This window comes from Streptomyces sp. NPDC032126, from assembly GCF_055580085.1.
Genome location: NZ_JBVIMA010000009.1, coordinates 136,500 through 194,170 on the forward strand (window position 1 = coordinate 136,500; position 57,671 = coordinate 194,170).

Here is a 57,671-nt window from a genome sequence, read left to right on the forward strand (position 1 = left end):
TTCCCCCCCCTCCCCCCCCCCCCCCCCCCCCCCCCCCCCCCCCCCCCCCCCCCCCCCCCCCCCCCCCCCCCCCCCCCCCCCCCCCCACCGCCCTTTGCCGACGGGGGCGTCACCGCCCCGTCGGGTCGTGCGTCAGCCGGTGTTGCGCAGGCCCGCCGCCACGCCGTTGACCGTGAGGAGCAGGGCGCGGGAGAGCAGCGGGTCGGGCTCCTCGCCGGCGGCCGCGGCGTCGCGCTGGCGCTTGAGCAGGGTCACCTGGAGGTAGGAGATGGGGTCCAGGTAGGCGTCGCGGATGCCGAAGGTCTGCCGCAGGACGGGCTGGGCGTCGAGGAGTTCGCTCTCCCCGGTCACCTTGAGGACCTCGGCGACGGTGAGCGCGTGCTCGGCCTTGATGGTGTCGAACACGTGCTTGAGCTCGTCCGGCACGAGGGTGTCGACGTAGTGCTGGGCGATGCGCAGGTCGGTCTTGGCGAGGGTCATCTCGACGTTGGAGATGAAGTTGCGGAAGAAGTGCCACTGTTCGTGCATCTCGTCCAGGACGGTGTCCAGACCGGCCTCGCGCAGGGCCTTCAGACCGGAGCCGACGCCGAACCAGCCCGGGACGATCTGGCGGGACTGGGTCCAGCCGAACACCCAGGGGATGGCGCGCAGTCCGTCGAGGGAGACGCCGGAGCCGGGGCGGCGGGAGGGCCGGGAGCCCAGGTGCAGGTCGGCGAGCTGGTCCACCGGGGTGGAGGCGAGGAAGTACGTCGGCAGGTCGGGGTCCTCGACCAGGCGGCGGTAGGCGGCGTGGGCGGCGTCGCTGACGACGTCCATGGCGGCGTCCCAGCGGGCCAGGGCCTCGTCGGACTGGCGGGGTGCGGTGTGCAGGGCGGACGCCTGGAGGGTGGCGGCGACCGTCAGTTCCAGGTTCTCCCGGGCCAGCGAAGGGATGAGGTACTTGTCGGAGATGACCTCGCCCTGCTCGGTGACCTTGATCTCGCCCTCCAGGGTGCCCCAGGGCTGGGCGAGGATCGCGTCGTGGGAGGGGCCGCCGCCGCGGCCGACGGTGCCGCCGCGGCCGTGGAAGAGCCGCAGCCGCACCCCGTAGCGGTGGGCCACGTCGCGCAGGCGGCGCTGGGCGCGGTGGATCTCCCACTGGCTGGTGGTGATGCCGCCGAACTTGGAGGAGTCGGAGTAGCCGAGCATGACCTCCTGGACGTCGCCGCGCAGGGCCACGAGCCTGCGGTACGACGGGTCGGAGAGCATGTCCTCCAGGATCGTGTCGGCGGCCTTGAGCTCGTCGGTGGTCTCCAGGAGGGGGACGATGCCGATCTTCGCCCAGCCGGCGTGCAGGTCGATCAGTCCGGCCTCGCGGGCGAGGACGGCCGCCGCGAACACGTCGTCCGCGCCCTGACACATCGAAATGATGTACGACTCGATGACCTCGGGGCCGAAGACCTCAAGGGCCCGCTTGACGGTCTGGAAGACGCCGAGGGTCTTCTCGCCGGCCGCGTCGACGGGCGCCGGGGTGGGCGCCAGCGGGCGGCGGGAGCGCAGCTCCTTGGCGAGGAGCTTGGCCCGGTACTCGCGGGGCATGTCGGCGTAGCGCCAGGACTCCTCGCCGAGGCGGTCGAAGAGCTGTCCGAGGGCGTGGTGGTGGGCGTCCGCGTGTTCGCGTACGTCCATGGTGGCGAGCTGGAGGCCGAACGCGGCGAGCGTGCGGATCGTCCGGTTCATGCGGCCGTCGGCGAAGAGACCGCCGCGGTGGGCGCGCAGGGAGGACTGGATGAGCGTGAGGTCGGCGAGCAGCTCACTGGTGCCGAGGTAGTCGCGGCCGGGGGCGTGCGGGATGCCCTTGGCGAGGCGCTGCTTGGTGTTCTCCAGCTTCTGGCGGATGCAGGTCGCCTTGAGCCGGTAGGGCTCCTCGGCGTTGAGCCGCTTGTAGCGGGGGCTGATCTCGGGGAGGTTCTCCAGGTCGGCCTTGAGGGACTCCAGGAGCTCCTCGGTGGCGCCGGTGTAGCGGATGGAGTTGGAGAGGAAGCCGCGCAGCTCGTCGATCATCTCCAGGGCGTCGTTGATGCCGTGTTCGTGCTGGAGGATGAGGACGTCCCAGGTCACCTGGGGGGTGACGTTGGGGTTGCCGTCGCGGTCGCCGCCGATCCAGGTGCCGAAGGTCAGCGGGCGGGTGTCGTCGGGCAGCTTCACGCCGACCCGCTCCAGCTCGGCCGTGAGGTCCTCCAGGACGTCGCCGACCGCGTTCGCGTGCAGCTCGTCGAGGTAGTAGATGGCGTTGCGGGCCTCGTCGGCGGGCTCGGGGCGCACAACGCGCAGTTCGTCGGTCTGCCAGACCAGGTCGATGTTCTCGGCCAGCCGGGTGTCGTGGCGGCGGCGGTCGGCCTCGATGACGGGGGTCTCCAGGAGCGCGGCGACGCGCCGGAGCTTGTTGAGGACCGACCGGCGCGCGGCCTCGGTGGGGTGCGCCGTGAAGACCGGGCGCACGTTGAGGTGGCGGACCGTCTCGCGGACGTGCTCGGGGTCGGCGTCCTTGAGGCGGTCGGCGGTGCGGGCGAGGAGGCCGCCCTCGGCGGCGCGGCGGGCGCGCAGCTCGCGGCCGCGGTGCACCTGTTCGGTGACGTTGGCGAGGTGGAAGTAGGTGGAGAAGGCGCGGACCAGCTTGGCCGCGGTGTCGAGTTCGATGCCGCGCAGCAGCTCGGCGGCGGCCTCGCCGTCCTCGCGGGTCAGGCGGCGGACCTTTTCGACCAGTTCGAGGAGCTCGGGGCCTTCCTGCCGGACGAGGGTCTCTCCGAGAAGGTCACCCAAACGGCGGATGTCGGCGCGCAGCTCACTGCCGGTCGTCGTGGTCTGGTCGTCGGCACTGCTCACAGGTGCGGCTCCTTGCAGTGGTGAAGCTCGTCTGGGAGGGAACCCGGAGTTCCAGCCTCGCGCGGCGGGTGCCGGTTGAGGGACGGGCATCCGGGAAGGAATCAGAGCGGACCGCGCTGTCCGACCGAGTCCAAGGATAGGTGCCGGGTGGACGCGCGGTCCCACGGGCTCTTGCCGCCGGGCTGCGCACTGCCATACTTACGACGCCGTAGGTTACGGAACCGTAGGAAGGACGGTCGGTTCCGCCCGCCCGGCACTCATCTCTACTCTCGACCCCACAGGGGACGCCCATGACCACGAGCTCCGATGTGATCGACGACGCCCCGGAGGCGACCGACAGCGCATCCGTGTCTTCCGCGACTCTCGGCGGCGAGCAGAAACGCTCGCTCGAGCAGATCACCCTTCTGCTCTTCATCATCGTCCCGTTCCTCGCGCTGCTGACGACCGTGCCGCTGGCGTGGGGATGGGGTGTGAGCTGGCTGGATCTCGGCCTGCTGGTCTTCTTCTACTACCTCGGCTGCCATGGCATCACGATCGGTTTCCACCGCTACTTCACGCACGGTTCCTTCAAGGCGAAGCGGCCCCTGAGGATCGCGCTGGCGATCATGGGGTCGATGGCGGTCGAGGGGCCCCTGGTGCGCTGGGTGGCCGACCACCGCAAGCACCACAAGTTCTCCGACGCGGAGGGCGACCCGCATTCGCCGTGGCGCTACGGCGAGACGATCCCGGCCCTGCTGAAGGGGCTGTGGTGGGCGCACATCGCCTGGATGTTCGACGAGGAGCAGACGCCGCAGGAGAAGTACGCGCCGGACCTGGTCAAGGACGGGGCGATCCGCGCGATCTCCCGGCAGTTCGTGCTGTGGACGGCCGTGTCGCTGCTGCTGCCGGCGCTGATCGGCGGGCTGGTGACGATGTCCTGGTGGGGCGCGTTCACGGCGTTCTTCTGGGGCTCGCTGGTGCGCGTGGCGCTGCTGCACCACGTGACATGGTCGATCAACTCGATCTGTCACGCGGTGGGCAAGCGGCCGTTCAAGTCGCGGGACCGCTCGGGCAACGTGTGGTGGCTCGCGGTGCTGTCCTGCGGGGAGTCCTGGCACAACCTGCACCACGCCGACCCGACGTCGGCGCGGCACGGGGTGATGCGCGGACAGCTGGACTCCTCCGCGCGGCTCATCCGCTGGTTCGAGAAGCTCGGCTGGGCGTACGACGTGCGCTGGCCGTCACGCTCGCGTATCGATTCGCGCCGCAATACCGGTGAGGACGGCTCCCGGCGGCGGACGGCGGGTGCCGACGCGGCATGATGGACGCCGTGGCGACCGATCCCAGCAGTACCCCCAGCAACGACAAGCCCCGGCGTGTCCGCCGTACCCGGATGACCGGTGCGGAGCGCCGCCAGCAGTTGCTGGAGATCGGTCGCACCCTGTTCGCCGCGAAGGGCTTCGAGGGCACCTCGGTGGAGGAGATCGCGGCGAAGGCCGGGGTCTCCAAGCCGGTGGTGTACGAGCACTTCGGCGGCAAGGAGGGGCTGTACGCGGTGGTGGTGGACCGCGAGATGCGGCGCCTGCTGGACATGGTCACCGGTTCGCTGACGGCCGGGCATCCCCGTGAGCTGTGCGAGCAGGCGGCCTTCGCGCTCCTCGACTACATCGAGGAGTACACGGACGGTTTCCGCATCCTGGTCCGTGACTCCCCCATCCCCCAGTCGACGGGGTCCTTCGCCTCGCTGATCTCGGACATCGCCACGCAGGTGGAGGACATCCTGGGCCGCGAGTTCAAGTCCCGCGGCTTCGATCCGAAGCTGGCGCCGCTGTACGCGCAGGCCCTGGTGGGGATGGTCGCGCTGACCGGCCAGTGGTGGCTGGACGTGCGCCGCCCGAAGAAGGCGGAGGTGGCGGCGCATCTGGTGAACCTGGCGTGGCACGGCCTGGACGGCCTGGAGGCGAAGCCGCACCTGATAGGGCGCCGCAAGTCCTAGGCGGTGTCCTGGGCGATGGGTTCCAGGAACTCCAGGCGGTTGCCGACGGGGTCCGCGGAGTAGAAGCGGCGGTGGCCGGGGAGGTCGGTGTCCCAGGCGACCGCGGCACCCCGGGCCAGCAGCCGGGCGGCGTACGCCTCGATGCCGGTGACCCTCAGGCCCGGGTGGGCCTTCCTCGCCGGGCGGAAGTTCTCTTCGACGCCCAGGTGGAGCTGCACGGCCGCCGCCCGGAACCAGCACCCTCCGCGCGCGGCGAGCACGGGCGGCTTGGGGATCTCCGTCATGCCCAGCACCTCGGTGTAGTACGCGCGCAGGGCGTTCTCGGAGCCGGGTGGCGCCGCGAGCTGGACGTGGTCGACGGCGGTGAGCATCAGACCTCCTTGCGGGCGACGGCGAAGAGCCGGCGGAAGGGCAGGACGGTGCCGTAGGGCGCGGGCGGGTAGGCGGCGCGCAGCAGGTCCCGGTATTCGGTGACGAAGGCGTCCCGGGCCTCGGGGTCGTCGGCGAGCGCGGTGAGGGCGGGGCGCAGGCCGGTGCCCTTGACCCAGTCGAGCACCGGGTCCTCGCCCTGAAGGACGTGGTGGTACGTCGTCTCCCACACGTCGGTCGCGCAGCCGAGGCGGGCGAGGCGGTCGAGGTAGACCTCGGGGGTGTGCACGGAGTCCTCGTGGCGCAGGACGTCGCCGAGGAGGTCCTTCCAGCGCGGGCCGGCGGCGAGTTCGCGCATCAGGGCGTGCAGGGGCGCGTCCATGTTGTTCGGGATCTGGAAGGCGAAGGTGCCGCCGGGGGCGAGTCCGTCGATCCAGGTGGCGAGGGCGTCGAGGTGGCCCGGGATCCAGTGCAGGGCGGCGTTGGAGACGATCAGGTCGTACGGCTCGCCGGGCGCCCAGGTGCGCAGGTCGCCGTAGGCGAAGTCGAGGCGGCCGCCGCCGGGGGTGGGGCCCTCGAAGTCGACGTGGGCGCGGTCGAGCATCGGCTGGGAGTTGTCGTATCCGGTGATGTGCGCGGTGGGCCAGCGCTCGGCGAGGACCGCGGTGACATTGCCGGGGCCGCAGCCGAGGTCGGCGACGCGGGGCGGGTCGCCGGGCAGCTCGGGGATGCGGGCGAGGAGGTCGCCGAAGGGCCGGGCGCGGTGGCCGGCGTGGCGCAGGTACTGGGCGGGATCCCAGGTGGGCATCGTCATGGCTCCACTCTCCCGCCCCATATATCTTGATGTCAAGAGACTTGATGTCGAGGGATTCACTATGGAGAGACTTGAACTCAAGAGACTTCACATCGACACAACCACTACACTGATCGCATGGAGGACGAGGTCGATCGGCTGGTCTCCGCGTGGCGCCGGGAACGCCCGGACCTCGACGTGGAGCCGCTTGAGGTGCTCAGCCGGGTGAGCCGGCTGGCCCGGCATCTGGACCGGGCACGGCGGCTGGCGTTCTCCGAACATCAGCTGGAGCCCTGGGAGTTCGACGTGCTGACCGCGCTGCGGCGGGCCGGCGCGCCCTATCAGCTCTCCCCCGGCCAGCTGCTGACACAGACTCTGGTCACGTCGGGCACGATGACGAACCGCATCGACCGGCTCACGAAGAAGGGTCTGGTGGAGCGACTGCCGGACCCCAGTGACCGGCGCGGTGTGCTGGTCCGGCTCACCGACGAGGGGCGCGACCGCGCGGACCAGTCGCTCGCGGGTCTGCTCGCCCAGGAGCGGGCGATCCTCGCCGAGCTCTCCCACGCCCAGCGCGGCGAACTGGCCGCCCTGCTGCGGCAGTTGACGGCACCCTTCGACAACATCCCGGGCTGACACGGCCGTTCGCCCGCTCCCTGAACCGACCCCTGAACCGACCGCCGGGCCGACGCGGGGCGCCCGTTCAGGCGCTGTTGCTCTCCCGTGGTCCGAGGCGGCCGGCCGGTCCCAGGTCGACCGGTCCGACGCCGGCCCGGCGGGCGAGGGCGACGGCGGCCAGGGTGGAGTGGACGCCCAGCTTCCCGAGGACGTTCTGCATATGGGTGCGCACGGTGTGCGGGGAGAGGAAGAGCCGCTCGGCGACGGCCTTGCGCCCCAGGCCCGCGACCATGCAGCGCAGCACCTCCCGCTCGCGCGGGGTGAGGGACTCCACGAGCCGCTCGCTCTCGGTGCGGTGCTTGCGGGCCGCGGTCAGTTCCCGCAGGACACCGGTGAGCAGGGCGGGCGGCAGATGGGTCTCCTCGCGCAGCACCCCTCGTATGACGGTGAGCAGGCGCGACAGGGAGCAGTCCTTCGCCACCCACCCGGACGCACCGGCCTGCAGGGCGAGCGCCGCGCGGCGCGGGTCGTCCTTCTCGGCGAGGACGACGACACGGACCTGCGGCTGGGCGGTGCGGACCCCGGCGACGAGCGATATCCCGTCGACGAGCCCGTCCTCCGCGGCCTCCTGCACCGGCACGGCGGGCCTCAGGCCCGGGACGGTGCCGCCCAGGACCGTGCCGCCCAGGTCGGCGTCGACCAGCAGGACGTCGAAGCGGCGCCCCTCGGCGGCCGCGCGCTCCAGGCTGCGCAGGGCCGCCGGGCCACTGCCGGCCGCGGCGACGTCGACGTCGGGCTCGGCGGCCAGTGCCGCGGCGAGCGACTCGGCGAAGATACGGTGGTCGTCGACGACCAGGACTCGGATGCGAACCACGAAACCCCCTTCCCCGAGCTCCTCGTGGGAGCAGGGGATACCCCAGGTCCGGAGAACGGCGACCGGCGCGGATACGGCGCCCGGGGATGGCGTGAACCGCACGGCCGCCGCCGTGCTGTCATCGCTACCCCCACCGCGGGCGCCGTACCCGACTTGTCTCGCCCCCTGATCAGCACCGGCCCCCACCGGTGCTGTTCACAGGGTAGGGCTGGAGGACCGGAGGGGAAGGCAATTTACAGAACTGCCCATCCGTCGCGTTTATGGTGAGGCGCATGTTTCGTCTTGAGACAGAAGTCGACAGAGCCAGACGCGATCTGCTGCGTTCCCGGCTCCGTGACGCCGACACGGCGGCCTCCCCGGTACTGCGCGCGCTGCGCGGCACCCCGGCCGAGCACGAGTCCCCGCTCCATGTGTGGGCCCTGGACGAGACGGGGGACCTCGCGGGCGGGCTGGTCGGCCACACCTGGACGACCTGGCTGCACGTCACCTATCTGTGGGTGGCCGAGCACCACCGGGGCCGGGGCCTGGGCGCCCGTCTGCTGTCCCGCGCGGAGCGCATCGCGCGCGAGGAGCGCGCCTGCCACGCCGCGCGCCTGGAGACATGGGACTTCCAGGCGCCGGAGTTCTACACCAAGCAGGGCTACGAGGTGAGATGCGTGATCCCCGACTATCCGCCGGGGATCACCGAGTACCTGCTGACGAAGCGGCTCAGTCCAGCCGCCGCGCCCCCGCTGCCGGGACCGCCTCGAAGACGCGCGGGGCCGTGAACGCCGCCGTCGCGAACGCCTCCTCCACCGCCTTGGTGATCGTCTCGACGTCGGTGGCCTCCGCCAGGACGATCGCCGAGCCGCCGAAGCCACCGCCGGTCATCCGGGCGCCCAGCGCGCCGGCGGACAGCGCGGTGTCCACCACCAGGTCCAACTCGGGGCAGGAGATGCGGAAGTCGTCGCGCAGCGAGGCGTGGCCCTCGACGAGGACCGGGCCGATCGCGCGGGTCTCCCCCGACTCCAGCAGCGAGATGATGCGTTCGACGCGCTCGTCCTCGGTGACGACGTGCCGCACCAGACGGCGTACCTCCTCGTCGTCGCCCAGGCGGGCCAGGGCCGCGTCGAGCTCGCCGTAGGGGATGTCCCGCAGGGCGTCGACGCCGAGCAGGGCGGCGCCCTTCTCGCAGCCGGCGCGGCGCTTGCCGTACTCGCCCTCGCTGTGGGAGTGCTTGACCTGGGTGTCGACGACGAGCAGGCGCAGTCCCTCGGCGGCGAGGTCGAAGGGGATCTGCTTCTGGGAGAGGTCGCGGGTGTCGAGGAAGAGCGCGTGGCCCTCCTGGCAGCAGGCGGACGCGGTCTGGTCCATGATGCCGGTGGGCGCGCCGACGTAGACGTTCTCGGCGCGCTGGCACAGGCGGGCCAGCTGCCAGCGCTGGAGGCCCAGGTCGAACAGGTCGTTCAGGGCGAGGGCGACCACGACCTCCAGGGCCGCCGACGAGGACAGGCCGGCGCCCGTCGGGACCGTCGACGACAGGTGGATGTCGGCGCCGGTCACCGGGTGGCCGGCCTCGCGCAGCGCCCAGACGACACCCGCCGGGTACGCCGTCCAGTTCTTGTCCGCGCCGGGGGTCAGGTCGTCCAGCCGCAGCTCCACGACCCCGCCCTCGATGTCCGTCGAGTGCAGGCGCAGTACGCCGTCGGTGCGGCGGGAGACCGCGGCGGTCGCGGTGTGCGGCAGCGCGAAGGGCATCACGAAGCCGTCGTTGTAGTCGGTGTGCTCACCGATGAGGTTGACGCGGCCGGGCGCGGCCCAGACGCCCTCGGGTTCGGCCCCGTAGAGACCGGCGAAGCCGTCCCGTACTCGCTGTGCCGCCAACTCAGCTCTCCCTTGCGATCTTCTGCGCGAACTCCCAGGCGTCCGCGACGATACCCGCGAGGTCCGAGCGGGACGGGTGCCAGCCCAGCTTCTCGCGGGCGGCGGCCGCCGAGGCGACCAGGACGGCGGGGTCGCCGCCGCGGCGGGGCGCCACGACCTCGGGGATCGGGTGGCCGGTGACCTGGCGGACGGCCTCGACGACCTGGCGGACGGAGAAGCCCTCGCCGTTGCCGAGGTTGCAGATCAGGTGCTCGCCGGGGGTGGCGGCCGCGACGGCCAGCAGATGGGCCTCGGCCAGGTCCGCGACGTGGATGTAGTCGCGTACGCAGGTGCCGTCGGGGGTCGGGTAGTCGTCGCCGTAGACGGAGATGGCGTCCCGGCGGCCCTGGGCGACCTGGAGGACCAGGGGGATCAGGTGCGACTCGGGCTGGTGGCGCTCGCCGTACGCGCCGTACGCGCCGGCCACGTTGAAGTAGCGCAGGGAGACCGCGGCCAGGCCGTGGGCGGTCGCCTCGCCGGTGATCATGTGGTCGACGGCGAGCTTGGAGGCGCCGTAGGGGCTGGTGGGCTGCGTGCGGGCCGTCTCGACGATGGGGACCTCGTCGGGCTCGCCGTAGGTGGCGGCCGTGGAGGAGAAGACGAGCCTGCGCACGCCCGCCTCGCGCATGGCGCCGAGCAGGGCCATGGTGCCGCCGACGTTGTTGTCCCAGTACTTCTCCGGCTTCACCACCGACTCGCCGACCTGGGAGGACGCGGCGAAGTGCAGGACCGCGTCGTAGGAGGCGTCGAGCCACTTGGCGGCGTCGCGGATGTCGCCCTCGACGAAGGCGGCGCCGGCCGGGACGCCCTCGCGGAAGCCGGTGGAGAGGTTGTCGAGGACCGTGACCTCGTGGCCCGCCTCCAGCAGGTGCTGGGCCACGACGCTGCCGATATACCCCGCGCCGCCCGTCACCAGGTACTTCATGAAGTCGTCACCTCTCGCAGTCGCTCGGCCGCGCGCTCCGGCGGCACGTCGTTGATGAACACGCTCATGCCGGACTCGGAACCCGCGAGGAACTTCAGCTTGCCGGAGGTGCGGCGGATGGTGAAAAGCTCCAGATGGAGCGCGAAGTCGTCGCGGTTGACGCCGTCGAACTCCTCCAGCTGGCCGAACGGCGCCTGGTGCCAGGCGGCGATGTACGGCGTCGGGGGCTCACTCTCGCCGAAGATCCGGTCGAAGCGCCTCAAGAGTTCCAGATAGACCTGGGGGAACTCTGTGCGCGCGTCCTCGTCGAGGCCGAGCAGGTCGGGGACGCGACGCTTCGGGTAGAGGTGGACCTCGTAGGGCCAGTGCGCGGCGTACGGCACGAAGGCCACCCAGTGTTCACCCTCCAGGACGACCCGCTCGTCGGCGAGTTCCCGCTCCAGGACGGCATCGAACAGGTTCTCTCCGCCGGTGGCGTCCTTGTGCGCGGCCAGTTGACGCAGCATCAGGGCGGTGCGCGGCGTGGTGAAGGGGTACGCGTAGATCTGCCCGTGCGGGTGACCGAGGGTCACACCGATCTCGGCGCCCCGGTTCTCGAAGGGGAACACCTGTTCAACGGAGGGCAGATGGGACAGTTCGGACGTGCGGTCGGTCCACGCATCGAGCACCAGGCGCGCGTGTTCCTCGGTGAGGTCGGCGAAGGACGCGTTGTGGTCGGAGGTGAAGCAGACCACCTCGCAGCGGCCGGAGTCGCCGGCCAGCGAGGGGAAGCGGTTCTCGAACACCACGACGTCGTACGACGAATCCGGGATCTCGCTCAGCCGGTCGCCCTGGGACGGGCACAGGGGGCATTCGTCGGCCGGCGGGTGGTAGGTGCGGCCCTGCCGGTGCGAGGCGACCGCGACGGCGTCGCCGAGCAGCGGATCCCTGCGTACCTCCGACGTGGTGACGGTGGGCTCCAGCGGACGCCGGTCGACCGCGTCGCGTACCGCGTCGTCGCGCAGGTCGTAGTAGATGAGCTCACGACCGTCGGCCAAGCGCGTCGAGGTCTTCTTCACCGCGACTCTCCATTGCCAAGTAAGAACGCCACTGACTTCAAACAGAACCGAACACATAGAAACATAAGCGCGCGCGCGAAGAAACCCCCACAACCAAACAAAGACCACCAGACAAGGTGAGCTGACGGATGCAGACCCCCACAGACCCGGTCCACCTGGACGCGCCGTCCCTGGCGGCCGAGCTGCGCCTCCCCACGAACGCGCTCGACTACACGATCCTCGCCATCTACTTCGCCGTCGTCCTGGGCATCGGCTTCGCCGCCCGCAGATCGGTGCGGACCAGCCTCGACTTCTTCCTCTCCGGGCGCTCCCTGCCCGCCTGGATCACCGGTCTCGCCTTCATCTCGGCGAACCTGGCCGCCACCGAGATCCTCGGCATGGCCGCCAACAGCGCGCAGTACGGCGCGTACACCGTGCACTGGTACTGGATCGGCGCCATCCCGGCCATGGTCTTCCTGGGCCTGGTGATGATGCCCTTCTACTACGGCAGCAAGGTCCGCTCGGTCCCCGAGTTCCTGCTGCTGCGCTTCGACCGGAGCGCGCACCTGCTGAGCTCGCTGCTCTTCGCCTTCGCGGCGATCCTCATCGCCGGGGTGAACCTGTACGCGCTCGCGATCGTCGTGGAGGCGCTGCTGGGCTGGCCGCAGTGGGTGGCGATCGTGGTCGCCGGCTTCTTCGTCCTCGCGTACATCACGCTCGGCGGGCTCTCCTCGGCGATCTACAACGAGGTGCTCCAGTTCTTCGTGATCCTCGCCGCCCTCATCCCGATCGTGGTGCTGAGCCTGAAGAAGGTGGGCGGCTGGGACGGACTGTCCGACAAGCTGACCGCGAGCCACGGCGACGACTTCGTCACCGCCTGGGGCGGCACCGGCATCGGCAGCGACAACCCGCTCGGCGCCAACTGGCTGACGATCGTCCTGGGCCTCGGCTTCGTGCTCTCCTTCGGCTACTGGACGACGAACTTCGCGGAGGTCCAGCGCGCCCTGTCGGCGAAGAACCTGTCGGCGGCCCAGCGCACCCCGCTGATCGCGGCCTACCCCAAGGTCTTCATCGTCTTCCTGGTGATGATCCCGGGCCTGGCGGCAGCGGCCCTGGTCCCCGGCTTCGGCACCGAGGAGTCCGGCTACCAGTACAACGACGCCATCCCGTACCTCATGGAGGGGCTGCTGCCCAACGGCGTGCTGGGCATCGCCGTGACCGGTCTGCTCGCCGCCTTCATGGCGGGCATGGCGGCCAATGTGTCGTCCTTCAACACGGTGTTCACCAACGACATCTGGGGGAAGTACGTGGTGACGGGCCGCGAGGACGCCTACTACGTGCGCTTCGGCCGGCTGATCACCGCGATCGGCGTGCTGGCGTCGATCGGCACGGCGTTCCTCGCCTCGTCGTTCTCGAACATCATGAGCTATCTGCAGACCCTGTTCAGCTTCTTCAACGTGCCGATGTTCGTCGTCTTCATCGTCGGCATGTTCTGGCGGCGGGCGTCCGTGAAGTCCGGCTTCTGGGGTCTGCTGGCCGGCACCACCGCCGCGATGATCAACTACTTCGTCCTCTACAAGAAGGACGTCATCTCCCTCCCCTCCGACCAGGGCGCCAACTTCGTGTCGGCGATCGCCGGCTTCGTGGCCGGCGCGGTGGTGATGGTGGCGGTCTCCCTGTTCACCGCCCCGAAGCCGGCGGAGGAACTCCAGGGCCTGGTCTACGGCACGCGGTCGCCCGGCATGGCCGAGCCGCCGGCCGCTGGGGACGACGCGTGGTACCGGCGGCCGGCGCTGCTGGGGTGGGGCGCGGTGATCCTGGCCGCCGCCTGCTACATCCCGTTCTCGTTCTGAGGCCTTCGACGACGAGGAGACAGACATGTCCGAGCACGAACCCCGGCGTCGCGAGCCGCGCCACTACTCGGAGGAGGAGGTCCAGCGCGAGGTCACCGAACTGGAGGGGAAGTCGGCGACGGCGGCCCGCATCTTCGACCTGCGCCGCATCATCGGCTGCCTGTTCGTCCTGTACGGCGTGATCCTCATGATCACGGGTCTGACCGACAGCGACGAGACGATCGACAAGGCCGAGGGCGTGAACATCAACCTCTGGACGGGGCTGGGCATGCTGGCCCTGGGGGTGTTCTTCCTGGTGTGGCTGAAGCTGCGTCCGGCTCCTCCGCCGGCGCCGCCGCTGCCGACGGCGGAGCCGGACGAGGAGTAGCTCAGTTCAGCTTGGCCAGCTGGGCGTCGATCACGGCGGACGGCACGGAGGCGCCGCTGAGGTAGGCGACGGCGTCGCCCTTGCGCAGGACGACCACCTTCACGGGCGTCTTCTTCCCGGCCCGCTCGACGACCGCGCCCAGGCCCATCGCCTGGTCCGCGCCCTCGGGGGCGAGCTGCGGGGCGACCTTCCCGAAGGACCGCTCCTCACCGGAGACGGTCGCCGTGAACCCGTCCGCGCACTCCTGGACGGCGGTCGCGAGCGCGTCCATCGCGGACTGGGCCTGCCCGCCCGCGTACTGCGCGAGGACCACGTCGACCACGGCACTGTCGCCGTTCGCCTGCCGGACGACGGTGGTCGCGGGCTTGCCGATCACCGTGCCGGACAGGGCGTAGGCGGCCGGGAGGCAGGGGTCCTTCGCGACGCTGACGTCCCGCTGCCCGACCGGCTCGTCGGCGGCGGTCACCGTGAAGCCCTTGGCCTCCGTCCCGGCGAGCGCCGCCTTGGCGACGCCGCCGGGGAGGGCGGTGGCGCCCGGCCCGGCGGTCGGCTTGAGCAGACCGTCGGTACCACCGGCGCCGCCGCCGCTCGCCACGTCGCACGCGGACAGTGCGGCCATGGCCAGCACCGCCAGTGCACCAGCGTGTACACCCCTCATATACCGGTCTCCTCCCAAAACACCCATGGGCCCGCGTGACACAATGTTCGGATGATCAATCCCGCCGCCCTTCATTTGCCTGACTTCCTGCGTACCTGGTACGGCCCCCCGGACTTCGCGGCACGTCCCCTGCCGGATTCTTGTGCCTGGCTTCCGGATCCTCTGCAGGAATGGCATGTACTGGCTGCGCAATGGGCGGCCCCGCTCACGGCCGTGAAAGTCATGATTCCGCCGACCGAAATCGAGGTGGTCGACGGAAAGGCGGTCTTCATGACGGATGCCACCGGCGACTGGTGCTGGTCCTTCGATCCCGAAAACCCGGACATCGTATGCGACGGAGAGTTCGACGAGGAGCCGGAGCGCGGCACGGAGAACCTGCGTGAGGTCCTCACGCACAGCGCTGTGAACGAGGCGGTCTTCACCGCCGCGGCGCTGTACCGCGCGTTCGACGTGGAAGACCGGCTGCTGGACGACATCCTTGCCCCTTTGGAAGAGGTGGCGTTCGGCGCGTGGCGTTGGCCCTCTGTCGGCTACCGACTGTTCATGGGTGACGCGTTGGTGGCCGATGTGATCGCGACCGGCGACGGATTCTCACAGGTGCAGGTGGCCAGTCCCGTCCCGTCCCGGCTCACCTATCTCGACGCCGTTTCCGAGGCGAGATGGAGAAGGCCTCGCTGAACCGATGAGGGGCCGGACCCATGTCCACCGCAGGTCCGGCCCCCATCACGGATTTACTTCAGAGTGCATTCCCAACGAATGGGATTCTCTGAACAATGCCCTTCTTGTCCCTGAATATCACTGTCAGTGTCGCGTCCTTCGGCAACATGTCCGCCAGTGAACTCGAGCAGGCGCCGCAGATGTAGTCGCCGCTGATGTACAGGTTCGCTTCCTGGACCTCGAACTTACGCATGAGCGCCGCGGCCTGGGCTTCCAGGTGGTGCTCGTAGCCGTTCACCGTTCCCGGTGCGGGGCTCGTCGCCACGGCCGGGTGGATGTTGCGGTTGCCGGTGCTGAGGGCCTGCCAGCCCTCGTCCTCCGACCACAGGGCGCCGCTCATCTTGCCAGGCCGTTCGAACTGGCTCGACGCCCGGTTCGCCGCAGCAAGGCCGGCCTCATCGGTCGGGCAGCTTCCCGAGTTGTGGACGAGGACCGAGGTGGCCCCGGCGAGCACGTAGTACGTGTGCAGGTCGCTGACGGTGAGGTTGTGGACCGTCGCGCCGGACGCGGTCCACCGCTCGATTGCCGTGACCTGGACGAGGGTGCCCGCGCCGGTGCGCAGCCATTCACCCGTCCGCAGGTCGGTGGCATCGATCCACTTGCCCAACTGCGGAACCCAGAACGGGTGTCCGTCGGTGGCCGTCACCTGGGCGGTCTTGTCCTTGCCGGTGGCGATCGTGACCTTGACCAGATGCTTGACGCCCTTGCCCGTGATCTCGGCCGTCACCGTCTCCACGGCGGTCTCGCCGGTCTCCGGGTCAGTGGCCAGGACCTTGTCACCGTTCTTGACGTCCTCGATCGGCTTCGCGGTGCCGTCGGCCATCAAGACCTTGGTGCCGGGCAGGAAGCTGTTGCACTGGCCGCCGTCTCCGCCGCCGCCGCCGTCGCCCTCGCTCTTGCCCTTGCCGCCGCCTCCGGAGGATTCGTCCTTCGCCTTGGCCTGCCGAGGCTTGGGCTCCGCCTTCCTGGCAGCCTTGGCCTTCGCCTTCTGGACCGTGTTGCCGATCTTCTGCGCAGCCTTCTTCCGCTGCCGGGTCAGCGCCTCCTTGGCCTTCTTCCTCAGCTGCGCCGCCCTCTCGGCGGCCTTGCGCTTGAGTTCTCTCGCCTTGCGCGCCAGCTCACGGGCCTTCTTGGCCAGCTCGATGATCTTGCGGGCCTTCTCCTTCGCCTTCAGCCACGCGCTGACGGCCTTGGCGATGCGGTACGCCGCCTTCGCCACGGAGGGGATCTTCATGACCTTGGTCCACGGAATGGCTCCGATGAACAGGCTTCCGCAGGCCCACAGGTCGCCCCGGGAGAAGCAGCCCATGACGTCGTCCCAGCCGACGAACTCCTTCAGCGCGGCCCAGCCGACCGAGAGGATCACGGACGCCAGCGAGGAGTGGAGCATCTTGTTCGCCCACGCCTCGGCGGACGCCGAGGGACCGCCGAAGTCCGAGGAGCCGCCGTCCGACGCCAGGCCGGTGGGGTCGGCGAAGGTGACCGGGTTGTTCTCGCAGTACACGTACCCGTTCATCTGGACGGGGTCGGCGAGGTCCAGCACCGGGTCCGGGGAGAGGAAGCGGCCCGTGTTCGGGTCGTACTCCCGCGCGCCGAGGTGCACCAGGCCGCTGCCGGCGTCCTCGTCGCCGCCCACATAACCCTGGTGGGAGCGCCATGTCGACGACTGCGCGCGCTTCGCGCCGAACGGGTCGGTCTTCTCGAACTTGACCTTGTTGCCCGACGTCAGCGCGACGTTGACGTACGCCGTGCCGTTCTGGTCGGCCACCTGGACCGACAGCTCCGCCGTCCCCGAGCCCTGCGCGTGACGCATGACCGTCGGGGCGCCCTGCTGCGAGTAGTAGCGCTCGGTGTAGGCCGGGCCGCCGGCCGCGTTCACGGAGATCGTCGACTCGCCCAGGTACAGCGTGCGTTCGGTCGCCGAGATCGCCATCAGGCGGCTGCCGTCACCGCCGTAGATGTACTTGGTCGCCTTGTCGGGCGCCCAGGTCTGCGCGGTCGTGCTGTTGCAGGTGTACAGCTGGAGGTCGGTGCCGTCGGTCGAGTTGGAGCTCGGCACGTCCAGGCACTTGCCGGAGGTGACGTTCTTCAGCGTGTTGGTGGACGTCGCCGTCCACTTCTGCGCCTCCGAGCCGTTGCAGTCGGCGAGGACCACCAGGGTGCCGTTCGCCGTGCCGTTGTCCTTCGGGGCGACGCACTTGCCCAGGATCTTCAACGCACCGGTCGACGGGTCCGTGGACGACGCCGAGTCGATGCGAAGCTTCTGCGCACGGGAGCCGTTGCAGGTGTACAGCTGGAGTGCCGTCCCCGCCGTCGTCGAACCGCCGGCCAGGTCAAGGCACTTGTTCGCCAGGCCCAGCCACGCGCCCGAGCCGTTCTCGCCGAAGCCGGTGACCGTCTCGACCTGGCCGTCCCAGGTCCAGGTCAGCGCCTGCTCCGAGCCGTCGTACGCGCGGGTCTGGGTGTTGCCCGCCTTGTCGTACGTCAGCGCCGTCGTCTTCGTGACACGGGCGCCGGAGTCCGCGGTGAACGTCGACGTCATACCGGTCAGCGTGTGCGGCTGGGTGCCGTCCGCCTTCCCGTACGCGTAGTCGGTGGTGGCGTCCTTGGCGGTGTTCAGGCCCGGGTCGTGCTCGGTCAGCTTCTTGCGGTTGCCGAGCGCGTCGTAGTCGTAGGTCTGCCAGTAACCGCTGTTCGCCGCCGTGACGTTGGTCGTGCCGTCCGAGTACTTCGGGGCGGGCGTGGTCTTGCCCGTCGCCGTGCAGGACGTCGGGGCGGTCCACGCCTCGGTCAGCTGGCCCAGCGCGTCGTACGTGAAGCACTGGCGGTCGGTCGTCGAGTCGACGGCGTCCGCGATCGACGTGACGTTGCCGGCCGGGTCGTAGGCGTAGGTGCGGGAGTTGACGCGGTGGCCGGTGACGGCCGTCGTGTCGCTGGTCGACTCACGGTCGACGATGCTGCGGGTCAGCTCGCCCGTCGCCTCGTCGAACAGGTTCGTCGTCCACACCCGGTTGGGGTTCTCGCCGTTGACGGTACGCAGCACCTGGCCGTACGGCGAGTACGAGGTCTGCGAGGTGTACCAGGACAGGCCCGAGGTGGAGACCGGCAGGCCGTCCTCGTTGTAGCGGATGACCAGTCGCTCGGCGGGCAGGGTGCCCACCGACGGCAGGTTGACCGCCTCCATCTTGCCCGAGTTCGAGTACTCGAAGCTGTAGGTGTAGTCCGCCATCAGGCCGTAGGACTGCGCCACCGATGCGGGGATGCTGATCTTCTGACCGGTCGGCTGGTAGTCGGCCGTGTAGCCGGTCACCGCCGTGGTGTACGGAAGGTCGTCGGTGTAGCGGGTTTGCGAGGTCGGGAGGCCCACACCGCCGATCAGCGTGTCGTACACCGTCTGGGTCAACAGCTTGCCCGTGGCGGAACCGAGACGCTGCTCGGTCGCCCGGGACAGCGCGTCGTAGACCGTGTAGACGGCCGCGGACTCGTTGGTGACCAGCTCGGGACGGTCCAGGACGTCATAGGTGGTCGTGGTCGTGCCGGCGTCCGGGTCGACCGCCTTGGTCTGCCGACCGCGGGCGTCGTACTCCCAGCTCCAGACGTTGCCCTGGTTGTCCTTGGCCTCCATCTGGTTGCCGCGCGCGTCGTACTTGTACGTGGTCGAGCGGTACGCGGCGCGCAACGCGTCGGTGAACGTGTCGACACGGACCGTGCGGCCCATGGCGTCGGACCAGGTGCGCTGGGCGGCGCCGCCGTTCGGCTCGATCACCGTCGAGTAGTCGTAGCCGTACTCGTTGCGGGTGGCCTTCGTCGGGACCTCGGTGCCGTTGAGGTACGGGGTCTCCGTGAGGGTGCGGCCCAGGCCGTCGTACGCGTAGAGCGTCGCGTTCGGCACCTGGAAGTCCGAGGCCAGTTCGAAGAGCTGGGAGCTCGGCTCGCCCTTGTCGTAGTACGCGTTGTTGGTCTGCTTGATGGTGCCGTTGGCGCTGTACAGGATGTCGGTGATCAGGCGGCCACCGCCGACCGCGGGCTCCTGCTTCTGGCGTTCCCGGCCGAGGCCGTCGTAGATGACCGTGGAAGGCTCGTACTCGCCCTCGTCGTTCAGCGATTCAGTGGTGATCGAGACGGGCTGGCCGATGGTCGTGTCGTACGTGACCTTCATCGACGGCGTCTGCGACGTCGACCGGGTCGGGGCCCACATCTGGGTGGTGCGGCCGAGCGAGTCGTAGGTGTACGTCGTCGTACGTGCGTTGACGTCGCTGTCGGTCAGCGCCACCCCGCGGCCGGGCTCGACCACGGTGGTCTCGCTCTGCTGCTTGGGGTTGGTCGTGGTGATCTCGTAGACCTGGCCCTTGTCCGGGACATAGGTCGTGGTGCTCGTGTTGCCCTTGGCGTCCTTGGTCCACGTGGTACGCCCGTACCCGTCGTAGCCGATCTCACCGTCCTTCACCCAGCCGCCGCCCGTGCCCGTGGGGGCCCAGGTGATGGTGGCGTTGGGGGAGGACGGGACGGCGGTGTCGCTGTACGTGGTGGCGTTGTCGTAGCCGACGCGGGAGCCGTCGATCCACTCGGCGGCGGTCGCCGAGGGGGCGTGGGCGCAGGTGCCGGCCGTGGTCAGGGTCTGCGCGGGCAGGCCGATGAGCCACTTGGCCGTGTTGTGGACGTACGACATGACGGTGCACGACTCGTCGCCGGTCACACCGGTGTCGCCCTGCGTCTCGACCTGGGTGAGCAGGCCGTAGGTGCTCTCGTAGGTATTGACCGTCTTGAGCGTGCGCCAGGTGCGGGTGTCGTCGCCCGTGCCGGAGGATCGCGTGACGGAGATGCTGTGGTCGTCCAGGACGCGGTAGGCCTTCAGGTCCGGGATGCCGCCGCCGCGGGTGCGGGTGGCCAGGACCGTGGACGACGGGTAGTCGACGGTCCGGGTCAGCAGGTCGCCGCCGTTCTTCGTGTACGTGAGCGTCTCGGCGACCCGGCCCGCGTACTGCTCATCGTCGTCGGCGACCGGCGCGCCGGTAGAGTCGGTCGTCGTGACCGACCGCGTCCCCCCGCCCGGCAGCGGATCACCGTCCATGCCCCGGAAGTACCGGGTCTCCGTCATCCCCTTCTGGGTGGACATGTACGGGGTGGCGGAGTCCGCGCCGGTGATCGTCTGCACGCGCGCGTAGCCGCGCCACTGGTCGTAGGTGCGGGTCTTCTTCTTGGAGAACTCGGCCTGGTTCAGCGCCCAGGCGGCGCCGTCGAGGTACTTGTACTCGGTGGTGACCGGGTCGACGCCGGACAGGGCCGGCTGCTCCTGGACGGAGGCGACCCGGTACTTGTAGAACCAGTCGATCTCCTCGACGTCCGGATCCGCGTTCCAGTACGCCGGGAAGCACAGGCCCGTGTTGTTCTCGGGCTTGGGGAAGGCCCCGTTGACCTTGCAGTCGTCCGACGGGTCCTCGTAGGTGACGAGGGTCTCGCCGCCGTACTCGCTGACGACCCGCTGGATGCGCAGCCGGTCGAAGACCGGGTTGGGGTCGGAGGAGCCGCGCTTGACGCGGTTGGGCATCGAGACGCTGTTGGCGAGGAACTGCACCGGGTTGAGCGTCTGGGGCTCACCGTCGACGGCGTAGCCGGTGCGGGTGATCGACTCCAGCCACAGGGCGGTGCCCTCGTCGGTGAGGTCGGCGGGCAGCGACTGGCCCAGCGTCCAGCTGTCCAGCTTGGACAGCGCGGTGGAGCCGCGGGTGCGCTGCGTCCAGGTGGTCACCTGCGCGAGGCGCTTGCGGGACCAGAAGGTGGGGACGGGGACGTAGCACTCCTTGCCGGCCGCGCAGTACAGGTCGGCGGGGGTGTCGTACCAGATGCGGTTCTTCGCGAAGTCGCCGGAGGCGAAGTTGTCGTTCGTGTCGCCCTCGGAGGTGCAGGCGATCTCGCCTTCCTTGAAGCAGCGCTCGTCGACGTCGAAGGTGACCTTGGAGATGGGTGCGGCGTAGGGGTTGGCGGAGGTCAGGCCGTACTCGATGCGCTTGAGGTAGCCGCCGCGGTCGTAGGCGACCGGCGTCTTGTAGACCTGGTTCTTCGCGTAGTGGTTGGTCTCCTTCTCCCAGTACAGCGTCATCGCGTTGCCGTCGGTGTCGACGACGTAGTCCAGGTTCCAGCGCCAGGCCTCGTTGCAGAAGGAACCCGCGAAGTCACCCGCCTTGTAGCAGGGTTCGCCGCTCTGGTTGCTCGCGACGGGCACGGTGAACACGGAGTTGGTGACCGGGTCGCCGGTCGCCCAGGTGTCGGACAGCTTGTGCTTGCCGAAGTAGTACTGGGTGCCGTCGCGGGTGGTGACGCGCCAGTACTCGCCGTCCTGGTCGCCGTTGCCGAGGGCGGTGTTCTTCAGCAGCTCGACGCGCGAGCCGTCGCCGTTGGCGGTGACCCAGTTGCTGCCGTACGGGTTCGCGTTGGTCGGCAGCACCAGCTCGGTGGTGCTGCCGCCGAGGGTGAGGGTCGCGTTCCACGAGCCGAAGCAGAGGTCGCTGGTCTTCTTGGTGTTGTTGCCGTTCGTCATGTCGTCACGGCACGTCTTGTACGTGCGCGTGATCGACCCGGCGTTGTACTCCCAGCCGTCGCCGATCCAGGACGGCTGGTTGTTGGACGCGGACGTACGGCCGTCGACGATCTGCGAGTTGTAGCTGAACGCCACCGACGGCGAGGGGCCGCCGGGCACGCTCGGGGTCTGCAGGGCGTACGAGTACGTGAACGCGCCCGAGTTGCCGCCCGCGCTCCACGAACCGGCGCTGACCAGCGGAGACGCTCCGAAGTCGCCCTTCGAGCCGGAGCCGGAGTCGGTGGCGAGGAGGACCGAGGAGCCGGAGCCGGAGGCGGCCGCCGCGAGGGACGCGAGGCGGGTGCCGGACCGCGTCTTGGACGGGCGGTAGACGCCGTCGTTGATGACGCCCTTGTCCGTGCTGGACGCCGGCGTGGTGGTGGAACCGCCGGACGCGAGGGCGGCGGCGTCGACGGTCGCGAGGATCTTGCGCTCGTAGACCGGGTTGCCGTTGGTGTCCGTGCCGGTCTGCTCGACCACGTTGTCCGTGGTGACCTCGGTCGGCTCCGAGCAGCCCGCGGTGTCCGGGGTGGTCAGGAAGCACGCCGGGTACTGCACGAAGGACAGCCGGTCCGCCCAGTTGGCGCCGTACAGCTCGGAGAAGTCCGAGTAGTCGAGGGCGACGACCGCGTCACCGGTGGCGGTGGCGGGCGGGGTGACCGTGAGGGCCACGCCCTCGATGGTGGTGGCGGCGAGTTCCGTCTGGCTCGCGACGGAGACCTTCCAGGAGCCGTTCAGGGCGGACGCCTCGGTCGCCGTGGCGTCCGTGGGGGCGCCGACCTCGACGGGCAGGCTGGTGCCGTTCTCGCTGACCGGCACCATCTGGCCCGGCGTCAGACCGCTGATGTTCTCGGTCACGGTGCCGCCCACGGGGGCGGCGACCTTGCTCGGGTCGTACTCGGCGGGCGGGTCGGCGTCACTGGTCGTCAGGTCGGCGAGCGCGCCGCCGTCCTCGCCCTTGGCGTCGGGGGAGGCGGGCAGGTCGACCAGGTCGACGCCACTGCGGTCGTCGCCCGGCGGCAGCGCCGACGCGGTGGGCGCGACACCCACCACCAGCGCCACGGCGAGCGCGCCGATCACTCCGGCTTGCATCCGTGTCCGTCTGCGGCGCTCGGCACGCGTCAGCACGCGTTCCCGTCTGCCGCTCCAAGACAGCGATCCCCACACAGCGGCAGCCCCCGCACACAGTTCTGTCAATTGAGAGCTCGAATGCTGGGGCACGCATTCACAGAAAGTCAATACAAGTGATTTGGCTCACGGAACGAATTCCCGCAGCTCACTCAAATGATTTCGGAGGCATTTTTTTCAGCCAAGATCACCGCAAACGGAGCTTAACCGTCCGCCAACTATGGGCAAAATGTGACCGTTTCGCACCAGGTGCCCGGGAAGCGAAGTGCCAGGTCAGCTCACCTTGTAAGACGAGCGAGGGAGCCGCCCCGCTCCCTTGCCCAGGTCACGGAAAGGCAAAGGCGAATGGCCGATGTGGCGCAATCTCTCGGCATCGGTCATGCTCTGTGCTCGCTTTCCCCGGTGCCGCACGCGCGCGCCCGGGACGCGGCCAAGGAGCTCATAGAATTCCGGGGAATTCCGGGATTTCAGGGGGAGGGGACCTAAACCCATGGAACGTCGTCGCTTCGGCCTGCCCGGATCCGGGCGAGGTCGAGCGGGGGTGGCCGCCGCGGTCGCCGGTGCGCTCGGCCTCGGCCTGCTCGCCGTACCGCTGCTCGACGGCCCGGACTCCCCCTCCGGCTCCCCCCGGACCAAGAAGTCCGCGGCCGGCCCGCTCGACCAGGACACCGCCCAGGCGCGGGCCGTCTCCACCGGCAAGCGCGTCGAGGTGACCGCGCTGCGCGACGAGACGTCCACCACGTACGCCCGCCCCGACGGCAGCTTCGAACTGGTCGCCTCCGGCGCGCCCGTCCGCACGAAGGTCGGCGGCGCCTGGCGGCCGATCGACACGCGGCTGGCCCGGACCGAGGACGGGTGGGCGGCCAAGGCGGCCGTGGATCCCGTGGTGTTCTCGGCGGGCGGCGCCAAGGGCCCGTCCAGGAGCGACGGCAGCACGTCCGTGAAGCCGGCCGTGTTCACCGTGAGCCGTGACGCCCGCGCCCTCCAGGCCGCCGACGAGACCGCCGGCTACACCGAGTTGGCGAGGATGACCAGCAACGGGCACGAAGTCACGCTGAGTTGGCCGGGCACGCTGCCCGCGCCGACGATCAGCGACTCAAGTGCCCTGTACCGCAACGTCCTCGACGGCGTCGACCTGCTGCTGACGGCGCAGGCGAGCGGCTTCAGCCATGTGCTGATCGTGCACAGCGCCGCGGCCGCCGCCGACCCCGCGCTGGCGAAGCTGAGCTACGGCATCTCCTCCCCCGACCTGACGTTCAACCTGGACCCGGTCACCAAGGTCGTCTCGGGCGTCGACCGCGACGGCAACGAGATCGCCGTGTCCCCCACGCCGTACATGTGGGACTCCGCGGGCACGTACGCGACCACCGAGGGCGCCGACCCGGAGCCCGCCGAGGAGCCCGCCGAGCCCGCGCCCCCCTACTCCGAGGAGCCGGGCGCGCCGGTCCCCGCGGAGAAGCCCGTGACGGGCGACGGCGCGGACACCGCCGCGCCGAGCGCGGAGCCGTCCCCGAAGCCGTCGGCCGAACGGCCCGGCGCCGAGGACGACTCCGGCGTCGAGGTGGAGGACACCGCGGCACCGACCGTCGACCCGGCCGCCTACCGCAGGCGCACGAGCCGCACCGGCGGCGCCGTGTACCGCGAGGCGTCCTACCGGAGCGCGGCCCTGAGCGACAGCCAGGTCCTCGCGCTGCCCGGCCTCGCCGGCGCCGACCGCGGCAGCCATCTGGCCGTCGCCGGCGCCTCGCTCAGCGCCCCCGGCGCCGCGTCCACGGCCCTGTCGATCGTCCCGGACACCAAGCTGCTGACCGACGACAGCACGGTCTACCCGGTCTTCATCGACCCCACGATCTACGGCAAGACCAAGAACTGGACCACCGCGTACAAGAAGTACCCGAGCTCCAGCTTCTACGACGGCGCCAACTACAACACCGGCACCACCGAGGCCCGCGTCGGCTTCGAGTCGACGACCTGGGGCCTGTCCCGCTCCTTCTTCCGGCTCGGCTGGTCCACCAACATCAAGGGCGCGCACGTCTCCTCGGCGTCCATCAAGGTGCGCGAGTCGTACTCCTGGTCGTGCTCCGACCGCGAGATGCAGATGTGGCTGACCGGGAGCATCTCCTCCAAGACCACCTGGAACAACCAGCCGGACTGGAAGACCCGCATCGGCACCAAGTCCTTCGCGCACGGCTACAACTCGTCCTGCCCGGACGCCTACGAGGCGTACGACGCCAAGTCGGTGGCCCAGGACGCGGCCGACGGCGGCTGGTACTCGATGACCATCGGACTGCAGGCCTCCACCGAGGACTCCGCGTACTCCTGGAAGAAGTTCACCGCGGAGGGCGAGTCCGCGCCCAAGCTGACCCTGGTCTACAACCGCAAGCCGAAGACGCCGAGTTCGGTGCTCCAGACGCCCGGCAGCGTCTGCGACAAGACATCGCCGTACATCCACGTCGGCAAGCGCGACGTGGTCCTCTCGGCCGCGTCCTCCGACCCGGACGACACCAGCACCCGGCAGGACCTGCAGTACCTGGACTTCGAGCTGTGGCACACCGGCGACGGCGACCACAAGATCCTCGACAAGAACGTCGCGGTGACCAGCACGGGCAAGGCGTCCGCCACCGTCACCAAGGACAAGTTCACCAACGGCTGGACGTACTCCTGGCGGGTGCGCGCGATCGACTCCAGCGGGGCCGCCTCGGCGTACGCGCCGACCAGTGACCCGTACGTGTGCCGGTTCATCTTCGACAGCGGCAAGCCCAACGAGCCCATCGTGACGTCGACCGTCTTCCCCCCGGCCGACGACGACGGGTCGGTCTGGTCCACGGTGAAGTTCGGCACCTCCGGCAGCTTCACGTTCGCGCCGGACGAGGACACCGACGTCACCCGCTTCGAGTGGTCCTTCAACACGACGACGTTCGCGGACGGCGGCAAGAACGTCACCGCCGGCGCCTCCACCAGCGTGTCGCTGTCCCCGCCGATGGCCGGCCCCAACGTGCTGTACGTGCGGGCCAAGGACAGCGCGGGCAACCCGTCGCTCGGCGCGAAGTACCTCTTCTACGTCACCCCGCGCGACAGCGCCGACAAGCCGGGCGACATGACCGGCGACACCATCCCGGACCTGCTCGCCATCAGCTCGGGCGGCAACCTGTGGATGTACCCGTCCACCGACCAGGGCGACCTGCACGTCTCGCTCGCCGCGGCCCACGACCACGGCATCGGCCTGCTCTCCGAGCCGGACGGAAAGGGCGATCTCTACAAGCCCGGCTACTGGATGGGCGCCGACGGCAAGCCCGCGCTGATCGCGCACGGCGGCGACGTCATCGGCGCGGACGGGGTCGGCGACGTGTTCGCCCGGATGCCCGACGGCAAGCTCTACGTCTACCCCGGCGACGGCTACGGCAGCGTCGACATCTCCCAGCGGCTGGCCCTGCGGATGCCGGCCGGCGCGCCCGACCCGGCGACGTTCGACCAGATCATCGTGGGCGACTACGACCTGGACGGCCGCCCCGACCTGTTCGCCACCGCCACCGGCGGCGAGCTGTGGGCCTTCGAGGGCTACACCGGCGGGACCTTCCTGACCCTCACCAAGATCTCCTCCACGGCGTGGGCGGACCGCGACCTCGTCTCGGTCGGCGACCACGACGCGGACGGAGCGCCCGACCTGCTGTGGCGCTCGCTCTCCTCCAACCGCCTGTACCTGCGCCACGGCATCAAGGACAGCGCGGGGACCGGCTCGACCATCGCCTCCCTGTCGACGGCCGCCGGCTCCAAGACCGGAGCGGACGAGGTCTACGCCGAGGGCTGGGACGCGACGAACACGCCGATCACCCATGTGCGGGGCACGGCCGATGTCAACAAGGACGGCATCCCCGACCTGTGGGCGCTGAAGTCCGACGGCGCGATCTGGTTCTACAAGGGCGGCGCGTCGGTCCTCGGCACGGGCACCCCGGTGATCAGCTCGGACAGCGAGTGGAAGACCACGAAGCTGCTGCTCGGCTGAGGTCCCCGGTGACGTCCGGGACACACTGAAGGGGCCGGAGTTCCACGGAACTCCGGCCCCTTCGCCGTGCGTTCAGACGTCCGAGGGCCGGGGGGCCGCGTGGGGGAAGGCGCCGGCGCGGTCCAGCAGGCCCGTCCGGGCCGCGAGGGCCGCCGCCTCCAGGCGGGAGCCGACGCCCAGCTTCATCAGGACGCGCTGGACGTGGGTGCGGGCCGTGGAGGGGGCGATGCCCATGCCGGCCGCGATCAGCCGGGTGTCCTCGCCGTCGGCGACCCGGACCAGGACCTCGACCTCGCGCGGGGTGAGCATCTGCAGCAGCCGCTGGCCCTCGTCGTCGGGCTGGGCGACGGGGTTGAGCAACTCGCTGAAGGCGCCCTGGAGCAGCTGCGGCGCCACCGCCGCCTCCCCCGCACGCGCCTTCATGATCGCCCGCTCGACTCCCTCGATGCGCTCGTCATGCCGTACGTAACCGGACGCCCCGGCCGCGAAGGCCGCCGCGATGCCGCGCGGGGACGGCACCGGGCCCAGCACCAGGACCGCCACCTGCGGACGCTCCCGCTTGATGCGCACCACCGGGTCGAAGATCCCCGGCTCGGCCGGTGTCGCCGTCCCCAGCAGGCACACCTCGGGCGCCCTGGTGATCACCAGCTCGGCGGCGCCCGCGGCGGGCGCCGCCGCGGCGAGCACCCGGTGCCCGCGCAGCTTCAGGGCCGAGGCCAGCGCCTCGGCGAGCAATCGGTGGTCGTCGACCACCATGAGCCGAACTCCCATCGAGCAACCCCCCAGTCCCCCCATGGATGCCCACCACGGATGACCCCGGAAGCTACACGCTTGTTCGACGTTGCGCTCCCCCTACTGGTGAGAAGTGCCCCGGATCGACGGACTTTTTGGCATTCCTCGCATTCGAGAGGTTCTGTGTGATCGTTTCGAGGGGGTGCGGGTGATCAACTCGTGCCGAAGGCGATCGCCAGATACTTCTTGTCACCGGCGCCGCGCGGACCGTCGGCGTACACGTCGGCCATGTACAGCCGCCCCTGGGAGAAGAGGATCTCGGAGTACTCGGGCGAGAACTCCTGCTCCAGGTCCGACACCGCGTCCGTCGCCGGGTTCTCCAGCAGCACGGTCTCCTTGAACGAGCCGCCGTCGATGCTGACGATCTGCCCGCCCTTGTCGTACGGCGGCTCCTTGTACGCGATCACGTTGCCGCCGTCCATGCGCAGCGGGGTGATGGTGTAGCCGTCGCCCGCGTCGGCGCGCTGGCCGGTCTGCTTGCCGGTGGCGAGGTCGAAGGCGACGACCTCGTTGCTGGAGCCGTGGCCGCCGGAGGAGTCGTGCTCCTCGGTCGGCAGGTACAGCCGGTCGTTGCCGACGGCGATGCCGGTGCAGTCCTCGACGTGGGTGATGCCGTCGCAGTCGGCCGCGTACGCGTCGCCCGGCGCCGAGATGCGCGTGCGCAACTGGCCCGTCTTGTTGTCGATGGAGAAGAAGTCCGAGATACCGCTGCCGTCACCGGCGCTGTCGCCGACGTCGGCGGCCACCACCAGCGGGTCGGTGGACACGACGCTCGCGTACTCGATGTCCTGGGTCATCTTGTACTCGGAGAGCACCTTCCCGGAGACCGGGTCGATGGTCTGGATGTGCAGCTGCTGCGCGTCGTAGCTGCCGCACTTGCGCACCGCGACCAGCTTCGCGCCGCCGCCGTACCCGGCGTCGTGGCAGGTGTCGGACGTCTTCGGGGACCACAGGACCTTGCCGGAGGCGATGTCGAAGGCCGCGCCGCCGTCGCTGCTGCCGACCGCGACGGTGTTCGCGCTGACCGTGATGTTGTCGAAATCGATCGGCTGGTCACCGGTGTTGACCGTCTTGGTCCACAGCTGCTTGCCGGCGGCGAGGTCGAGCCCCGCGACCTGGCTGCATCCGGCCGTGGAGTTCTTGGCGGGCATCGCCGGCTGGAAGACGATCGCGGTCCGGTAGTCCTTGGTGAGGTGCGGTGTCGCCTCGCACACCGGGCCGGGCAGCTTGATCGTCCACAGCTTGGCGCCGGTGTCGCGGTTGTAGCCGGAGACCTCGGCGACGCCGCTCTTCACATACGCCTTGTCCGTCATCCAGGAGCCGTCGACGGCCACGCTGTCGTCCTTGGCGACGGCGGGCATCGGCAGCTGGAAGAGGGCCTTGGAGGTCGGGTCGGCGGGCACCTTCTCGGAACCGGCCGCGGTGCCGCCGTCCTTGCCGTCCTTGCCGTCCTGACCGCCGGTGGTGCCGCCGGAGCTGGTGCCCTTCTTGCCGCTCTCGTCGCCGGACGACTGGGAGTACCAGATGCCGCCGCCGACGATCAGCGCGATCGCAACCACGGCCGCGACGATGATGAGGATCTGGGCGTTCAGACCACCGCGGCCACCGGCCGGGGCGGCGGGCTGCGCCTGGAGGGGGACGGTGGGCTGGCCCGGGTAGCCGTAGGCCGGCTGGGCCGGCTGGGCCGGATAGCCGTATCCCGGCTGGCCCGGTTGGGCGGCCGGGGCGGGGGCCGGGTAGCCGTAGGCGGGCTGACCGCCGTAGGGGTTGGGCTGCTGGGGCGCCTGCTGCGGCTGAGGCTGCTGCGGCGGCTGGGCGTACGGGCTGGGCTGGGCGGGCTGCTGGGGGGCGCCGGGGTAGCCGTAGCCCGGCTCCGGGGCCTTGGCGAAGTGGGGGTTGTCGGCGGGGGCGGGCGGGGCCGCCGGAGGAGCCTGGGGCGGGGTGGGCGCAGGGGCCGCCGGCGGCGGGGTCTGCGGCGGCTGGGGCGCGCCGAAGCCGGGCGGCTGCTGCGGCACCTGGTCCTGAGACGGCGTGCCGAGGCCCGGTCCCTGCGGGGGCTGGTGGGGCGGCGGAGGCGGCGGGGTGCTCATGGCGTGGGTACCTCGGAAAAGCTCGGAAGAACGGGGCGGGGACGGGGTTGGGGGGCGCGGGCGCCAGCGCCAGCTCGGACGTCGGCTCGAGCGTCGGCGCGGGCGTCGGCTCGGGCACGGGCGTCGGTGCCGGCAGCGTGCCTCACTTGCCGTAGGCGAGCATCAGCTTCTCCTTCGCCTCGTCCCCGCCGTCCAGTTGCGTGCTGGAGATGTAGAAGCGGCTGTCGACCCAGGCGAGGTCCCGGCTGTAGAAACCGCCCTCGATCTTGAGCGTGCTCGCGGGCAGTTGCAGCAGCTTGGCCGGCGTGTGCGCGGTGCCCGCCGTCGGCACGGACACCACCTGGCCTGCGGCGTCGTACGACGGCTCGACGTACGCCACGAGGTTCCCGCCCTCGACCCTCACCGGCAGCATCGACTCGTCGGCGGGGGACTTCACGCGCCACTTCTCCTTGCCGGAGGCGAGGTCGATCGCCACGACCTCATTGGGCCCGCTGCTCGCGTCGGTCGGCAGATACAGGGTGTTGGCGTCCGCCGCGACACCCAGACAGCCCGTCAGATCGCGGTGCAGGAACGATCCGAGGCCGCCGCAGTCCGGGGCGAACTTCTCGTTCACATGGACCTGGGAGCGGATCGTGCCGGTGGGAGTGAGCGTGGAGATGTTCCAGGTGTTCTTGTCGTCGTTGGTGCTGTAGACGACCAGCGGGTCGACGGAGAAGGTCTTCTCGATCTCCCAGCCCTTGTCGACCGCCCAGGTCCACTTGACCTTGCCGGTCGCCGGGTCCAGCTCCTGCATCTCGTCGTGCTCGTTCGCACCGGTCGCGTCGCAGGACGACACCGCGATCAGCCGCGAACCGCCCGCGAAGGCGCTGGGGAAGCAGGCGTCGCCGTACCGCTTCTTGTCGTACAGCTTCTTGCCCGTGCGCACGTCGTACGCCGTCCCCGACTGCGAGCGGCCCACCATCAGCGTGTTGCCCGTGACCGCCAGCTCGATGTCGGACGTGCTGTCGAACAGCTCGCCGTCCGCGACCTTAGCCGTCCAGCCCTTCGCGCCGGTGGCGAGGTCGACCTGCTGGAGCTGGTTGCACGTGGCGCGCTCGCTGACACCGCTCATGTACGCGACGACGATCTTGTCGTCGGCCGTCTTCTGTGGAGTGACCGCGCAGATCTCGTAGGGGAAGGTGATGGCGGGCCAGGTCGGCCTGCCGTCGCCGACGTTGTAGGCGACCAGCTCCTTGTAGGCGGCCTTCACCGCCGCCTTGTCGGTGATCCACATGCCGGGCGCGTCGGCGCCGGAACCGGGGGCGTCGGGCGCCTCCTTGTACCAGAGCACCTTCGCCTCGCCGGCCTTGCGGCCCTCGTTGAAGTTCTCCGGGTCGTCGCCGCCGTCGCCGCTGCCGTCACCGGGGTTGACCGGGGCGTCGGAGGCGGACGCCTTGTCGTCGTCGCTCTTCTCCGCGACCGGCTTCTTGTCGTCGTCGCTTCCGCCGCTCGTCACGGCGAACACGACACCGCCGACGACGAGCAGGGCGGCCACGGCGGCCCCGATGAGCACGGCGGTCCTGCCCTTGAAGGGACTGCGCGAGCCCGCGCCCGGCGCGGCCCCGGGTGCCCCCGGGAACTGGGCCTGTGGCGGATAGCCGTAGCCGGGCTGCTGTCCGTACGGGCCGGGCTGCTGGGGCTGTCCGTAGGGCGCGCCGTAGGGACCGGGCGCGGCGGGGGCACCGTACGGGCCGGGCTGCTGCGGTTGCCCGTACGGGCCCGGGGCGGCGGGCGCACCGGGCTGCTGGGGCGGGGCGTACGGCCCGGAGGCGGCGGGCGCGCCGGGCTGCTGCGGATAGCCGTAGCCGGGCGCGGGCGGTGCCTGAGGCGGCTGGGCCGGCATCTCGGGCGCGCCGAAGCCGCCGGCGGCGGGCTGTTGCGGCTGGTCCTGGGGCGGCTGATGCTGCGGTGCTCCGAAACCGCCTTGCTGCGGCGGCTGGTTGGGCGGCTGAGTCATCAGCGTCTTCCCCCTCGTTCACTGATTTTTAGCCACACCCTGAGGTTCGTGTGGGACCGGAGTCGTCTACAGACAGTTCTCAACAGTTGTCAGACGGCTCTTTCTATCACCCGGCACCGACACCGCACGGGCCCGGATCTGCCCCTGTACCCAAGGGAAAACCGCCCCGTGATACCCCCGTTACGCGCCTCCACGCCCCCTTCACACACCGCACGCCCCTCCCCCGCGCACCGACGAAGAGAGGGTGCGTGGAGAGGGGCGCGCAAGCCATCCTCAAACCCGCGGACGAACGGGTGCCTACGCCTCCTCGGCCAATTCCAGCCACCGCATCTCCAGTTCCTCCCGCTCCCCGGCCAACCCACGCAGCTCGGCGTCGAGTTCCGCGACCTTCGCGAAGTCGGTGGCGTTCTCGGCGATCCGGTCGTGCAGCTTGGTCTCCTTCTCGGAGATACGGTCCAACTGGCGCTCGATCCGCTGGAGTTCCTTCTTGGCGGCGCGCTGGTCGGCGGCGCTCTTCTCACCCTTCTCCGCCGCCGGCTTCACCGCCGCCGGAGCCGAGGCCGCCGCGGCCTCCTCCATGCGCTGCCGCCGCTCCAGGTACTCGTCGATACCGCGCGGCAGCATCCGCATGGTGCCGTCGCCGAGGAGGGCGTACACGCGGTCGGTGGTCCGCTCGACGAAGAACCGGTCGTGGGAGATGACGATCATCGAGCCGGGCCAGCCGTCGAGGACGTCCTCCAGCTGGGTGAGGGTCTCGATGTCGAGGTCGTTGGTGGGCTCGTCGAGGAAGAGCACGTTGGGCTCGTCCATCAGCAACCGCAGCAGCTGGAGGCGACGCCGCTCACCGCCGGACAGGTCCCCGACCGGCGTCCACTGCTTCTCCTTGTTGAAGCCGAACGTCTCGCACAGCTGACCGGCGGTCATCTCGCGCCCCTTGCCGAGGTCGACGCGCTCCCGCACGCGCTGCACGGCCTCCAGCACCCGCCAGGTGGGGTCGAGTTCGGCGACCTCCTGCGAGAGGTAGGCCAGCTTGACGGTCTTGCCGACGACGACGCGCCCGCCGACGGGCTGGGTCTCGCCCTCGGTGCGCGCGGCCTCGGCCATGGCCCGCAGGAGCGAGGTCTTGCCGGCGCCGTTGACGCCGACGAGGCCGATGCGGTCGCCGGGGCCGAGATGCCAGGTGACGTGCTTCAGCAGGACCTTGGGGCCGGCCTGGACGGTGATGTCCTCCAGGTCGAAGACGGTCCTGCCGAGCCGGGAGGACGCGAACTTCATCAGCTCGCTGCTGTCCCGGGGCGGCGGCACGTCCTTGATGAGCTCGTTGGCCGCCTCGACCCGGAACCGCGGCTTGGACGTGCGCGCGGGCGCCCCGCGCCGCAGCCAGGCCAGCTCCTTGCGGACGAGGTTCTGCCGCTTGGTCTCCTCGGTCGCGGCGATCCGCTCCCGCTCGGCCCGCGCGAAGACGTAGTCGGAGTAGCCGCCCTCGTACTCGTGGACGGCACCGCGCTGCACGTCCCACATGCGCGTGCAGACCTGGTCGAGGAACCACCGGTCGTGCGTCACGCACACGAGCGCGGAGCGCCGCTCCCGCAGGTGGCGGGCGAGCCAGGCGATGCCCTCGACGTCGAGGTGGTTGGTCGGCTCGTCGAGGACGATGAGGTCCTGCTCCTCGATGAGCAGCTTGGCGAGCGCGATACGGCGCCGCTCGCCGCCGGACAGCGGTCCGATGACGGTGTCGAGCCCCTTGGGGAAGCCGGGCAGGTCGAGCCCGCCGAACAGCCCGGTCAGCACGTCGCGGATCTTGGCGTTGCCCGCCCACTCGTGGTCGGCGAGGTCGCGGATGACCTCGTGCCGCACGGTCGCGGCCGGGTCGAGGGAGTCGTGCTGCGTCAGCACGCCCATCCGCAGGCCGCCGGAGTGCGTGACGCGCCCGCTGTCGGCCTCCTCCAGCTTGGCGAGCATCCGGATCAGCGTGGTCTTGCCGTCGCCGTTGCGTCCGACGACACCGATCCGGTCCCCCTCGGACACCCCGAGCGAGACACCGTCAAGGAGCGCACGGGTGCCGTACACCTTGCTGACGTTCTCGACATTGACCAGGTTGACGGCCATTTCACTCCTGTGCGCGGGGGTGGATCAGCCTTCAAGCGTAGGCCCTGCGGGGGTGGAGGCGGGGCGCGAGGGGGTTGTCACTCTTTGTGATGACGTGATCGGGACGCGGCGGTTACCGTGGGGGGCAGGCAGCAGGATCCCGTCCATGGGAGGAACCATGACCGCCGAGTCCGTGTCGCAGCACAGCCACTGGCACGTGCCGCCCAAGGACGGCTACACCGTGGACGACCTGTTCACACTGCCCGATCTCCCGCCGCACACCGAGCTCATCGACGGGAGCCTCATCATCGTGAGTCCGCAACGCAACTTCCACGCAGACGTGATCGACCTGCTGGTCAGCGGCCTCCGGCAAAGCGTGCCGAAGAAGTTCAGGGTGAGGCGGGAAATGACCGTCGTCCTCGACCGGCGCAATGCCCCGGAACCCGATGTGAGCGTGGTCCTGGCCGATGCGGTCAACGGCCCGGACCAGACGAGCTACCAGGCGCGGGACGTGCTGCTAGCCGTGGAGGTAGTGTCCCCGGAATCGGAGTCCCGGGACCGCACGACCAAGCCCCACAAGTACGCCGCCGCGGGCATTCCCAATTTCTGGCGCGTCGAACGCGACGGAGCCAACGGCGGCCCGCTCATCCACACCTATGAACTCGACCCGCTCACCAAGGCGTACGTGCACATGGGCATGCACCGGGACTGCATCAAGGTCTCAGCGCCGTACGACATCGACATCGACCTGACCGCCATCGACGAACTCTGAGCCACTCCAGGTCAGAGAACCGTCGCCCCCGCCACCGGCCCCGCCGCCACCCGCACGCTCCGGCACGTGCCCGACGCCCGCAGCGCCGCCGCCACCTTCTCCGCCGACGCCGCGTCCCGCGCGAGGAAGGCGGTGGTCGGGCCCGAGCCGGAGACAAGTGCCGTGAGCGCCCCCGCCGTACGCCCCGCGTTCAGCGTCTCGGCAAGCTCCGGGAAGAGGGAGAGCGCGGCGGGCTGGAGGTCGTTGGAGACGGCCGCCGCCAGGGCCTCGGGATCGCCCTTGGCGAGCGCCTCCAGCAGGTCCGGCGATGGCACCGGCTCCGGAATGTCCCGCCCCTCGGCGAGCCGATCGAACTCACGGAAGACGGCCGGCGTCGACAGCCCGCGCGCGGCCATCGCGAACACCCAGTGGAAGGTCCCGCCGACCTCCAGGGCGGTCAGCTTCTCACCCCGCCCCGTACCGAGCGCGGCCCCGCCCACGAGACTGAACGGCACGTCGCTGCCCAGCTCGGCGCAGATGTCGAGCAGTTCGCCCCGGGACGCGCCCGTGCCCCACAACGCGTCGCACGCCAGCAGCGCGCCCGCGCCGTCCGCGCTGCCGCCCGCCATGCCGCCGGCGACGGGGATGTCCTTGGCGATGTGGAGGTGCACATCGGGCGTGCGCCCGTACCGCTCGGCGAGGGCGATCGCCGCGCGCGCGGCCAGGTTGCTGCGGTCCAAGGGGACCTGGGCGGCGTCCGGGCCCTCGCAGGTGACGCGGAGCTCGTCGGCCGGGGTGACCGTGACCTCGTCGTACAGGCCGACCGCGAGGAAGACGTTCGCCAGGTCGTGGAAGCCGTCCGCGCGGGCCGCACCCACGGCGAGCTGGACGTTGACCTTGGCGGGCACGCGCACCGTGACGCTCACTTGCCGGACTCCTCCCTCGGGGGTGCGGGGGTCGTCTCCCGCTGTGACCCGGCCTCGGCGATGCGGGCGAACTCCTCGACGGTGAGGGCCTCTCCGCGCGCCTGCGGGGACACCCCGGCGGCGACGAGGGCCGCCTCGGCGGCCGCGGCGGAGCCCGCCCATCCGGCGAGCGCCGCCCTGAGCGTCTTGCGCCGCTGCGCGAACGCCGCGTCGATGACGGCGAACACCTCCCTCCGGGAGGCGGTGGTCTTGATCGGCTCGCTGCGGCGGACCAGCGAGACGAGCCCGCTGTCCACGTTCGGCGCCGGCCAGAAGACGTTGCGGCCGATGGCGCCCGCGCGCTTGACCTCGGCGTACCAGTTCGCCTTCACCGAGGGCACGCCGTACACCTTGTTGCCGGGCGAGGCGGCCAGGCGGTCGGCGACCTCGGACTGCACCATCACCAGCGTCCGCTCGATGCTCGGGAAGGTCTCCAGCATGTGCAGCAGGACCGGCACCGCCACGTTGTACGGCAGGTTCGCGACCAGGGCCGTCGGGGGCGGGCCCGGCAGCTCGTCGACGTGCATCGCGTCGGAGTGCACCAGCGCGAAACGGTCCGCCTTGTGCGGCATCCGCGCGGCGATCGTGGTGGGCAGCGCGGCGGCCAGCACGTCGTCGATCTCGACGGCCGTGACCCGGTCGGCGACCTCCAGCAGCGCGAGCGTGAGGGAGCCGAGCCCCGGCCCGACCTCCACGACCACGTCCTCGGGCCGGATGTCCGCGGTCCGGACGATACGGCGGACCGTGTTCGCGTCGATCACGAAGTTCTGGCCGCGCTGCTTGGTGGGACGCACACCGAGGGCCGCCGCCAGCTCACGGATGTCGGCGGGGCCCAGGAGGGCGTCGGGGGTGGGGCTGCTGCTCACGGGACAAGACTACGGGGACCCACCGACAGCCCCGGACATCACGGCCCGGGCCGCCGGGGGAACGGACACCACAGGACCGTGATCCCCGGGACCGACGGCTGCCGGCGGCCGCCGTCGGTCCCGGGCCGCCGACCCGCAGCCGTGCCGCCCTCAGCCGTCCGCCGACCTCAACCGCGCCGCCCCTCAGCCACCCGCCGACCTCAGGTGTCCGCCGACCCTCAGCCGCCCACCGACCTCAACCGTGCCGCACCTCAGCCACCCGCCAGGCCTCAGCCCTGCGGCCGGCCCCAGCCATCCGCCGCCGGGCCCCAGCCATCCGCCGCCGCCCCCAGCCATCCGCCGCCGCCCCTCAGCCATGCAGCCGGGCCCCGCAGTGCGGCCAGGGGCTCGCGCCGCGCCGCAGGTAGAGCTTCTTCGCGCGGTACGTCTGCTCGGCCGCCGGAGCGTCCTGCGGGCGTCCGCTGCCCCCGAGGCTGTGCCACGTGCGCGTGTCGAACTGGTACAGCCCGCCGTACGTCCCCGACGCGTCGACCGCGTTCGGCCGCCCGCCGGACTCGCACGTCGCGAGCCCGTGCCAGTCGAGGTGATCGGCGCCTCCCACGGACCTCGGCAGCGGCTTGGTGCCCACCTTCACCACCTGCGCGCGCGGCTCGCGCACGATCTCCGTCCGCACCCGCCGGGGCCGCTGCTTGACACCGTTGACGGTCCGCAGCGCGTAGGTCACCCGTCTGAGCCCCGGCTGCCCGGCCCGCTCCACGACCTCCGTGCCCTTGAACAGCGACGGGTCCTCGGTGCGCCGCACCTCGAAGGCGATCGGCTCCTCGCGCACCTCCTTGGTGCCGGTGATCCGCAGCACGGTGACCGTCTGCCCGTCCCGGGGGAAACTGTCCGGCGCCACCGAGGTGGTGTCCTGGCCGTGCAGCGTGATCCCGGCCTCCTCGACCGCCTCGCGCACGGTCGCCGCGTTGGTGCGGACGGTGCGGGCGTGCCCGTCGGCCATGATCGTCACGGAGCGCTCGGTGCGCACGTCCAGCGCGAGCCCCTCCCGTCCGATGCGCCGGGAGCGCAACGTGGACACATACGCGCCCTCCGCGCGCACCCCGAGCTCCCTGAGCGCCCCCTCCACCGTGTCGGCCGTCGTCCACAGCTCGTGCCGCTGCCCGTCCAGCGTGAGCCGCACGGGCCGCCCGTAGCGCACGGCGACCTCGTCGCCGCTGCTGAGATCCGTACCGGGGGCGGGCGTCACCACGTCGTGCGCCCCCACCCGCACGCCCTCCTCCGCGAGCAGCTCCGTCACGTCGTCCGCGAAGGTGTGCAGCGTGCGCGGCGAGCCGTCGACGGTCAGCTCGATCGCCTTGTCCTTGGCGACGAAGGCGGTCGTCCCGCCGGCCAGGAAGGCGACGACCAGCGCCTGGGGCAGCAGCCGGCGCACGGTGGAGTCGGAGCGCTCGGCGTACCGCACCTTCCGCCGGCGCGCACCCCGCCTCCCCACACCGGCGCGCACACCACCTTCGGGCGCCCCCTCCCCCGCCGCGCTCCCCGCCTGACGCGGAAGCACCGGCGCGGGCGACTCGTAAGCGGGGCGATAGGTGTCCACGTACGCCCCGTAGGCGACCGTCTCCGCGCTGTGCAGGTCGGCGCCGGCGCTGACGGCGGCGCCGGGCGGGTCGTAGGGCTCGTGTACCGGGTGGTGGGCGTAGTGCGCGTTGCGCGCGTAGGGGGAGTTGCTCACGCCGACACGCTCCAGGGGTCCGGTGGGTCCAGAGGTGGGCCCGGATCGGGCCCCCAGAACCTAGCGGGTCGGCGGTGACTCTCCCAAGCGACGCGGCTACGCACGGTCGCGATCGGGCCCAGGCGAACCCTTGGTGAGCGTTATCGGACGGTTACGAAAGGCATACTGTCAGTAGCCGAACGCGCGGGCCGTGTTGGCGCCCAGCGCCGTCGCCAGCGTGTCCTCGTCGACGCCGCGCACGGCGGCCATGGCCCGCACCGTGATCGGAACGAGATAGGGGGCGTTGGGCCGTCCGCGGTACGGCGCCGGGGTCAGGAAGGGCGCGTCGGTCTCCACCAGCAGCAGCTCCAGCGGCGCGACGGCCACCGCGTCCCGCAGGTTCTGGGCGTTCTTGAAGGTGACGTTGCCGGCGAAGGACATGAAGTATCCGGCGCGGGCGCAGATCTCCGCCATCTCGGCGTCGCCGGAGTAGCAGTGGAAGACGGTGCGCTCGGGCGCGCCCTCCTCCTTCAGGACGCGCAGCACGTCGGCGTGGGCGTCGCGGTCGTGGATGACGAGGGCCTTGCCGTGCCGCTTGGCGATCTCGATGTGGGCGCGGAAGGAGGCCTCCTGCGCCTCCTTGCCCTCGGGGCCGGTGCGGAAGTAGTCCAGTCCCGTCTCGCCGACGCCCTTCACCTGGGGGAGCGCGGCCAGGCGGTCGATCTCGGCGAGCGCCTCGTCGAGCGCCGTCGCGCCCCCCGGTTCACGCGCGCCCTGCCGGGACCAGCCGTCGGGGTCGCCGTGCACGATGCGCGGGGCCTCGTTGGGGTGGAGGGCGACGGCCGCGTGGACGCTGTCGTACGCCGCCGCCGTCTCGGCCGCCCATCGCGAGCCGCGGACGTCGCAGCCGACCTGCACGACCGTCGTCACGCCGACCGACGCGGCCTTGGCGAGGCCCTCCTCCACCGTGCCGGACTGCATGTCGAGGTGGGTGTGCGAGTCGGCGACGGGCACCCGGAGGGGCTCCGGGAGCGGCGGTGCCGCGTTCTTCTCGGCGTTCTTGTCGGCGCTCTTGTCGGCGTTCGAGGACATGCCCCGATCCTACGGAAGGGGCATGCCCGGCCCCGTCGCGCGGTCAGCTCGCCCGGCGCTGGAAGGGGTGCAGGAGATCGGACAGGTGCCAGTGATGCTGCTGCCCGGACTCCGCGTCCCGCACGTCACCCGTGCCGGCGTCACCGGCGGCACCGGCCACCTCGGGCACCTCCACCGGTCCCGCGGCGGGCACGCGGTGCGGCTTGCGGGACGCGCCGAGCACCGACGACACCTGACCGGCGCGCATGATGCGCACGATGTGGCCGTCGCAGTTCTGGCAGGCCGGGCGGCTCAGGGGGGACGGCACGATACGGCCGTCCGCCACGTAGACGACGAACTCCTGGCCATCGCCGTCGACGTGGTGCTCTATCTCGTACGACTGCTCCCAGCCGTGCCCGCAGCGCATGCACGCGAAGGAGTACGACTCGTTGACGACAGCCGTCGCGCCGCCGCGCAGGCCGGTCTGCCCTGCGATCTCACTCATGCCAGCTCCTCTTGTCCGCTGGACAAGCGCCCCGTGGGACGAGGGACGGGTGCGTCCCTGCACCCAGTGGACGCCTCGGCCGGCGCGAACGCATCAGCCCCTGTCGACTGTTGGACCTGATTTGGACGTTCCTTGCCAAACCGGCCCGCCGCCCGGCTTCACCCTTTGCATTCCAAGACGGACCTTGACCCCCACATGGGGCGCCCGCGCCCCGAAGGGGGCGCGGGGAACCGCGCGACAGGCCACAACGCAACCCGCACCCCGCATCGGACCGGAACGGAACGGCGCGCCCCGTAAATCTGGCCTCACCCAGCGGAGCGCTTCGCCGCGACGACCGCGTCGAACACCTCCCGCTTGGGCACCCCCGCCTCCACGGCCACCGCCGCGATCGCCTCCTTGCGCCGCTCCCCGGCCTCCTCCCGGATCCGGACCCGCCGCACCAGCTCCTCCGCGTCGAGTTCCTCCGGCCCCCGCGCGGGCGCGCCGGAGACGACCACGGTGATCTCGCCCCGCACCCCCTCCGCCGCCCACTCCGCGAGCTCGCGCAGCGGCCCGCGGCGCACCTCCTCGTACGTCTTGGTCAGCTCCCGGCAGACGGCCGCGCGCCGGTCGGCACCGAACACCTCGGCCATCGCGGCGAGCGTGTCGTCGAGGCGGTGCGGGGCCTCGAAGTAGACGAGGGTGCGCGGTTCCTCGGCGACCTCCCGCAGCCGCGACAGCCGCTCGCCCGCCTTGCGCGGCAGGAACCCCTCGAAGCAGAAGCGGTCGACGGGCAGCCCGGACAGGGCGAGCGCGGTGAGGACGGCGGACGGGCCGGGCACGGCGGTGACGCGGACGTCCCGCTCGACGGCCGCGGCGACCAGCCGGTAGCCGGGGTCGGACACCGACGGCATCCCCGCGTCGGTCACCAGCAGCACGCGCGCGCCGGCGAGCAGCTCGTCGACGAGTTCGGGCGTGCGGGCGGACTCGTTGCCCTCGAAGTAGGACACGACGCGCCCCTTGGGGGTCACGCCGAGCGCCTGGGTGAGGCGGCGCAGCCGGCGCGTGTCCTCGGCGGCGACGACGTCCGCGCCGGCGAGTTCCTCGGCGAGCCGGGGCGGGGCGTCGGACACGTCACCGATGGGCGTGCCGGCGAGGACCAGGGTTCCGGGCGTAACTGTCACGTTTCCATCCTCGCAGGGGCGAGGCACGGGACTCACACAGATGGGTTCCCTACGATGGCGCGGTGACCAGTACCGCGTCCTCCATGGACTCCACGGACCACCGGCAGGGCCACGCTCCGCACGACGAGCGGACGCCGTGGCAGCAGCGGCTGCGCCGTTTCGGATACACGGCGGACCCGGCGGCCGGCGACGTCCGGGAGCGCCTGGTGCCGCCGTACGCCGAGCCCAGTCCGCGGCTGTGGCACGCGCTCGGCGTCCCGCGCGCGTGGGCGGACCGGGTCACCCGCTGGTCCGGCTGGGGCGGCCCGCTGCTGGTCGCGCTCCTGGCGGGCGTGATCCGGTTCTGGAACCTGGGCAGCCCCAAGGCGGTGATATTCGACGAGACGTACTACGCCAAGGACGCGTGGGCGCTCGTGCACCGCGGTTTCGAGGTCAACTGGGACAAGAACGCCAACGACCTGGTCCTCAGCAGCGGCGGGCACCTCACCGTCCCGTCGGACGCGGCGTACGTGGTGCATCCGCCGGTCGGCAAGTACGTCATCGGTCTGGGCGAGCTGCTCTTCGGGTTCGATCCGTTCGGCTGGCGGTTCATGACGGCGCTGCTCGGCACGCTGTCGGTGCTGATGCTGTGCCGGATCGGGCGGCGGCTGTTCCGTTCGACCCTGCTGGGCTGTCTGGCCGGCGCGCTGATGGCGGTCGACGGTCTGGCCTTCGTGATGAGCCGCACCTCGCTGCTCGACGGGGTGCTGATGTTCTTCGTGCTGGCCGCGTTCGGTTGCCTGGTCGTCGACCGCGACCACGCGCGCGTGCGGCTCGCGGCGGCGCTCCGGCCGGACGCGGAGGGGCGCCACCGCCCCGACCCGGGGGTCGGCGACACCCTGCGTCTGGGCCTGCGCCCGTGGCGCTGGCTGGCGGGCCTGATGTTCGGCCTGGCCATCGGCACGAAGTGGAACGGCCTGTACATCATGGCCGCGTTCTGTGTGATGGCGCTGCTCTGGGACGTCGGCAACCGCAAGGTGGCGGGCGCGCGGCACCCGTACCGGGCCGTCCTCAAGTACGACCTGGGCCTCGCGTTCCTCGCGACGGTCCCGGTCGCGGTGGTCACGTACATCGCCTCGTGGACCGGCTGGATCCTGTCGCCGTCCGACGGCTCGGGCGGCTACTACCGCAACTGGGCGGCGACCGACGGCAAGGGCGGCAGCTGGACGTGGCTGTTCCCCGACTGGTGGCGCAGCCTGTGGCACTACGAGCACGAGGTGTACGAGTTCCACACGCACCTGACCTCGCCGCACACGTACCAGTCGAACCCGTGGAGCTGGATCGTCCTGGGCCGCCCGGTGTCGTACTTCTACGAGTCGCCCGCCCCCGGCACGGACGGCTGCCCGGCGGACGCGGGCGAGAAGTGCGCGCGGGAGGTGCTGGCGATCGGCACGCCGCTGCTGTGGTGGGCGGCCTGCTTCGCGATCCTGTACGTCCTGTGGCGCTGGGCGTTCCGCCGCGACTGGCGCGCGGGCGCGATCGCCTGCGGCATCGCGGCCGGCTATCTGCCGTGGTTCCTGTACCAGGAGCGCACGATCTTCCTCTTCTACGCCGTCGTCTTCCTGCCCTTCCTGTGTCTGGCCGTGGCGATGATGCTCGGCGCGATCATCGGCCCCCCGGGCTCGACGGACACCCGCCGGGTGGCGGGCGCGACCGGCGCGGGCGTCCTGGTCCTCCTGATCGCCTGGAACTTCATCTACTTCTGGCCCCTGTACACGGGCACGGCGATCCCGATCGACGAATGGCGCCAACGCATGTGGCTGGACACCTGGGTCTAGGGCCTGTCCCGGCCGAACCGCGTAGCGGCTCCGCCCGGTCTCCGTTCGGACACCTTCCCGGAAACTCGGGCCACAGGAGCCCCTTGGTCCGCATACAGTGCGAGAGCGGCCGGTCGTTCTGAACGCGTTCAGAATCGCGGGGACGACCGGCGGACCACGGGGAAACGGGGAGGACCACATGCACAAGGGAGCCAAGGCGGCGATCGTCGGATCGGTGTTCGTCGTCATGGTGGGCGGCGCCGGATTCGGCGCCTACAACATCCTGTCCGCGTTAAACGGTGACGACGGTACGGGGTCGAGCGGACCGGCGGCCGTGCGGACCGGGCCGCCGAGCGCCGACGAGGTGAGGGACACCAGCGGCGAGTTCCTCGCGGCCTGGGCGCGGGGCGAGTCGGCGGTCGCCGCGTCGTACACCAACAACGCCGAGAAGGCCGGGCCGCTGCTCGCCTCCTACAGCCAGGAGGCGCACATCAGCGGCGTACACATCACGCCCGGCGCGGCGACCGGGGCCGGCGTGCCTTTCACGGTCAAGGCAACGGTGTCGTACGGCGGGAAGTCGAAACCCCTCGCCTACAGCAGCCGGCTGACGGTGGTGCGGGGCGTCACCACCGGCAAGGCGCTGGTGGACTGGCAGCCGTCCATCGTCCACCCCCAGCTGAAGAACATGGACGACACGCTCGTCACCAGCGAGTCCTCCGCCCCGGCGATCGAGGCCGTGGACCGCGCCGGGAAGGTCCTGACGAAGGACAAGTACCCCTCCCTCGGGCCGATCCTGGACGAGCTGCGCGCCAAGTACGGCCCCACGGCGGGCGGCACACCCTCCGTCGAGCTGGCGATCCGCCACGCCGACGCGAGCGCCGCCGCCACCCCGCTGCTGACCCTCGCCGAGGGCCGGCCGGGCAGGCTGCGGACCACGCTGAGCGCCTCCGTGCAGGCGGCGGCCGAGAAGGCGGTCGCCCGGTACGCCGAGTCGTCCGTGGTGGCCGTACAGGCCGGCTCGGGCGATGTGCTCGCCGTCGCCAACCACCGCGCCGACGGCTTCAACGCCGCCTTCCTCGGCAAGCTGGCCCCCGGCTCCACGATGAAGATCATCAGCGCGGCCACCCTCATCGACAACAAGCTGACGACGGCGACCGGGCCCGCGCCCTGCCCGCCTGACGCCCTGTGGGAGGGCCAGACCTTCCACAACCTGAAGAACATGAAGCCGAACGAGCACGCCACGCTCTCCGAGAGCTTCGCCCGCTCCTGCAACACGGCCTTCATCAAGTTCACCGACGACCTGAAGACCGAATCGCTCACCCAGGAGGCCCAGGAGCGCTTCGGGCTCGGGCAGAACAACTGGAAGACCGGCATCCCGTCCTTCGACGGCGCGGTCCCGGCCACCGGCGGCCCCGACATGGCGGCCGCCCTGATCGGCCAGGGCCAGGTCCAGATGAGCCCGCTGAACATGGCGTCGGTGACGGCCACCGCCATGACGGGCGTCTTCCGGCAGCCGGTGATCGTCCCGCGCGGCCTCGACGACCGCGAACTGGCACACGCGCGTGGGCTGCCGTCGAGCACCGTGCAGCAGCTGCGCGCCATGATGAACCGCACCGCGACCAGCGGCACGGCGGCGGGCGTGATGTCCCGGCTGGACGGCCGCATCGGCGCGAAGACCGGCTCCGCCGAGGTGGACGGTCAGGCGAAGTCCAACAGCTGGTTCACCGGCTACCGGGACGACGTCGCCGTCGCGGCCATGGCCCAGGACGCCGGTCACGGCAGCGACGCGGCCGGCCCGATCGTCGCGGCGGTGCTGCGGGCCGGCGGCTGAGACCGGCGGGGCCCGGCGTCGGCCTCCCGTAGGTCACGACCGTGCCACGACCGTGCCGCACCGGGGCGGTTTCGGGGTGGTTGACGTCACAGCCGCATCACCCGCACAGGACGGGACCCTAGGCTGGTCGCCGTCGTTGGGGTGAGCGAGGGCAACGAGGGCTACGGGGCGTGTGGGGGCCCCTGGGGATCGCGGAGGACACAGGAGTGGGCAAGAGAAGACGCGCCGGCGAACGGCGCAGCAGAAGGCCCGCCGTGGTCGGCGGGACGGTCGGTGCCGTCGTCGTCGGCGCCGCCGTCGGCGTGTACGCGCTCTACGGCGGCGGCGCGGCGGCCGAGGACCGCACGGCCGCCGCCGACCACAAGGCCCACGTCAAGACGGGCCCCCTGTCGGCGACGGAGGTCACCGGCACCGCCACGGCCTTCCTCACGTCCTGGCAGCAGGGCAAGGTCGCGCAGGCCGCCGCCGTCACCGACGACTCCGTGGCCGCCGCCGCCCTGCTCACCGGCTACACCAAGGACGCCCACATCACCGGCGTCACGCTCACGCCCGGCACGCGCGCGGGCGACAAGGTGCCGTTCTCCGTGAAGGGCACGGTGACCTACAAGGGCGTCAGCAAGCCGCTGGCGTACGCCGGCGCGCTGACCGTCGTACGGCGCGCGGCGGACGGCAAGCCGCTGGTCGACTGGCACGCGGCGGTCGTCCACCCCGATCTCGCCGACGGCGACACCCTGGTGACCGGCGAGTCGGGCACGCCGCCCATCAGGGCGCTCGACAAGCACGGCGGCGAGCTGACCGCCGAGAAGTACCCCTCGCTGGGCACCGTCCTCGACGGTCTGCGCGAGAAGTACGGCAAGACGGCCGGCGGCAAGGCGGGCGTGGAGCTGCGTGTCGTGCGCGGCAAGGAGTCGCAGGCGAAGAAGTCCTCCGACAAGACCCTGCTGGAGCTCAGCAAGGGCACGCCGGGCACGGTGAAGACCACGCTCAGCCCGACCATCCAGGCCGAGGCCGAGCGGCTGGTGGCGGCCCGGGCGCGCGCGTCGGTCGTCGTCACGCGCGCGTCGACGGGCGAGATCCTCGCGGTCGCCAACAGCAACCCGGGCTTCAACACGGCCTTCCAGGGCTCTCTCGCGCCGGGCTCCACGATGAAGGTCATCACTTCGTCGCTGCTCATCGAGAGGGACCTGACGGCGGCGGACAAGACCCATCCGTGCCCGAAGACGTTCACCTTCGGCGGGTGGAAGTTCCACAACGACGACGACTTCGAGATCAAGGGCGGCAGCTTCAAGGCGAGCTTCGCGCGCTCCTGCAACACGGCCTTCATCAGCCAGGCGCCCAAGCTCGACAACGACAGCCTGACCAAGCAGGCGCAGCAGGTCTTCGGGCTGTCGATGAACAACTGGGCGGTCGGCGTGCCCACCTTCGACGGCGCGGTGCCGGTGCAGTCGGCGGCCCAGATGGCGGCCTCGCTGATCGGTCAGGGCGGGGTGCGGATGAACCCGCTGAACATGGCGTCGGTCGCCGCGACGGTCAAGTCGGGCACCTTCCACCAGCCCTACCTGGTCTCGCCGGAGGTCGACCACCGCACGCTGGCCCATGCCTCGCGCAGCATGTCCGCGGCCACGCTGGGCCAGCTGCGGGAGCTGATGAACTACACGGCGGCCCACGGCACGGCGGCGGAGGCGATGTCGGGTCTCGGCCCGGACTACGGCGCCAAGACGGGCTCGGCGGAGGTCGACGGGCAGTCGAAGCCGAACGGCTGGTTCACCGCCTATCGGGGCGACCTCGCGGCCGCGGGCGTCGTGCAGGCGGGCGGCCACGGCGGCGACACGGCCGGCCCGATCGTGGCCGCGCTGCTGCGGATGGGCTGAGCCGCCGGACCGGGGTCACCGAACCGGTGTCAGTGGGGCACGGGTTCCGCGGCCAGGTAGGTGCGGCGCAGGAAGCGGGTGAGCGTCTTCGTCTCGAACTGCACGACGGAGACGCCCCCCGCGGAGTGGAACTCCACGACGGCCTGCACCCTCCCGCACGGCCACACCCGGACCTCTCCGCTGCCGACGGGGGCGCGCAGTCCCTGTTCGAGCAGCGCGCGGGAGAAGGTCCACTCGTGCCGGTCGGGCAGTCCGACCCGCACCGCGCGCGGGTCGTCGTCCGGGTCGTACCTCAGGACGACAGGGACGGCCGACTGTTCCTCCTCGACCGGGTCCTCGTCCGTGACGATGTGGGCGCGCGCGTACTGCTCGACTACGGACATCGGACGGCCCCTTACGCTGAGTGACCTGTACGGAAGCTGTGCATCCGCTTCCCTTTCAATGTCCCATATTTTCTGGATTATGCCTTCAGGCCATCAACTCGCTCTTGCAAGTGATTCGCAACAAGCGACTATCATCGAACAGTGCACGTACCCGACGGATTCATCAACGCCCCGACCTCCGCCGTGACCGGAGTCGTCGCCGCGAGCGCCATCGCCGTGAGCCTGCGCGGCGCACGCCGGGAGCTCGACGAGCGGACCGCGCCGCTGGCCGGTCTGGTGGCCGCGTTCATCTTCGCCGTACAGATGCTCAACTTCCCCGTCGCCGCGGGCACCAGCGGCCATCTGCTGGGCGGCGCGCTGGCGGCGATCCTGGTGGGCCCGTACACGGGGGTGCTGTGCGTGTCCGTGGTCCTGCTCATGCAGGGCATCCTCTTCGCCGACGGCGGGCTGACCGCGCTCGGCGTGAACATCACCGACATGGCCATCGTGACGACGGTCGTGGCGTACACCGTCTTCCGCGTCCTGGTGAAGCTGCTCCCGCGCTCCCGGCGCGGCGTCACCGTGGCGTCCTTCGTGGCGGCGCTGCTGTCGGTCCCCGCGGCCGCGGTCGTCTTCACCTTCCTCTACGCGGTCGGCGGCACCACCGACGTGTCGATCGGCAAGGTCGCCGCCGCGATGATCGGCGTGCATGTGCTGATCGGGATCGGTGAGGCCGCGATCACCGCGCTGACCGTGGGCGCCGTGATCGCCGTGCGCCCGGATCTCGTGTACGGCGCGCGCGACCTGCGACAGCGCCTGAAGTTGCGCGTGAACGGCGAACTCGTGGACGCGCCCGCCCCCCAGGGAGCGCGCACGGCGCCCGTCGCGGCGCGCACCTCCCGCCGCGCGCTGTGGGCGACCGGAATCGTCACCTCGCTCGTCCTGGCCGGCTTCGTCAGCTACTACGCCTCCTCCAGCCCCGACGGCCTGGAGAAGGTCGCCCACGACCAGGGCATCGACCGGAAGGCCGAGAAGCACGCCTCCAGCGACTCGCCGCTCGCCGACTACGGCGTCAAGGACGTCCAGGACGCGCGCCTGTCCGGAGGGCTCGCGGGGGTGATCGGCGTGGGCGTGACCGCCGTCGCGGGCAGCACCGTCTTCTGGGCCGTGCGCCGGCGCCGTACGCACGACGCGTCGCCCACCGCCACGACGGTGGAGAACGTCTGACATGGGCGCCGGACACGCGCACCGGCTCTACCGGCACGGGCACACCCGCGTGCACGCGCTGCCGCCGCACACCAAGCTCGCCGCCGCGTTCGCGTTCGTCGTGGTCGTCGTGGCGACGCCGCGCGAGGCGATGTGGGCGTTCGGGCTGTACGCCGCGCTGCTCGCCCTCGTCGCGTACCACGCGCGCGTACCGGCCGGATTCCTGCTGCGGCGGCTGCTGATCGAGGTGCCGTTCGTCGCGTTCGCGGTCCTGATGCCGTTCGTCGCGGAGGGCGAGCGGGTGGACGTGCTGGGGATGTCCCTGAGCGTGAGCGGCCTGTGGGGCGCCTGGAACGTCCTCGCCAAGGGCACCCTGGGCGTCGCCGCGTCGGTGCTGCTCGCCTCCACCACGGAACTGCGCGAGCTGCTCCTCGGCCTCCAGCGCCTCAAGCTCCCGCCGCTGCTCGTGCAGATCGCGTCCTTCATGATCCGCTACGGCGATGTCATCACGGACGAGATGCGGCGCATGCGGATCGCGCGCGAGTCGCGCGGTTTCGAGGCGCGGGGCGTACGGCACTGGGGGGTGCTCGCGAAGTCGGCGGGCGCCCTGTTCATCCGCTCCTACGAGCGCGGGGAGCGCGTGCACCTGGCCATGGTGAGCCGGGGGTACGCCGGGTCCATGCCGGTGATCGACGAGGTGACCGCGTCCCGGGCGCAGTGGTCGTACGCCCTCGCGCTCCCCCTCGCCGCCCTCGTCGTGTGTCTGCTGGGATGGACCCTGTGAGTACTGCTTCCCTGGAGGTCTCCGGCCTCGCCTTCGCCTACCCCGACGGCCACCAGGCCCTGTTCGGCGTGGACTTCTCCCTCGCGCGCGGGGAGCGGGTCGCGCTGCTCGGCCCCAACGGCGCCGGCAAGACCACCCTCGTGCTGCACCTCAACGGCATCCTCACCGGGGGCGCCGGCACGGTGACCGTCGCCGGACTGCCCGTCGGCAAGCGGCACATGGCCGAGATCCGGCGCAAGGTCGGCATCGTCTTCCAGGACCCCGACGACCAGCTGTTCATGCCGACCGTGCGCGAGGACGTGGCGTTCGGTCCTGCGGCCGCCGGGGTCAAGGGCGCCGAGCTGGAGGAGCGGGTGGACCGCGCGCTGGCGCGGGTCGGCATGGCGGACTTCAAGGACCGTCCGCCGCACCATCTGTCGTTCGGCCAGCGGCGGCGGGTGGCCGTGGCGACCGTGCTGGCGATGGAGCCGGAGATCCTGGTCCTGGACGAGCCGTCGTCCAACCTGGACCCGGCGTCCCGCCGTGAACTCGCCGACATCCTGCGCTCGCTGGACGTGACCGTGCTCATGGTCACGCACGACCTGCCGTACGCGCTGGAGCTGTGCCCGCGCTCCCTGATCCTCAGCGAGGGCGTGATCGCGGCGGACGGGCGCACGGCCGATCTGCTCGCCGACGACGCGCTGATGCGCGCCCATCGGCTGGAGCTGCCGTTCGGCTTCGACCCGCGCTCGGTGACAATGGGGGCGTGACGCGTCAAGACGACGACCTGGCGTACGGGTCGCTGCTGCTCGACCAGCAGCTGTGCTTCGCGCTGTACGCGGCCCAGCGCGCGGTGACGGCCGCGTACCGCCCGGTCCTCGACGAGCTGGGGCTGACCTACCCCCAGTACCTCGTCCTGCTCGTCCTGTGGGAACGCGGCGAGACGACGGTCAAGGAACTGGCCGCCGCCCTCCGCCTCGACTACGGAACGGTCTCGCCGCTGCTGAAGCGGCTGGAGGCGGCGGGGCTGATCCGCCGGGAGCGCGCGCCCCACGACGAGCGCTCGGTGCTGATCGCGTGCACCGGGCGCGGGGAGGAACTCAAGGGGCGCGCGGCGCGCGTGCCCGGCGCGCTGCTCACGGCGACAGGGCTGGAAATGGCGGAGGTCGCGAGGTTGCGCGAGGAGTTGTGGGGGCTCGCGGAGAAGGCGCACGGCGCGGCGGACCGCGCCCGGTAGCCCACGGCGCCCCCGCCGGCGCGCGCTGGCCCACCTGGCGCGCGGTGCCCACCGCGCCCCCCGTTACCCGCAGTTACCCCCTCCCCCACCGCTTTGCCCCACCTACCGGTCGGTACCTTGTGCGCGATGTACTTGTGCACACTTGTATGAACGCTGCCCTGGGGAGGTCCCGTCGTGGTCGAAGCTGCTGGGGTCGAGAGTCCCGTCGACACCCGTCCCACGAAGATCATGTATGTCGCCGAGGCGACCGCGCACGGGGGCCGGGACGGCCATGTGACGAGCCAGGACGGGCAGATCCATCTGAAGGTGGCGATGCCGCCGGCCCTGGGCGGGGACGGCAACGGGACGAACCCCGAGCAGTTGTTCGCGGCCGGCTACAGCGCCTGCTTCCACAACGCGCTGATCCTGGTGGGCAACCGCGCGGGCTACGACCTGACCGGCTCCACGGTGGCCGCCAAGGTCGGCATCGGCCCCAACAAGCACCGCGGCTACGGACTGGCCGTGGCACTGAGCGTGTCCCTGCCGGTGCTGGACGCGCAGATCGCCGCCCAGCTGGTCGACGCGGCGCACGAGGTGTGCCCGTACTCCAACGCCACGCGCGGCAACATCGATGTAACGATCCTTCTCGGCTGACGGGACGAAGGAATCGCAGGCGCGGCGCCGACGTTCCCCCACGGTCGAAGGCGAGCCGAGAGGACGTACGGACGTGGATGTGAACGGCACGGTGGCCGGCGGCTTCGAGCCGGTCGGGGAGGCGTTCCTACGCAACTTCGAGACGCTCGGCGAGCGGGGCGCGGCCGTGGCCGTCTACCGGGACGGGCACAAGGTCGTCGACCTGTGGGCGGGGACGCGGGACGTCGACGGCACGGCCCCCTGGGAGCCCGGCACCGCGCAGATCGTGCGCTCGGCCACCAAGGGCGTCGCCGCCGCCGTACTCCTGCTGCTGCGTCAGCGCGGGGAGCTGGACCTGGACGCGCCGGTGGGGACGTACTGGCCTGAGTTCAAGGCGGCCGGCAAGGACCGCGCGACGGTGCGCGACCTGCTCGCCCACCGCGTCGGCGTGCCCGCGCTGGACCGGCCGCTCACGCCCGCCGAGGCCGCCGACCCCGAGCTGGGCGCGGCGGCGGTCGCCGCGCAGGCGCCCGCGTGGGAGCCGGGCACGGACCACGGCTATCACGCGCAGACGTACAGCTGGCTCACCGGGGAACTGGTGCGGCGGGTGACCGGGCGGTCGATCGGCGCATGGATCGCCGAGGAGATCGCCGGGCCGGCCGGCGCCGACTTCTGGCTCGGGCTCCCGGCGGCGCAGGCGCACCGGGTGGGGCGCGTGGGCCAGGTGGAGGCGCCGGCGCCATCGGGCGCGCTGCGCACGCGCCCCAAGCGCTCCGTCGTCGACGCCTACGCCGACCCCGCCTCGCTCACCCGCCGCGCCTTCGCCGCGATCACCCCGCTGCCCGACGAGAACGACCCCGCGTACCGGGCGGCGGTCCTGCCCGCCTCCAACGGCATCGCCACCGCCGACGGGCTCGCGCGCGTGTACGCGGCGCTGATCGGCGACGTGGACGGCGGGACGCGGCTGTTCACGCCGGAGACGGTGGAGCTGGCGCGCGGCGAGCGCTCGGCGGGGCCCGACCGGGTCCTGGTGGTCAACACCCGTTTCGGGCTCGGCTACATGCTGCACGGAGCGGCCTCCCCGCTCCTGTCCCCGGCGTCCTTCGGCCACCCCGGCCGCGGCGGCGCGCTGGGGCTCGCCGATCCCGAGTCGGGGATCGCCTTCGGCTATGTCACCAACGGCTTCCGCACGAGCGTGACGGCGGACCCGCGCGCGCAGGCGCTGCTGCGCGCCGTACGGACGGCGATCGCCGGCTGAGGCGCGACCGCCGCCCCGGCGGAGCCCTCCCTCACACGTTGATCGGGTGCGACGTACGGCCCGAAGCCTGGTCGATCTCGCCGTGCGCCTTCGTCAGGAGCTGCATGGCGATCTCGTTCAACGCGCGGGCGCCCGCGATCTCCTCGCCGACCCTTGGCTGATTGGAGTCCGTGTGGTGGCGGCTGGCGTGGCCGTGGGCCCGTACCTCGGTGCCGTCGGGCAGGCGTACCAGCGCCACCGCGGTCGTGTGCGTCTCGTCCTCCCTGAACTCCAGCTCGATGTGCCATCCCACTGCGGTGTGCATCATGACGATCACCTCCGGAAGACTTGCTTCCAGGGTGCTCCTCCGGGCGGACGGCCGCACCCAGTATGTTGATCCGACCATGCATCAGACAGAAACGGCGGAGGGGCGCGTCGAGAGCATGGCCGCGGACTCCCCCGACTCCACGCGCGCGTGGCCGCGGCACTGGCCCCTGCTCCTGCTGGGCGCGGCCGTGCTCCCCGGCACCCTGCTCGTCCTCGCCACGCGGGGCATGGACACGCCCGCGATGCAGGCGTGGCGGACGGTCTGTCTCGCCGTCACCGTGCAGGCGCTGCCCTTCCTGCTGCTCGGCACCGCGCTGTCGGGTGCCATCAACGCCTTCGTGCCCGCGTCCGTGTTCCACCGGCTGCTGCCGAAGCGGCCCGCGCTCGCCGTGCCGGTCGCCGGGATCGCGGGCGTCGTGCTGCCGGGCTGCGAGTGCGCCTCCGTGCCCGTGGCGCGCAGCCTGATCGGGCGGGGGGTCACCCCGGCCGCCGCCTTCGCCTTCCTCCTGTCCGCGCCGGCCGTCAACCCGATCGTCCTCACCGCCACCGCCGTCGCCTTCCCCGGCCGCCCGGAGATGGTCGTGGCCCGTCTGGTCGCCTCGCTGGCCGTCGCCTCGGTCATGGGCTGGCTGTGGCTGTGGCGGGGCCGGGAGGAGTGGCTGCGGCCGGTCGTGCGGCACACCGGGCACCGGCCGGGGCACAGCCGCTGGGCCGAGTTCCGCGACGGCTTCCGGCACGACTTCCTGCACGCCGGCGGCTTCCTGGTCGTGGGCGCCATGGCGGCGGCCACCTTCAACGTGGCCGTCCCCCGCTCCGTCCTCGACACCTTCGCCGGGTCGGTGTGGCTGTCGGTGCTGTTCCTGGCCGCGCTCGCGATCCTGCTGGCGGTGTGCTCGGAGGCGGACGCGTTCGTCGCCGCCTCGCTCAGCGGGTTCTCGCCGGTGGCGCGGCTGACGTTCATGGTGGTCGGGCCGATGGTCGACCTGAAGCTGATCGCGCTGCAGGCGGGAACGTTCGGGCGGGCCTTCGCGATCCGCTTCTCCGCCGCCACGACCGTCGTCGCGATCCTGTGCGCCGCACTCGTCGGAGGGATCCTCCTGTGAAACGTCCCGCGCAGGCCCTGCTCCTCGCGCTCAGCGGCCTCGGCCTGCTCCGGACCGCGCTGTTCACCGACGTCTTCCTCCGGTACGTCAAGGAGGGGATGCGCCCGCTGCTGGTGACGTCGGGCGTCGTCCTGCTGCTCCTGGGACTGGCGGAGGGCTGGTCGTGGTACAGGTCGGCGTACCGGAACCGGGGGGACGCGCGCACGCACGCGTACGTCGAGGGCGGCGGGGACCACGATCACGACCAGGACGACGACGGCCACGGTCACGACCACTCCGCCCCGCCCCGCGTGGCCTGGCTGCTCTTCCTCCCCGCGCTCAGCCTGCTCCTGCTGGCCCCGCCCGCCCTCGGCGCCTACACCGCCTCCCGCGAGTCCGCCCAGGTCGTCACGACCGATCAGGAGGACTTCGACCCGCTGCCCGCCACCTCCCCGCTCCCCCTCACGCTCGGCGACTTCACGCGCCGGGTGCGCCAGGACCGTACGAAGGCGATCCAGGGGCGGACGGTCCTGCTGTCCGGCTTCGTCACCCCGGGCAAGGACGCGGACGACTGGTACGTCACCCGACTGATCCTCAACTGCTGTGCGGCGGACGCCCAGTCGGTGAAGGTGACCGTGCACGGCGTGCCCGCGCCGAAGTCCGACACGTGGGTGTCGGTCACCGGCACCTGGCACCCCGGCGGAACCCTCGGCACGAGCTCCGCCGACGTGGCCCTGGACGCCCGTACGGTGACGAGGATCGACCGCCCGACGAACGGCTACACGGACGCGCTGCCCCTCGCCGCCGGCCCGTGATCACCCGGCGTGCAGCATCAGCCCGATGCCGACGACCAGCAGCCCGGCGGCGGCGATGCGCGGCGCCCCGAACCGCTCCTTGAAGAAGACCGCGCCGATCGCCGCGCCCACCAGGATGGACGACTCGCGCAGGGCGGCGATCGGGGCGAGTTCGGCACGCGTCTGCGCCCACAGCACCAGCGCGTACGCGCTCACCGACAGCGCGGCGCCGAGCAGGCCCACGGCGGCGAAGGGCCGCAGCCGGGCGACGGTCCCGCCGCGCCAGCGGTACCAGGCGTACAGCGGGATCACGAAGCCCTCGATCGCCATCAGCCAGGCGATGTACCCGAGGGAGGAGCCGGAGGCGCGCACACCGAGCCCGTCGACGACGGTGTACGCGGCGATGGTGAGCCCCGTCGCGAGCGCGGCGCCGATCGCCGCCCAGTTCGGCCGCCGGCCGCGCAGCCCCCACACGGCGACGCCGGTCAGGCCCACGCAGGACAGGGCGATCCCCGCGGCGGCCCAGCCGTCGGGCACCTCGTGGGCGAACAGGGCGGCGAGGAGGGTGACGACGAGGGGCGCGGACCCGCGCGCGATGGGGTAGGCCTGGCCGAAGTCGCCGAGCCGGAACGAGCGCATGAGCAGCAGGTAGTAGGCGACGTGGATGACGGCGGAGGCGACCAGGTACGGCCAGGCGCCGGCCGCCGGGACCGCGGTGAAGGGCAGCAGCGCGAGCCCGATGAGCGTCCCGCCGCCCGCGATGAGCGTGAAGCCGACGAGCTTGTCGTCGATGCGGTGGGCGAGGGCGTTCCAGCCGGCGTGGGTGACGGCCGCGAGCAGGACGGCCGCGGTGACGAGGGGGGTCACGCGTCGCGCTCGCGCACGTCCACGAGGGTCGCGCCGGCCCGCTCGACGAGCGCGGCGGGAGCCATGGGGAAGACGGCGTGCGGATTCCCGGCGGCCGCCCATACGACGTCGTGCGCGAGCAGTCCGCGGTCCGCGAGCACACGCGTGCGCGTGCGGTGCCCGAACGGGGGCACCCCGCCGATGGCGTACCCGGTGGTCTCCCGTACGACGGCGGCGTCCGCCCGCGTCACCCGCTCGACGCCGAGCGCCTCCCGCACCAGCTCCACGTCGACGCGGGACGCCCCGTCCATGAGCACCAGCACGGGCACCCCGTCGGCGGCGAAGACCAGCGACTTGCAGATCTGGCTCAGTTCGCACCCGATCGCGGCGGCCGCCTCGGCGGCGGTACGGGTCCCGTCCGGGAACCGCCTTACCCGCGCCACCACCTCCCCCAGCTCCAGGTCACGCAGGGCTTCGGCGAAACGGGGATGAGCACCGGTCGATGTCATGCCCGCACGGTAGCGGTCGGTGTACGGGGCAGGCGACCGGGTTACGCCGACCGGCCCGGCCCGCGCTCAGCCCGTCGCGATCCACGCGTACCCGGCGACGGCCACCGTCGGGGAGGCGAGGAGTCCCAGCAGGAGCAGGCGGGTGGCCGCGGAGAGACGGCGCACGCCGGGCGCGAAGGCCAGGGCCGTCAGCAGGAGGGCGCCGGCGAGCAGGGCCAGGAGGTACGGGAGCACGACGTTCCCGACCTCCGACCAGCTCGCCCCGTCCGCCCGGGACCACACCGCCACGAGGCCGACCAGGGCGGTCAGCCAGCCGATCGAGACGTAGATCAGCGTCCACAGCACGCCGGCCGCACGGCTACTCATCCGGCGCTAGGTGCGCGCACCGTGCGCCCAGTGCGCCCCGTGCGCCCCGGGGGGCCAGCAGGCGCGGTGCGCGCGTGCGCGAAGAAGCCGGTGAGGGTGCCCCGTCCCCACGGATCCCTCACCGGCCGTCCTTCACAGGAGCTCGCGCGTCACGCGCGGACCAGCTCCTTGTCGCCGTCGCTCTCGGCGCCCTTCAGGCGGTCGGCCTCCGTGCGCAGGCCCTCGCCCTCGACGTCGACGTTCGGCAGGGCGCGGTCCAGCCACTTCGGCAGCCACCAGGCCCGCTTGCCGAGCAGCGCCAGGACCGCCGGGACGATCGCCATCCGCACGATGAACGCGTCGAAGAACACCGCGACCGCGAGGCCGAAGCCGATCATCTTGATCATCGACTCGGACGAGCCGATGAAGCCGGAGAACACCGCGATCATGATCACGGCCGCGGCCGTGACGACCCGCGCGCCGTGCTTGAACCCGGTCACCACGGCCTGGCTCGGACTCTCGCCGTGGACGTACGCCTCCCGCATCCGGGTCACGAGGAACACCTCGTAGTCCATGGCCAGGCCGAAGACGACACCCACCATGAAGATCGGCATCATCGACATGATCGGGCCGGTCTCCTCGACGCCCATGAGGCCGGACAGCCAGCCCCACTGGAACACCGCGACCACCGCGCCGAGCGCCGCCATCACGCTGAGCAGGAAGCCGAGCGCCGCCTTCAGCGGAACCAGGATCGACCGGAACACCACGATCAGCAGGAGGAAGGCCAGGCCCACCACGAGCGCCAGGTACGGGATCAGCGCGTCGTTCAGCTTCTGCGAGAAGTCGATGTTCATCGCCGTCGTGCCGGTGACCAGGACGTCGGCGTCCGTGCCGGACTTGATGTCCGCGCCCTTGTCGCGGATGGAGTGGACCAGGTCCTCGGTGGTCGTGGAGGACGGCTTCGAGGACGGGATGACCGTGATGGTCGCCGTGTCGCCCGCCTTGTTCGGTGCCGCCGGGGTCACCGTCACGACGTTCTTCAGGCCCTTGATCTCGTCGTCGACCTTCTGGAAGGCCGCCTTCGGGTCGTCGCTTCCCTTCGCGTCGACCACGACCATCAGCGGCCCGTTGAAGCCGGCCCCGAAGCCCTCCGACAGCAGGTCGTACGCCCGCCGCTGCGTCGTCGACGTCGGCTGCGAGCCGTCGTCCGGCAGGCCGAGTTCGAGGGAGCCCGCGGGGATCGCCGCCGCGCCCAGGCCCACGACGCCGAGGAGCAGGACGGCCACGGGGCGCCGTACGACGAAGCTCGCCCAGCGGGTGCCCATGTTCGGGCGGTCCTTGCCCGCACCGTCCTTCTTCCGCGCGCGACCGCCGCCCAGCAGCTTGCTCTTCTGGCCCGCCGGCATCACCTTGCGGCCGGCGAAGCCGAGCAGCGCCGGGATCATCGTCAGCGCGATGAGGACCGCGATCGCGACCGTGCCGGCCGCCGCGACGCCCATCTTGGTCAGCATCGGGATGTTGACGACCGACAGCCCGACCAGGGCGATGACGACGGTGAGACCGGCGAAGACCACCGCCGAGCCCGCCGTGCCGACGGCCCGGCCGGCCGCCTCCTCGCGTTCCCGGCCCTCCGCCAGCTCGGCGCGGTACCGGGAGACGACGAACAGGGCGTAGTCGATACCGACCGCCAGACCGATCATCGAGGCGAGGGTGGACGTGGTGGAGCCGAGGTCCAGGGTGCTCGCGAGCGCGGTGATCGACGAGACGCCGATGCCCACGCCGATGATCGCCGTCAGCAGCGGCATGCCCGCCGCGATCAGCGAGCCGAAGGTGATCACCAGGACCACCGCGGCGACCGCGATGCCGATGATCTCCGTGGCGCCGGTCTCCGGGGTGGTGTTGAGGGCGTCACCGCCCACCTCGACGGTCAGGCCCGCGCTCCGCGCGTCCTGCGCGGCCTTCTCCAGGGCGTCCCGCGAGGCGTCCTCCAGCTCCATGCCGGAGACCTTGTACTTCACGGACGCGTACGCGACCGAGCCGTCCTTGCTGACGGCGTGGCCGGTGTAGGGGTCGGCGACGGAGACCACCTCGGAGCCGTCGGACAGCTCCTTGACGGTCTTCTCGACGGTCGCCTTGTTGTCGGCGTCCGTCATCTTCTCGCCGGCCGGGGCCTTGAAGACGACCCGGGCGGTGG

At 71.3% G+C, this 57,671-nt stretch carries 45 protein-coding genes (1 of these 45 only partly in view); 20 read left to right on the forward strand and 25 right to left on the reverse strand.

Features of this window, described 5'->3' with window-relative positions:
• Nucleotides 1–132 precede the first annotated feature (132 nt).
• Nucleotides 133–2,865 carry a phosphoenolpyruvate carboxylase gene (gene ppc, locus ACZ5NW_RS30010; protein WP_468747093.1) on the reverse strand — a complete coding sequence of 911 codons (2,733 nt, stop codon included), beginning with the start codon at nt 2,863–2,865 and terminating at the stop codon, nt 133–135.
• Nucleotides 2,866–3,155: 290 nt separating this feature from the next.
• Here ppc and ACZ5NW_RS30015 point away from each other — a divergent pair, with 290 nt between their 5' ends.
• A complete protein-coding gene (locus ACZ5NW_RS30015; protein WP_468747094.1) occupies nt 3,156–4,166 on the forward strand; it encodes an acyl-CoA desaturase in 1,011 nt (336 codons plus the stop codon).
• Entirely contained in the window at nt 4,163–4,840 is a 678-nt protein-coding gene (locus tag ACZ5NW_RS30020) for a TetR family transcriptional regulator (protein WP_468747095.1), read from the forward strand. Before ACZ5NW_RS30015 ends, ACZ5NW_RS30020 begins: the two co-directional genes overlap by 4 nt.
• Here ACZ5NW_RS30020 and ACZ5NW_RS30025 read toward each other — a convergent pair.
• Together ACZ5NW_RS30025 and ACZ5NW_RS30030 are read right to left on the reverse strand one after the other, a co-directional pair.
• Nucleotides 4,837–5,211 (reverse strand): VOC family protein, encoded by a 375-nt coding sequence (locus ACZ5NW_RS30025; protein ID WP_468747096.1) that lies wholly within the window; start codon nt 5,209–5,211, stop codon nt 4,837–4,839. The two genes, ACZ5NW_RS30020 and ACZ5NW_RS30025, sit on opposite strands and share 4 nt — an antisense overlap.
• Nucleotides 5,211–6,023 carry a trans-aconitate 2-methyltransferase gene (locus ACZ5NW_RS30030; RefSeq protein WP_468747097.1) on the reverse strand — a complete coding sequence of 271 codons (813 nt, stop codon included), beginning with the start codon at nt 6,021–6,023 and terminating at the stop codon, nt 5,211–5,213. Before ACZ5NW_RS30030 ends, ACZ5NW_RS30025 begins: the two co-directional genes overlap by 1 nt.
• 117 nt (nt 6,024–6,140) lie before the next feature.
• Between ACZ5NW_RS30030 and tamR the strand changes: the two genes are divergently transcribed.
• Nucleotides 6,141–6,638: a MarR family transcriptional regulator TamR gene (gene tamR / locus ACZ5NW_RS30035; RefSeq protein WP_468747098.1), complete on the forward strand. Its 498-nt coding sequence runs from the start codon at nt 6,141–6,143 to the stop codon at nt 6,636–6,638.
• 67 nt (nt 6,639–6,705) lie between these two features.
• Here tamR and ACZ5NW_RS30040 read toward each other — a convergent pair whose 3' ends face one another.
• The gene (locus ACZ5NW_RS30040; protein WP_468747099.1) at nt 6,706–7,494 is read right to left on the reverse strand and encodes a LuxR C-terminal-related transcriptional regulator; all 789 of its coding nucleotides are present in this window, start codon (nt 7,492–7,494) and stop codon (nt 6,706–6,708) included.
• Between the two features lie 260 nt (nt 7,495–7,754).
• Here ACZ5NW_RS30040 and ACZ5NW_RS30045 point away from each other — a divergent pair, with 260 nt between their 5' ends.
• A complete protein-coding gene (locus tag ACZ5NW_RS30045; RefSeq protein WP_468747100.1) occupies nt 7,755–8,261 on the forward strand; it encodes a GNAT family N-acetyltransferase in 507 nt (168 codons plus the stop codon).
• Here the strand turns inward: ACZ5NW_RS30045 and galK are convergent.
• The 3 genes from galK to galT are packed head-to-tail and all read right to left on the reverse strand — an operon-like array spanning nt 8,203 to nt 11,379.
• Nucleotides 8,203–9,357: a galactokinase gene (gene galK / locus ACZ5NW_RS30050; protein ID WP_468747101.1), complete on the reverse strand. Its 1,155-nt coding sequence runs from the start codon at nt 9,355–9,357 to the stop codon at nt 8,203–8,205. The two genes, ACZ5NW_RS30045 and galK, sit on opposite strands and share 59 nt — an antisense overlap.
• Nucleotide 9,358: 1 nt before the next feature.
• A complete protein-coding gene (gene galE, locus ACZ5NW_RS30055; RefSeq protein WP_468747102.1) occupies nt 9,359–10,321 on the reverse strand; it encodes a UDP-glucose 4-epimerase GalE in 963 nt (320 codons plus the stop codon).
• A complete protein-coding gene (gene galT / locus ACZ5NW_RS30060) occupies nt 10,318–11,379 on the reverse strand; it encodes a galactose-1-phosphate uridylyltransferase (protein WP_468747103.1) in 1,062 nt (353 codons plus the stop codon). The genes galE and galT overlap by 4 nt, the downstream gene beginning before the upstream one ends.
• A gap of 128 nt (nt 11,380–11,507) precedes the next feature.
• On the opposite strand from galT, the gene ACZ5NW_RS30065 reads away from it, so the two are divergent.
• Entirely contained in the window at nt 11,508–13,211 is a 1,704-nt protein-coding gene (locus ACZ5NW_RS30065) for a sodium:solute symporter family protein (RefSeq protein ID WP_468747104.1), read from the forward strand.
• A 25-nt stretch (nt 13,212–13,236) separates the two neighbouring features.
• Nucleotides 13,237–13,578 (forward strand): hypothetical protein, encoded by a 342-nt coding sequence (locus tag ACZ5NW_RS30070; RefSeq protein ID WP_468747105.1) that lies wholly within the window; start codon nt 13,237–13,239, stop codon nt 13,576–13,578.
• Between the two features lies 1 nt (nt 13,579).
• Here the strand turns inward: ACZ5NW_RS30070 and ACZ5NW_RS30075 are convergent, their stop codons facing one another.
• The gene (locus ACZ5NW_RS30075; protein WP_468747106.1) at nt 13,580–14,236 is read right to left on the reverse strand and encodes a hypothetical protein; all 657 of its coding nucleotides are present in this window, start codon (nt 14,234–14,236) and stop codon (nt 13,580–13,582) included.
• A gap of 51 nt (nt 14,237–14,287) precedes the next feature.
• Here ACZ5NW_RS30075 and ACZ5NW_RS30080 point away from each other — a divergent pair, with 51 nt between their 5' ends.
• Nucleotides 14,288–14,914 carry a hypothetical protein gene (locus tag ACZ5NW_RS30080; RefSeq protein WP_468747107.1) on the forward strand — a complete coding sequence of 209 codons (627 nt, stop codon included), beginning with the start codon at nt 14,288–14,290 and terminating at the stop codon, nt 14,912–14,914.
• A gap of 58 nt (nt 14,915–14,972) precedes the next feature.
• Here the strand turns inward: ACZ5NW_RS30080 and ACZ5NW_RS30085 are convergent, their stop codons facing one another.
• Nucleotides 14,973–22,622, reverse strand: a complete 7,650-nt coding sequence (locus tag ACZ5NW_RS30085; RefSeq protein WP_468747108.1) for a polymorphic toxin-type HINT domain-containing protein — start codon at nt 22,620–22,622, stop codon at nt 14,973–14,975.
• Between the two features lie 526 nt (nt 22,623–23,148).
• Here ACZ5NW_RS30085 and ACZ5NW_RS30090 point away from each other — a divergent pair.
• Nucleotides 23,149–26,661: an FG-GAP-like repeat-containing protein gene (locus tag ACZ5NW_RS30090; protein WP_468747109.1), complete on the forward strand. Its 3,513-nt coding sequence runs from the start codon at nt 23,149–23,151 to the stop codon at nt 26,659–26,661.
• Between the two features lie 72 nt (nt 26,662–26,733).
• On the opposite strand, the gene ACZ5NW_RS30095 is transcribed toward ACZ5NW_RS30090, so the two are convergent.
• From ACZ5NW_RS30095 to ACZ5NW_RS30110, 4 genes are all read right to left on the reverse strand, one after another.
• Nucleotides 26,734–27,432 (reverse strand): helix-turn-helix transcriptional regulator, encoded by a 699-nt coding sequence (locus tag ACZ5NW_RS30095; RefSeq protein ID WP_468747110.1) that lies wholly within the window; start codon nt 27,430–27,432, stop codon nt 26,734–26,736.
• A 173-nt stretch (nt 27,433–27,605) separates the two neighbouring features.
• Nucleotides 27,606–29,543: an outer membrane protein assembly factor BamB family protein gene (locus ACZ5NW_RS30100; RefSeq protein ID WP_468747111.1), complete on the reverse strand. Its 1,938-nt coding sequence runs from the start codon at nt 29,541–29,543 to the stop codon at nt 27,606–27,608.
• A 142-nt stretch (nt 29,544–29,685) separates the two neighbouring features.
• Nucleotides 29,686–31,539 carry an outer membrane protein assembly factor BamB family protein gene (locus ACZ5NW_RS30105; RefSeq protein ID WP_468747112.1) on the reverse strand — a complete coding sequence of 618 codons (1,854 nt, stop codon included), beginning with the start codon at nt 31,537–31,539 and terminating at the stop codon, nt 29,686–29,688.
• A 297-nt stretch (nt 31,540–31,836) separates the two neighbouring features.
• On the reverse strand, nt 31,837–33,648 hold the full coding sequence (locus tag ACZ5NW_RS30110; RefSeq protein WP_468747113.1) for an ABC-F family ATP-binding cassette domain-containing protein: 1,812 nt from the start codon (nt 33,646–33,648) through the stop codon (nt 31,837–31,839).
• A gap of 157 nt (nt 33,649–33,805) precedes the next feature.
• Here ACZ5NW_RS30110 and ACZ5NW_RS30115 point away from each other — a divergent pair, with 157 nt between their 5' ends.
• Nucleotides 33,806–34,399 carry a Uma2 family endonuclease gene (locus ACZ5NW_RS30115; RefSeq protein ID WP_468747114.1) on the forward strand — a complete coding sequence of 198 codons (594 nt, stop codon included), beginning with the start codon at nt 33,806–33,808 and terminating at the stop codon, nt 34,397–34,399.
• A gap of 11 nt (nt 34,400–34,410) precedes the next feature.
• On the opposite strand, the gene ACZ5NW_RS30120 is transcribed toward ACZ5NW_RS30115, so the two are convergent.
• From ACZ5NW_RS30120 to rsmI, 6 genes are all read right to left on the reverse strand, one after another.
• The gene (locus tag ACZ5NW_RS30120; RefSeq protein WP_468747115.1) at nt 34,411–35,304 is read right to left on the reverse strand and encodes a 4-(cytidine 5'-diphospho)-2-C-methyl-D-erythritol kinase; all 894 of its coding nucleotides are present in this window, start codon (nt 35,302–35,304) and stop codon (nt 34,411–34,413) included.
• Nucleotides 35,301–36,209: a 16S rRNA (adenine(1518)-N(6)/adenine(1519)-N(6))-dimethyltransferase RsmA gene (gene rsmA, locus ACZ5NW_RS30125; protein ID WP_468747116.1), complete on the reverse strand. Its 909-nt coding sequence runs from the start codon at nt 36,207–36,209 to the stop codon at nt 35,301–35,303. The genes ACZ5NW_RS30120 and rsmA overlap by 4 nt, the downstream gene beginning before the upstream one ends.
• Before the next feature lie 349 nt (nt 36,210–36,558).
• A complete protein-coding gene (locus tag ACZ5NW_RS30130) occupies nt 36,559–37,941 on the reverse strand; it encodes a ubiquitin-like domain-containing protein (protein ID WP_468747117.1) in 1,383 nt (460 codons plus the stop codon).
• Nucleotides 37,942–38,109: 168 nt separating this feature from the next.
• Nucleotides 38,110–39,012 (reverse strand): TatD family hydrolase, encoded by a 903-nt coding sequence (locus ACZ5NW_RS30135; RefSeq protein ID WP_468747118.1) that lies wholly within the window; start codon nt 39,010–39,012, stop codon nt 38,110–38,112.
• A 43-nt stretch (nt 39,013–39,055) separates the two neighbouring features.
• Nucleotides 39,056–39,496: a hypothetical protein gene (locus tag ACZ5NW_RS30140; protein ID WP_468747119.1), complete on the reverse strand. Its 441-nt coding sequence runs from the start codon at nt 39,494–39,496 to the stop codon at nt 39,056–39,058.
• A gap of 305 nt (nt 39,497–39,801) precedes the next feature.
• The gene (gene rsmI, locus ACZ5NW_RS30145) at nt 39,802–40,659 is read right to left on the reverse strand and encodes a 16S rRNA (cytidine(1402)-2'-O)-methyltransferase (protein WP_468747120.1); all 858 of its coding nucleotides are present in this window, start codon (nt 40,657–40,659) and stop codon (nt 39,802–39,804) included.
• A 62-nt stretch (nt 40,660–40,721) separates the two neighbouring features.
• Here rsmI and ACZ5NW_RS30150 point away from each other — a divergent pair, with 62 nt between their 5' ends.
• From ACZ5NW_RS30150 to ACZ5NW_RS30160, 3 genes are all read left to right on the forward strand, one after another.
• Nucleotides 40,722–42,476: a dolichyl-phosphate-mannose--protein mannosyltransferase gene (locus ACZ5NW_RS30150; protein WP_468747121.1), complete on the forward strand. Its 1,755-nt coding sequence runs from the start codon at nt 40,722–40,724 to the stop codon at nt 42,474–42,476.
• Nucleotides 42,477–42,654: 178 nt separating this feature from the next.
• Nucleotides 42,655–44,286: a penicillin-binding transpeptidase domain-containing protein gene (locus tag ACZ5NW_RS30155; protein WP_468747122.1), complete on the forward strand. Its 1,632-nt coding sequence runs from the start codon at nt 42,655–42,657 to the stop codon at nt 44,284–44,286.
• A gap of 206 nt (nt 44,287–44,492) precedes the next feature.
• Nucleotides 44,493–46,157 (forward strand): penicillin-binding transpeptidase domain-containing protein, encoded by a 1,665-nt coding sequence (locus ACZ5NW_RS30160; protein ID WP_468747123.1) that lies wholly within the window; start codon nt 44,493–44,495, stop codon nt 46,155–46,157.
• Nucleotides 46,158–46,186: 29 nt separating this feature from the next.
• On the opposite strand, the gene ACZ5NW_RS30165 is transcribed toward ACZ5NW_RS30160, so the two are convergent.
• Nucleotides 46,187–46,540 (reverse strand): SsgA family sporulation/cell division regulator, encoded by a 354-nt coding sequence (locus tag ACZ5NW_RS30165; RefSeq protein ID WP_468747124.1) that lies wholly within the window; start codon nt 46,538–46,540, stop codon nt 46,187–46,189.
• A gap of 141 nt (nt 46,541–46,681) precedes the next feature.
• Here ACZ5NW_RS30165 and ACZ5NW_RS30170 point away from each other — a divergent pair, with 141 nt between their 5' ends.
• From ACZ5NW_RS30170 to ACZ5NW_RS30195, 6 genes are all read left to right on the forward strand, one after another.
• On the forward strand, nt 46,682–47,746 hold the full coding sequence (locus tag ACZ5NW_RS30170) for an energy-coupling factor ABC transporter permease (RefSeq protein WP_468747125.1): 1,065 nt from the start codon (nt 46,682–46,684) through the stop codon (nt 47,744–47,746).
• Between the two features lies 1 nt (nt 47,747).
• Nucleotides 47,748–48,509 (forward strand): cobalt ECF transporter T component CbiQ, encoded by a 762-nt coding sequence (gene cbiQ / locus ACZ5NW_RS30175; protein ID WP_468747126.1) that lies wholly within the window; start codon nt 47,748–47,750, stop codon nt 48,507–48,509.
• Nucleotides 48,497–49,258: an energy-coupling factor ABC transporter ATP-binding protein gene (locus ACZ5NW_RS30180; protein WP_468747127.1), complete on the forward strand. Its 762-nt coding sequence runs from the start codon at nt 48,497–48,499 to the stop codon at nt 49,256–49,258. The genes cbiQ and ACZ5NW_RS30180 overlap by 13 nt, the downstream gene beginning before the upstream one ends.
• On the forward strand, nt 49,255–49,725 hold the full coding sequence (locus ACZ5NW_RS30185) for a MarR family winged helix-turn-helix transcriptional regulator (protein ID WP_468747128.1): 471 nt from the start codon (nt 49,255–49,257) through the stop codon (nt 49,723–49,725). Before ACZ5NW_RS30180 ends, ACZ5NW_RS30185 begins: the two co-directional genes overlap by 4 nt.
• A 228-nt stretch (nt 49,726–49,953) precedes the next feature.
• Nucleotides 49,954–50,358 (forward strand): organic hydroperoxide resistance protein, encoded by a 405-nt coding sequence (locus tag ACZ5NW_RS30190; RefSeq protein ID WP_468747346.1) that lies wholly within the window; start codon nt 49,954–49,956, stop codon nt 50,356–50,358.
• A 73-nt stretch (nt 50,359–50,431) separates the two neighbouring features.
• Entirely contained in the window at nt 50,432–51,595 is a 1,164-nt protein-coding gene (locus ACZ5NW_RS30195; RefSeq protein WP_468747129.1) for a serine hydrolase domain-containing protein, read from the forward strand.
• 31 nt (nt 51,596–51,626) lie between these two features.
• Here ACZ5NW_RS30195 and ACZ5NW_RS30200 read toward each other — a convergent pair whose 3' ends face one another.
• On the reverse strand, nt 51,627–51,902 hold the full coding sequence (locus ACZ5NW_RS30200) for a DUF1876 domain-containing protein (protein ID WP_468747130.1): 276 nt from the start codon (nt 51,900–51,902) through the stop codon (nt 51,627–51,629).
• 115 nt (nt 51,903–52,017) lie between these two features.
• On the opposite strand from ACZ5NW_RS30200, the gene ACZ5NW_RS30205 reads away from it, so the two are divergent.
• Nucleotides 52,018–53,004, forward strand: coding sequence for a permease (locus ACZ5NW_RS30205; RefSeq protein ID WP_468747347.1), 987 nt, complete (start codon nt 52,018–52,020; stop codon nt 53,002–53,004).
• Nucleotides 53,001–53,798 (forward strand): TIGR03943 family putative permease subunit, encoded by a 798-nt coding sequence (locus ACZ5NW_RS30210; RefSeq protein WP_468747131.1) that lies wholly within the window; start codon nt 53,001–53,003, stop codon nt 53,796–53,798. Before ACZ5NW_RS30205 ends, ACZ5NW_RS30210 begins: the two co-directional genes overlap by 4 nt.
• On the opposite strand, the gene ACZ5NW_RS30215 is transcribed toward ACZ5NW_RS30210, so the two are convergent.
• The 4 genes from ACZ5NW_RS30215 to ACZ5NW_RS30230 form a co-directional block, all read right to left on the reverse strand.
• Complete coding sequence (locus ACZ5NW_RS30215) at nt 53,799–54,644, reverse strand: EamA family transporter (RefSeq protein ID WP_468747132.1); 846 nt, start codon at nt 54,642–54,644, stop codon at nt 53,799–53,801.
• On the reverse strand, nt 54,641–55,132 hold the full coding sequence (locus ACZ5NW_RS30220; protein ID WP_468747133.1) for a YbaK/EbsC family protein: 492 nt from the start codon (nt 55,130–55,132) through the stop codon (nt 54,641–54,643). The genes ACZ5NW_RS30215 and ACZ5NW_RS30220 overlap by 4 nt, the downstream gene beginning before the upstream one ends.
• 66 nt (nt 55,133–55,198) lie before the next feature.
• Nucleotides 55,199–55,498, reverse strand: coding sequence for a hypothetical protein (locus ACZ5NW_RS30225; protein ID WP_468747134.1), 300 nt, complete (start codon nt 55,496–55,498; stop codon nt 55,199–55,201).
• Between the two features lie 149 nt (nt 55,499–55,647).
• Nucleotides 55,648–57,671, reverse strand: the 3' portion of a protein-coding gene (locus ACZ5NW_RS30230) for an MMPL family transporter (RefSeq protein WP_468747135.1). The gene runs 211 nt beyond the window's last position; the window shows 2,024 of its 2,235 coding nt (coding positions 212–2,235); its start codon lies off the right edge, out of view; its stop codon occupies nt 55,648–55,650.

Excerpts from the sequence above, each read along its gene's own strand:
- ACZ5NW_RS30025 (WP_468747096.1), bottom strand. The coding sequence starts at position 5,211 with ATGCTCACCGCCGTCGACCACGTCCAGCTCGCGGCGCCACCCGGCTCC.
- ACZ5NW_RS30140 (WP_468747119.1), bottom strand. The coding sequence starts at position 39,496 with ATGAGTGAGATCGCAGGGCAGACCGGCCTGCGCGGCGGCGCGACGGCT.
- ACZ5NW_RS30165 (WP_468747124.1), bottom strand. The coding sequence starts at position 46,540 with ATGTCCGTAGTCGAGCAGTACGCGCGCGCCCACATCGTCACGGACGAG.
- ACZ5NW_RS30065 (WP_468747104.1), top strand. The coding sequence starts at position 11,508 with ATGCAGACCCCCACAGACCCGGTCCACCTGGACGCGCCGTCCCTGGCG.
- ACZ5NW_RS30085 (WP_468747108.1), bottom strand. The coding sequence starts at position 22,622 with ATGCAAGCCGGAGTGATCGGCGCGCTCGCCGTGGCGCTGGTGGTGGGT.
- ACZ5NW_RS30180 (WP_468747127.1), top strand. The coding sequence starts at position 48,497 with ATGGACCCTGTGAGTACTGCTTCCCTGGAGGTCTCCGGCCTCGCCTTC.
- ACZ5NW_RS30045 (WP_468747100.1), top strand. The coding sequence starts at position 7,755 with ATGGTGAGGCGCATGTTTCGTCTTGAGACAGAAGTCGACAGAGCCAGA.
- ACZ5NW_RS30105 (WP_468747112.1), bottom strand. The coding sequence starts at position 31,539 with ATGACTCAGCCGCCCAACCAGCCGCCGCAGCAAGGCGGTTTCGGAGCA.
- ACZ5NW_RS30205 (WP_468747347.1), top strand. The coding sequence starts at position 52,018 with ATGGCCGCGGACTCCCCCGACTCCACGCGCGCGTGGCCGCGGCACTGG.
- ACZ5NW_RS30100 (WP_468747111.1), bottom strand. The coding sequence starts at position 29,543 with ATGAGCACCCCGCCGCCTCCGCCGCCCCACCAGCCCCCGCAGGGACCG.
- galE (WP_468747102.1), bottom strand. The coding sequence starts at position 10,321 with ATGAAGTACCTGGTGACGGGCGGCGCGGGGTATATCGGCAGCGTCGTG.
- cbiQ (WP_468747126.1), top strand. The coding sequence starts at position 47,748 with ATGGGCGCCGGACACGCGCACCGGCTCTACCGGCACGGGCACACCCGC.
- ACZ5NW_RS30115 (WP_468747114.1), top strand. The coding sequence starts at position 33,806 with ATGACCGCCGAGTCCGTGTCGCAGCACAGCCACTGGCACGTGCCGCCC.
- ACZ5NW_RS30200 (WP_468747130.1), bottom strand. The coding sequence starts at position 51,902 with ATGATGCACACCGCAGTGGGATGGCACATCGAGCTGGAGTTCAGGGAG.
- ACZ5NW_RS30075 (WP_468747106.1), bottom strand. The coding sequence starts at position 14,236 with ATGAGGGGTGTACACGCTGGTGCACTGGCGGTGCTGGCCATGGCCGCA.
- ACZ5NW_RS30135 (WP_468747118.1), bottom strand. The coding sequence starts at position 39,012 with ATGTCCTCGAACGCCGACAAGAGCGCCGACAAGAACGCCGAGAAGAAC.
- ACZ5NW_RS30095 (WP_468747110.1), bottom strand. The coding sequence starts at position 27,432 with ATGGGAGTTCGGCTCATGGTGGTCGACGACCACCGATTGCTCGCCGAG.
- ACZ5NW_RS30155 (WP_468747122.1), top strand. The coding sequence starts at position 42,655 with ATGCACAAGGGAGCCAAGGCGGCGATCGTCGGATCGGTGTTCGTCGTC.
- ACZ5NW_RS30220 (WP_468747133.1), bottom strand. The coding sequence starts at position 55,132 with ATGACATCGACCGGTGCTCATCCCCGTTTCGCCGAAGCCCTGCGTGAC.
- ACZ5NW_RS30190 (WP_468747346.1), top strand. The coding sequence starts at position 49,954 with ATGTATGTCGCCGAGGCGACCGCGCACGGGGGCCGGGACGGCCATGTG.
- ACZ5NW_RS30080 (WP_468747107.1), top strand. The coding sequence starts at position 14,288 with ATGATCAATCCCGCCGCCCTTCATTTGCCTGACTTCCTGCGTACCTGG.
- ACZ5NW_RS30020 (WP_468747095.1), top strand. The coding sequence starts at position 4,163 with ATGATGGACGCCGTGGCGACCGATCCCAGCAGTACCCCCAGCAACGAC.
- ACZ5NW_RS30090 (WP_468747109.1), top strand. The coding sequence starts at position 23,149 with ATGGAACGTCGTCGCTTCGGCCTGCCCGGATCCGGGCGAGGTCGAGCG.
- tamR (WP_468747098.1), top strand. The coding sequence starts at position 6,141 with ATGGAGGACGAGGTCGATCGGCTGGTCTCCGCGTGGCGCCGGGAACGC.
- ACZ5NW_RS30070 (WP_468747105.1), top strand. The coding sequence starts at position 13,237 with ATGTCCGAGCACGAACCCCGGCGTCGCGAGCCGCGCCACTACTCGGAG.
- ACZ5NW_RS30225 (WP_468747134.1), bottom strand. The coding sequence starts at position 55,498 with ATGAGTAGCCGTGCGGCCGGCGTGCTGTGGACGCTGATCTACGTCTCG.
- ACZ5NW_RS30110 (WP_468747113.1), bottom strand. The coding sequence starts at position 33,648 with ATGGCCGTCAACCTGGTCAATGTCGAGAACGTCAGCAAGGTGTACGGC.
- ACZ5NW_RS30015 (WP_468747094.1), top strand. The coding sequence starts at position 3,156 with ATGACCACGAGCTCCGATGTGATCGACGACGCCCCGGAGGCGACCGAC.
- ACZ5NW_RS30030 (WP_468747097.1), bottom strand. The coding sequence starts at position 6,023 with ATGACGATGCCCACCTGGGATCCCGCCCAGTACCTGCGCCACGCCGGC.